The organism is Streptomyces sp. NPDC047049 (assembly GCF_040643995.1).
GTDB classification, from domain to species: domain Bacteria; phylum Actinomycetota; class Actinomycetes; order Streptomycetales; family Streptomycetaceae; genus Streptomyces; species Streptomyces mooreae.
The window spans coordinates 55,428-111,991 of record NZ_JBEYVM010000019.1 but is presented as its reverse complement, the minus strand read 5'-3'; the positions used below and the strand labels follow the sequence as shown (position 1 = coordinate 111,991).

The following is a 56,564-nucleotide window of genomic DNA, read 5'->3' as shown; positions in this document are numbered from 1 at the left end:
CGCACCCTCCTGCTGTGGGTCGTCGGCCTGCTGACCACCATGATGGTCACCGGGCCGGCCGCGGCCGCGGCCGTCCACGGGCCCGACAGGTACAAGCCCGGCGGCGTCGGCGACCTGATGCCCTCACCCATCAAGCCCCACGGGCAGGGCACCCTCTTCGAGACCTACAAGCCCAACGTCTACCAACTCGACGAACAGCTCAGCGACATTCCCGGCAACGACCTGGTCGACAACACCCTGCACGGCATCGCCTCGGTGCTCATGGCGTTCGTGACCATGGTGGGCCGGGCGGCCGTGACGATCACCCAGTGGTGTTTCAACGTCGTCTCCCTGCCCGAGGTCGAGCCGGCCATCTCCAAGGCCATCGGCGCAGCCGCCACCCCGATGGCGAAGATGTTCCTGCCGATGGCCCTCGCGGTCGGCATGTTCATCGCCTGGGCCCGGCGCTCCGACCAGTCCATGCTCGGACAGCTCGCCTGGGTCGCCGCCTCCGCGGCCATCGCCGCGACGTTCTTCACCTCGCCCGCCGTCTGGGTCAAGGGCATCGACAAAGCCCGTCAGGCCGGCTCGACCGTCGCCATGACCACGATCGACGGCGGCCTTTCCGGCGACACCAGCAACGCGCTGCCGTTCAAGACACCCACGCCCGAATGGTCAGGCAAAGCCCGCGACGACGCCCTGCGCAAGGCCAGCGATTCCGTGTGGCGCACGTACGTCGCCACCCCCTGGTGCATTGCTGACCTGGGATCCATCGAAGCGTGCAAGCGGTGGGGGCCGGAGGTCGTCAAGCGTGGCGCCGACATGGACAAGCGCGAGGAGTATCTCGACGGGAACATGGTCACTGGGAACGCCGGGCAGGACGCGGTCGATTGGCGCCAAGGCCACACCCCATCAGGTCGCATCGGCGTGCTCGTGGGCGCGCTGATCTCCGTCGTCATCTTCAGCGCCCTCGTGATCGTCCTCGCGGCCACCATGATCGCCAGCCTGCTGGGCGCGCTGATGCTGCTCGTATGTGGAGTCGTCTTCGCCGCCCTGTGGTGCATTCCGGGCCGGCCGAGGCAGTGGGGAGTTTCCTGGTTCGAGGCGCTGATCGGCCTGACTGTGGTGTCCTGCACCGCCACGATGCTGCTGGGCAGCGTGATGATCGTGAACATGGCGATGCTGTCCCTGCTGCAGGTCTACGGCTGGCTCATCGTCTCGATGCTGAACATCGCCACAGCGGCGATGGCAATCAAGCTCAAGGGCAGGCTCGACGGCATCGTCTCCGCCGGCGGCGCCCAGCTCGCCGGCCGCGGGACACTCAACACCCTTGGCCACATGATGACCTCCCGCCGGATCAACAACGCCCTTGGTGGCGCCGGCAGAGGGGGCGGCGGTGGCCTGGTCGGCCGGGTGCGGCGCGGCAACTGGGGCGCCATCCGCGACAACTGGGGACGAGGGGACACAGGTCAGCGGTCCTCTTCCGGTACTGGCGGGGGAGGCTTCGACATGCGGGTCACCCGCGCCCGCACCTATCCACAGCCTCCGAGCTACCCGGTGCTGACGGGCGGCTACGGGGACCACGCCGCAACCCGGCCGGGCCTGCCCGGCGGACCCGGAGGGCCTCCCGCAATCGGCCGTGGGCCCGGCGGCCTTGGTCAAGGACCGCGCTCCGGCAATCCCGCCCTGGGACCTGCGGCTCACGCAGCGAAATCCGATGCCGCACGGCAGACAGCACCGGTCGCCCGAAGCAGTTACCCCATCCGGCCCGGTATGCCCGAACGCAGCGGCGTGCCACACCACCCGCGCCAGAACGGCCCGAAGACCGTGCCGGGCCAGGTGGTCGAGAACCCGACCGGAGCCAAGTTCCGGACCTACCCAGCGCCAGCGCCAGCCCAACGAAACTCGGCCGCACGGCAACCCGCACCGCCGGTCAGCCGCCACATACCGGTACACGGTGAGGTCGTACGCCGCAAGGAATTGCCACCGGCGCCACGACGACCCGGCACCTGACCGGCTTCACTCCCCTCCTTCCCACCCGTGAGATCCCCACGGTCCGGCCGCCCAGCGGCCGGACCGCCCCGGGGCCATCTCGCCATGCCGTCACGCCCGACCACGGCACACCGACCCGGAGCCCCCCATGCCCGACCACGCCCGTGACCAGAACCCGAGCACCCCCGAGCCCACCGACACCTCCCCGGCGCGCACCGCCGAACAGTGGCGCGAACTCCTGCGCAACCAGGAACTGCCCGAGTCTCTGGCCGAACTCCCGCTCCTTCGGCGGCGCCGGGCCCGCAAGGCCTGGAAATCCGCCCGCCGCGACGCCCGGGCCGAATGGGTCAAGCGCGAACGCCGCAACGTGCCCACGCCTGTCACCGTGCCGATCATCGCGCTGCTGCTCGCCGGCCTGGTCGCCGCAGGCTCCTGGCTGTGGCCCGAAGAAGACCACGACCCGGCGCCCGCCAAACCGCACAGCACGCCCACCGCGGCACCCGCCCCGCCAGCTGCTGACACCGATCCCGCTCCCACGCCTACATCCAGCGCCACGTCCAAGCGGCCCGTGTCCCCGGACGGGATCGCGAAGTCCTTCGTCACGGCCTACTCCACCCGCAGCCCGGAGAGGGAAGACAGTCACGTCGCCGCCGTCGACCGCGCCGCCCCGTACGCCTCGCGCGCCCTGGTCAGCAACCTCGGGCGGCACGAGGACCGGGACTGGAACAAGCTGATCGCCACGCAGGCGCTGACCGCCACGCCGTCCAAGGTCACCATCTCGGCCCCGTCGGCCACGCAGCAGCTGCCGCCGGACACCTCGGTGCGCATCTACCGGCAAGCCACTGTCCGCCTCGACGTCAAGGGAACCGACGACTACAGCTACACCCGGCACCTGACCGTCGAGGTCTCACGGGCCGATGTCGGCCAGCAGTGGCAGGTCACCCGCGTCCTCGGCATCCAGGAGTAGCCGTGGACCAGCGCGAAGTTGCCCAGATCGCGATGCAGGCGTCCGGCGTCGCGAAGAAGGGCCTGATGCTCAAAGTCGGCGTGATCGGCGGCTTGCTGTTCTTCGTAGGGCTGCTTCTCATGGGAGCTTTTATGCCGACGCCGTCGGCCGAGGCTTCCACCTGCGAGGACACCGGGCCAGGAACCGGCGCCGCCGCTCCCGACCGCGGCGCCGCAGCCCCCGATCCAGCCGACGGCTCCCAGCTCTCCAGAAGCATTCACCAGCAGCAACTGACGAACGCCAAGACCATCGACAAGGTGGCCAAGAAGCTCCACCTGCCCGGCAAAGCCACCCTCATCGCGCTGATGACGGCAATGCAGGAGAGCACCCTGCAAAACCTCAACCACGGGCACGCCGACTCAATCGGCCTGTTCCAGCAGCGGCCCTCGGCGAAGTGGGGGACCGAGGCGCAAATCATGAAGCCCGAGTTCGCCGCCACCTCCTTCTTCCAGGGCCGTGGCGGCAACAAGGGCCTGAAAGACATCGCCAACTGGCAGACGCGGCCGCCCGGCGAGGTCGCCCAGGCCGTCCAGAACAGTGCGCACCCCGAGCTGTACGCCGGCCACGAGTCGGCCATGCGGAAGCTGGCCAAGGAGGCTGGCGTCGACCTCGGCCGCAAGGGCACGGCCGCGAACAACGGCCCCCAGACCGACGACGATGCCGCCTCCGGCGATAACCCCAGTACGTGCAAGGACACCGACGCCGACGAGACCTCCGACAGCGGCAAGGCAACAAAGGGCAAGTTCAAGGACGGGAAGAACGACGGCTGGCCCTCTCCGGTGAACAACCCCCGCACCACAAAGGAAGCGATCGCCTGGGCCCGAGGCCAGACCGACGCCGGCAGGAACTGGGAGCGGCTCTGCCTGCGGTTCGTCTCCAAGGCCTACGGCTACGGCCCCAGCCGGCAGTACCGCGCGATCGAGCAGTGGGGCGACACCCCCGCGCGCATGAAGCACCCCGGAGACCGGAAGCCGCCGCCCGGCGCCCTCATGTTCTGGTCCACCGGCAAGGGGCGGGCCGGGCACGTCGCGCTCTATCTCGGCGGCGGAAAGATCGCCTCCAACGACATTGAACGGGTGGGCTACATCGACGTCGTCCCTGCCTCCGCGATCGAAACGAGGTGGGGTTCCACCTACCTCGGCTGGACCGCGCCCCTGCTGCCTTAGTGCGCGGGACGACGATTCCGTCGCCTGCCTGCTGGCCCTTGCGATAGCGGCCCCGGTGTCCCCCCGGGGCCGCCGCTCATGCACCCCCAACGCCCGAGAACGAAGGCCCGGCCACGATGACCACCCCACTTGACCTGACCACCTCCAGCTACCGCCGGCTCCTGGCCACCCCGCATGTCCTGCGTCTCCTGGCCAGCGCCATCGTGGGGCACCTCCCGGTGGCGATGACTCCCCTCGCTCTCCTCCTGGCTGTCCGTACGGACGGCGGGACCGTCAGCCTCGCCGGCCTCCTCGCCGCCGTCTACGGCGTCAGCGCCGCTCTCGGGCAGCCCTGGTGGGGCCGGGCGCTCGACCGGCGCGGGCACACCCCGACCCTCCTTTTCACCGGATGCGCGTCGGCCGTCGCCTTCCTCGCCCTGACCGTCCTGCCCACCGCGCAATACCCGGCCGTGGCTGCCGCGCTGACCGCCGCCGCCGGACTTGCCACCCCGCCCCTCGAAGCGGCACTGCGGGTGCTGTGGCCCGAGGTCACCCCTTCCGACGCGCAGCTGCGCGCTGCCCTCAGCCTGGACGCCTCCGCTCAGGAAGTCGTCTTCATCGTTGGTCCCCTTCTGGTCCTCGGGATCGGCATCGCTGCGGGGCCTGGCGCGACATTGGGCGCTGCGGCACTGCTCGTCCTCGCTGGCACTCTCGCCTTCACAACAGCCGCACCTGCACGGAACTGGCGCCCAGCAGCGCAGCGCTCCGCCGACTGGATGGGGCCGCTGCGCGTTCGCGGACCGCGCGTTCTCGCCCTGGCGCTCGCTGGCGCCGGCGCTGCGCTTGGGGCATTGAACGTTCTCGCCCTGGCTCTCGCCGAGAGCCTGAATGCGCCGGCCCTGTCCACGCTCGTCCCGGCAGCCCTTGCCGTCGGAAGTCTGGCCGGCGGGCTGCTGTTCGGACGGATGCGCCTTCCTGGCTCCACTCCCCGACAACTGAGTGCGACTGCGCTCGGCCTGGCTGTCGGGCTCACGCCCTTCCTACTCACCCCCGGCCCCCTCGCCTCGGTGATCACCGCCGTTCTGCCCGGCCTGTTCCTCGCGCCCCTGCTCATCAGCGTGTTCGCGAGCCTGGAGGACCTGGCGCCAGATGGGACCTTGGGGGAAGCCTCCGCCTGGATGATCGCGGCGCTCGGCCTTGGCCAGGCGGCCGGCACGGCCATTGCCGGAACCGTCGGCCAGACCGGCCCCTTCCTGCCGGCCACCATGGCGCTGGCCGGCGCGCTCCTGGCAGCCGTAACCCTTCTCCTCGGCCGCCGAGCCCTCGCCACCCCGAGAGTGCCGAGCCGCTCAGAATCAGGTCACCCGATCCTCACCGTTTGAGCGACCGGATAGGCAACACGGTCTTTTCGGGACGAACATGTTCGAAGTGGAGACCGATGGCGATATCCGCCCGCGACGACCAAGTCTTTTTCCACAGGGGGGCGTTGACGCCGGAGAAATCTATCCACAGGCGATCTGGCGCATGCTTTTCGAAGACATCACGGCGCCGCCCCCGGGCGGAGGTCTTGACCGTCATCCATTCCGAAAGGAGAGGCGATCTCTTCATGCCCAAGACCCGCAGACGCGTGCTGGGCCGTGCCACGGCAACGGCCGCGGTGGTCGCCAGCGCCGGCCTTTTCGTCGCCCCGGGAGCCTTCGCTGCCGATCAGGGCTCAGCGGCAAGGCCGGCGGCCAGTACCCCAGAGGCAGCGCCGCGCCTACACCTTCCAGACGTAGCGACCAAGCTGGTCAACGACCTGGGAATCGATGTGGGCGACGGCACCGACCCAGGGGACGGCACCGACCCGGCACCCGATCCGGGCAGCCCGACACCCGATCCCGGGACCGACCCGACACCCGACCCCGGGACCGACCCGACCGACCCTGGGACCGACCCGACACCCGATCCGGGCAGCCCGACACCCGATCCCGGGACCGACCCGACACCCGACCCCGGCAGCCCCACGCCGGACCCCGGGACCGACCCGACACCCGACCCCGGCAGCCCCACGCCGGACCCCGGGACCGACCCAGGTAGCAGTGGCGGGACGGACGGTGGTTCAGATGGTGGAGCAAGCCATCAGCCTCAGTCCGGACCTACCGATGTGAGCCGCGGGAGCGTCGGCCAAGGCGCGGCATCTGTGGGTGGCCAGTCAGGCCAGAGCACCGTCCAGGGGAACAGCCCCTACCCGGCGGCCGATGCGAGCCTCGCAGCCACCGGGGCCTCCGGCAACGCTGAACTCGGCCTCGTGGCAGGGGGATTGCTCGCCGCCGGCATGGCCGCGGTCGGGGCAGTTGGCTACAGCAAGCGGCGCCCCGGGCGGCACCGCCGGAACAGCACCTCGTAATTCACCCGGTGCCCCGCCGGGCGCTCCACGGTCGCCTCACCTGGCGGCGCAGCGCTCCATAGACGAGCGAACACATCGACTGCCCCTCCTGTCGTGAACAGGGCACACCCCTACCCCGTCACGTCCCTTTTCTGGAGATACATCCGTGAATGCGGATCGGTGCTCGGCCCACCTGGGCTGAGCGGAACGCCTCAGCGTCGTCCGCTCCGCACCACCTCCTGGCCGGCCCGAGCGGCTCATTACTCATCACCTGCACCTCAGTAACCCTGCAACATCCCTTTTATGGAGGTTTCGTCATGTCTGCACGCCGCATAGCGGTCCTTGCCGCCACCGCCGCAGCAGTCGCCCTGCCCGTTGTGTCCGCCCCCGCGGCGACAGCCGCGCCCGCCCACGCTTCCTCCTCGGCCACCTCCGTCAAGGCATACGGCGAGTGCGATCGAGTCGGTCCGTACAAGCTGCACGCGAAGGCCGTGAACATCCGCTCCAAGGCGTCGTCGAGCTCCACGAAGCTCGGAGTCCTCTACAAGTCGCACAAGTTCAAGGTGCACAGCACGACGAAGAGCGGCAGCTGGGTGAACATCACCGACCGCAAGACCGGCGTGCGCGGCTGGGTGTCGGGCGCCTACGTGTACCCCACGGTCTACACCTGCCTGCACTGACCGGGCCGCACGGGCCCGACCCCCGAGGGCCTGGACGGCTACGGCCGCCACCTCGTCGCTCATCGGAAGTCTGACGCCCGCTGATCCGCACCGCCGCCGGGCGGGTGAGCCCGCACTGATCGTGCATCACACCCCTTCCCCCGCCCGGGCTGCACGCCAGGGGCCCGCCGCGCCGCTCGCCAGCACGGCGCGCCCCGTTCCGAAGTCCCACCACACCGCCACACGGAGCGAAACGATGAAGACCGCACGTACCCTCGCCGCCTCCGCCGTCGGCGCCTCGATCCTCCTCAGCGGAGTAGCGATGGCCAGCCCGGCACAGGCAGCCAGCACCACCAAGTGCCACACCACCACCAAGACGTTCGATCTGCCCTCCAAGCCGGACATCACGATGAAGGCCACCCTCTGCGCGAAGTACACCGGGAAGTCGGGCGGCTACCGCTACTACAAGACGTGGCTCCACAAGGTCTCCTGGGACGGCTCGTGGTGGAACCCCGGTACGCGGTTCAACGACCTGTACTTCGCCACGCGCGCAGAGCACGGCCACGACCACCGCAGCAGCGGAGAGGTCAACGACATCCGCACGGAAGTCAACAACAAGGCCAGCGGGTCCAAGACCTTCGCGTCCGGCGCCAGCGGCTATGGCGTCACCTACGTGAAGACGAGGAAGACGAACTGGACGGCCGACGGGTACGCGGTGTTCGACGCGAACGACGGAAAGGGCGCGCGAACCTGGCAGCTGCACGGCACTGCCCCGGTTCGATAGCCACCGTGGAGCCACGCACTTCACCGGGCGGACGTCCCTGAAGTAGCTCTACCCGATGCTCCACACCTGCTTCTCGCAACAGCAGGTTCGGTGGTGCCCCGGCATTCGGGGCACCACCTCTCCCTCCCGGATTCGCACTCCTCCGCAGGTGCCGCCATGCCCTCTTTCCCCGACCGCGTCGTGATGCAGACATCCTTCATGCGTGCCAGCGACGCCGTGGCCACCTCGATCACCACGACCGCGATCCCTCTGCTCATCCTGACCACCACAGGCTCCGCCGCGCTGACCGGCCTGGCCTTCGTTCTGGAATGGCTGCCGCGTCTGCTGGCCTTCACCATCGGCGGGCCGATGGTCGACCGGTTCGGCGCCGACCGGGTCTTCCGCATGGCGACGGCCGTCCGAGCAACGCTGCTCGCTGCGGCCGGAGGCGTCCTCTCCGACCTACCGGCGACCGGAACGGCCACCACCGCCGTGGTGATGACCATCGGCGCGCTCAGCGGGCTGCTGTCCCAATCGTCCTTCGTCGCGGTCGAGACGTTCGGCGCGGCCGCCAGCCGCGCCGCCGGCGACCAGGCGCACCGCGTGCAGAGCGTGCAGATCAGCATCGACCAGGGCGCGCTGCTCATCGGCCCGCTTCTCGCCGGCGTCCTGCTCACCTACGGCCCGGTGGTCATGCTCCTGGTCGCCGCGGGGTTGTCGACGGCCGCGGCCTGCAGCACGGTCCGGTGCGACGACACCCTCGCGCCGTCCGGCGCATCGGGCCCGTTCATGGTGCTGTCCAGGCTGCGATCGGGGTGGCGCACCGTGCGGAGTGTTCCGGCTCTTGGCTGGCTGGTCCTCGGCCTGGTGGCGAGCAACCTGGCCCTCGCGGTGACGCAGGCCAGCTCACCCATCACGGTCCTGCGCCACTTCGGCGGCTCGTCGTTGACCGCCGGCGCAGTGTGGAGTGCAGCCGGCGTGGTCTCCTTGGCCGCCGTCGCGGCAAGCCGCCGCGCCATCGACCGCTTCGGACTGTGGTCGGTCGGAGCCTCCGGCGCGGTCATGGCATGCGGCGCCTGCCTGGCAGTCGGCATCGCCCCAGCGCTGGACCTCTACGCGGTGACCGTCGGCGTGCTCATGGCCGGCGAGGGCGCCCTGACCGTCGTGCTGCGTACACTGCGCGCTCGCCTCATCCCCGCGAGTGCCTTCGGCTCCGCGCTCAGCGTCACCATCGTGCTGGTCGTGATCCCCATGCCGGTTGCCGGGGCACTCGTCGCGGCACTGCCCGCCCCAGCCCTGCCCACCCTGCTCCTGTCGTGCGCCGTACTGCAGGGCGTGGCGATGACCGCGGCCTTTCGCGGTCTGTGGCGGCACCGGTCGTCCTACGCCACACCGGCCTCTCAGCCGACAGCCGCACCCTGCGAAGCCCACCCCCGTGACACTCCGCCGCCCACCGACGGCGATCTGACTGCACCCCAGACCGCCGCCGATGCCCCCCTCTCCGCGCTCCGTTGACGAAAGCGAGACTGCGATGCCCACCCCCGCGCCCCGTACCTCCCGCCCGCGTCCCGCACTCTCGCCGACCTCGCAGGAACTGGCCCGGCACCTGTTCGGGCCCGACTTCGAGGAGCTGCACGAGCCGTGGCGGGCCATGCTCGGCGACCCGGCTTTCCATTACGAGCCGGACCTGACCTCCGTGGAGCGCATAGCCCAGTCCTACCAGCGGCTTCGAGCGATCAACTCCGCCGTATCGCCCATGGAACTGGCCACCGACCCCGTGCGGCTGGCCGCGATGCACGAGTGGCTGGCCATCGCCGACACTGCCGCGACCAGCATCGCCAGCATCCACTTCAACTTGTTTCTCGGCTCGCTCGCAGAGCACCACGACACGGGCCGTGACCTCGACGACCTGTTCAACCTGCGTGCTACCGGCGTTTTCCTGGCCACCGAGGTGGGCCACGGGTGCGATGCGGCCTCGCTGGAGACCACCGCTCACCGCAACCCGGACACCGGCTGGTTCACCCTCACCACACCTGGCGCGAGCGCACAGAAATTCATGCCGAACACGTCGAGCATCGGCGGCCCGAAGGTCGGCGTCGTGGCCGCCCGCCTGATGGCAGATGGCATCGACCACGGGCCCTTCCTCTTCGTCGTCCCCCTCACAACCGCCGACGGGCCCCTGCCCGGTGTCCGTATCCGGCCGCTGCCGCAGCGAACCGGACAGCCCCTCGACCACAGCATCACCAGCTTCGATCACGTCCAACTGCCGCCGCAGGCGTTGCTCCAGGCCGAGCACGGCCAACTCGACGGTGACGGCACCTTCACCAGCAAGGTCGCCAGCCACCGCAAGCGATTCCTGCGCAGCCTCGCCCGCGTCACCCCCGGCAAGCTCTGCATGACCGCAGCTTCCTGCGGGATCAGCCGAGCAGCGCTCACCATCGCGGTCCGCTACGCCCATCACCGGCACATCAGCGCGGGCGAAGGGAACACGGTCCCCATCGCTGCTCACACCAGCCACCACGAGCGCCTCGTCGGCAGGATCGCCGTGGCCTACGCGATGACGATGCTGCACCGCAGGACGCTGCAGACCTGGGCCGAGCACGACGACAGCAACGTGGCGGCCGCTGAGCGGGAAGTCGCCATCACCAAAGCCTGGATCACGTGGCGAGCCCGGGACATCGCCACCGAGACCCGGGAGCGCTGCGGCGCACATGGCATGTTCGAGCTCAACGGCCTGGCTCACGCATCCGACCTTGACGGTGCGATCACCGCAGAGGGTGACAACCTGGCTATCTCCGTCAAGGCCGCCGCCGAGCTGCTCCGCGAAGCCCCCAAACCACCGCCCACCGTCACCGTGCCCTCCCTGAAGCACGCCGAGCTCCGCGAGCTGCATGAACTGCTCCTGGCCGCGGAGTCCCTCGCGATCCGCCGCGCTCACGACCGACTGGCTGCCACCACGGACCACGGGTTGAGCCGCTGGAATGCCAGCTGCCTGCCTGCCCTCGACGCCGTTTCCGCCCATGCCGCGAGCACCGCCGCCGACGCCTTCCTCCACGCGATCGAGAACTGCGACGACCCTCAGGCCCGCTCCATCCTCACGGACCTGTGCGCGCTGTTTCTGCTCCGCGAGGTAGAGAAGCGCGCCCTGGTCCTGGTGACCAGCGGGCATCTGGGACTTGAGGCGGCCGACCAGCTGCCCGACGCGATCGAAGCCATCATCGCCGGCCTGGCCCCGAACATGCTCACGTGCGTTGACAGCTTCCAGGTACCGGAGGCATACCTCGCCTCCATCCCCATCGCCAACCCGCGCATTGAGCAGGCTTACGACGATCCGCAGGCCCACTGGAACGCCGCCGAGCAGCATGGTCGGGCAGCGTGAGCCTGCACCTCGTACCGGTCCGCTACCGCGAGGCCTCCTCCTACGTGCGGCAGTGGCATCGCCATCTCCAACCGCCCCCTGGCCAGATCTTCGCTATCGGCGCCGCCGACCACGAAGGCGTACTGCGGGGCGTTGTGATCGTCGGTCGCCCGGTGGCCCGGTACTTGGATGACGGCGCGACGCTGGAGGTCACCCGCTCCTGTTGCGATGGCGCACGCAACGCCAACTCCCTGCTGTACGGGGCAGCGTGGCGAGCAGCGAAGGCACTCGGTTACACACGGCTGGTCACCTACACGCAGGAAGGGGAAAGCGGCGCGAGCCTTCGCGGCGCCGGCTGGATCGCCATCGCCGAGCGCCCACCCCGGCCGGGCTGGCACACCCCGTCCCGGCCGCGCCCCTCCCGCGGCAGCGACCACGTCGCCCGGACGCTGTGGGAGGCCTCGTGACACACCGCCTCCCACCAGGACCAGCGCCCCCGTTACACCCGCCAAGCAGGTCACGGCTGTGAAGCCACGCCTGCCCTGAGGCGCCGGCCGGCCGCATGGCCTCACCTCCCGCCCCCAACCGCCGAACACTGCCGCTCCCACCCGATCCGAGGCGCACATGATGCCCATCGCCCAGCCCCACACCGCCCCGCTGCTCATCCTCGGCTCCGGGCCGCCCCTGATGCGGCAATACCAGTTCGAACGCGCCGCCGCCGACCAGCCACTTGTGCTCATCAACCCCGAACCGCCCACCTGGCAGCAGCCCTACATCGTCGACTGCGAAGCCGCCGACCTCACCGACCCCATTGCTCTGGGCGCCGCTGCCGAGGCACTCGCCGCACGGTGGAACATCGCAGGCGTCGTCACCTTCGACGAGTACCACGTGCTGGCTGCGGCGCGGCTCGCCGAGCGCTTCGGCCTCCCCGGAAACTCCCCTGACGCCGCCCTCGCCGCACGCGACAAAGCCCTCAGCCGACAGCGCTTCGCCGCCGCCGGCGTGCCCTCGGCCGCCTCCACCTGGGTCCACAGCATGGAAGCCGCAGCATCCGCAGCCGAACGGGTCGGATACCCCGTCGTCCTCAAGCCGACCAGTCACGCCGGCAGCATCGGCGTCACCCGCGTCGACAGCGTCGGCGACCTGCCGCGCGGTTGGGACATCGCCGCCGCCGCGGCCAGTCAGGGGCCCGAGGACCAGGGCGTGCTGCTGGAGGAGTACCTCGACGGCCCCGAAATCTCCGTCGAGACCGTCACGCGCCGGGGCCTGACCACGGCCGTGGCTCTCACCCGCAAATCTGTGGGATTCGCGCCCTACTTCCTGGAGACAGCCCACTCCGTCACCGCCGGCGACCCCCTGCTGGAGTTGGTGGCCCCCCTCGCGGCACGCGCCCTGGACGCGGTGGGCATCACCGACGGCGTCTCCCACGTCGAGATGCGCTTCACCGCTGACGGCCCGCATGTGATCGAGGTCAATGCCCGGCTCGGTGGAGATCGCATCGGGGCGCTCACCAGGCTCGCCACGGGAGTGGATCTGCCGCGGGCCGCCGCCGCCATCGCCGCCGGGAGAGAGCCCGACCTGCGCCCGACCGAACGCCGCAGCGCCGCTATCGGCATGCTCTACCCGCCGGGGGACGGCGTAGTGACCACCCGCCGCCTGCTGCCCGGCGCTTCCGGTACGCACGATGAGCAGTTCCACTGGCTGTGCGAGGTCGGCGACCACGTCACCCGCACCCCCTCCAACGAGACGCCGAACAACACACGAGTCGGCTTCGCCGTGGCCACTGGCGCCACCATCGGCCAGGCCCGAGGAAATCTGGCGGAGGTTCTGTCCCGGGCGGTCATCGAGGTGCACCCCGTAACCCAGCAAGCCGCGTAGCCGATGCTGCGCCGTGCTTGTCCCGAACTGACGAAAGGAGGCGCCGTGGCCACCCTTGCCGCCGACTGGCTCACCGCCCGACTGCTGCGCCGCTCGACAACGGACCTGGGCGTCTTCCTGCCCGCCGGCTTCCCCTCCGCATACGCCGACGCTGAAGTGCTGCGGACCTTCGCCAGCCGCGGCGCCCGGCTCTTCGAGATCGGAGTGCCGTACTCGGACCCCTTCCTGGACGGACCGGTGATCGCTGAGGCCTACAAGCGGGCCCTCAGCCGCGGAACCACCATGGTCGACGTCCTGGAGACGGTCCGTCAGGTCGCCACCACCACGTGGGCACCGGTGGTCGTGGTGAGCTATTGGGGGCCCGTGCTCCGATACGGCGGGCCCGAGCGCTTCGCCCAGGACCTCGCGACGGCCGGCGCGGCCGGCGCGATGATCGTGGACCTGCCGCTGGAAGAAGCCGGCCCATGGCTCGCCGCATCCCACCAATCCGGCCTCACCACCCCGCAGTTGGTCTCTCGCCGCGCGTCGGACGAACGGCTGGCGCGGGTATGCTCGGCCGCGTCAGGCTGGGTGTACGCACCCGCCGCCGAGGCAGCCCTCACCGGCTACACCGGCCGGCTCGACGTCGAGGCCCTGGAGAGGTTCACCCAGCGGTTGCGTGCTGCCGGGTCCGTGCCCGTCGTCACTGGCATCGGAGTCTCGAGTCCAGGGATGGCCCGGAGCCTTCGGGACCTGGTCGACGGTGTCGTCATTGGCACGCCCGCCATCCAGCCACTGTTGGAGATGTCCCCTTCCGATGGCCTGCGCGCGGCCGCCGACCGGGTGGCCTTGTTCGCCGCGGCCCTCCAGCGGCCGGCGGACCCGGCAAATCTCTTTCGCCCCGACTACATCGGCATGATGTGATCCGCTGCGACGAGCCGACCGCGGCCGGTTCTTGAGCGTCACGACGTCACACACCAGGAGCTGTTGTTGAGCACGATGCCCCGCGCCCGCCGGGTCGAGAGCGTCCCGGCCGCCCGTCGCCGGCCGCCGCCGGCGACTCCCAAGCCGGACTACCGGAACATCTTCCTGGAACCGCGCTACACCGACCCGAGCGTGGCCGCCGAATACCAGCAGCTGTGGGAGGAGGAACGAGCCTCCCGCCGCACTGGATCCCGCGGCTCCCGCCCCCGCACCGACTGAACCCGTCAGCAAGGAAGGACGCCTCCATGTCCCTGCCCACCCTCACCCCCGAAGAGCGCACAGCCGCCCTGCGCAAGTCCATCGCCGTGCGCCAGGAGCGCCGCGCCATCCTTGAGGACCTCAAGCACGGCCGGCGCACCCTCGCTGAGGTCCTGGGCGACGACTCCAAGACGGTCACCAGGACCAAGGTGCGCCGGCTTTTGGAATCGCTCCCCGGTGTCGGCCCGATCCGAGCCGCGCAGGTCATGACCGAACTGGCGATAGCCGACGGCCGCCGGGTCCAGGGACTCGGAGGCCAGCAGCGCGCCCGCCTCCAGGAGATGTTCCGTCCAACTGCCTGACTTCGGCTCTTCGCCCGCGGCCCCCGCTCCGCTTGCCCGCCGTCCCGGTTGATGCCGCACTCGTGCACGCTGCGGCCCCAGCCCAAGTCCGCCGACACCTCCCTGATGGACAGCACCTCCCGACCACCTCGTCGGCCTCAGCCACAGAACGGATACCCCGACGCTGCCGCGGCCGGCTGCCGGTGGTCATGGCCACCTGCACCCCCACCGGCCTCCCTTGAGGAGACAGTGCACGCACCGCAGTCCGGTCGGCCTGCGCCGTGCGCGGGCCGGCCGGGCGAGGAGCGCGCGGACTGGTGCCCTCCCTGCTGTAGGTGCCAGGGGGTTCGGGGGCTTGCCCCCGAGACCTCAGCCCCGAACTGCTGGTCGGCCGAGTGTGGTGGGAGCTTGCGGGGTGGGCGGTGGTCGTGGTATTCGCGCGCACGTTTACTTACAGAAGGTAGCCCTGGCTCTGACCTGCGAAAACGTGCGGCTAAGGGCGGGAAAACCGGACCGTAGGGGCGGAAAAAACAGCCCTTGATCGTCAGTGTCGAGATGCCGGACGCGCCCGTGCTGGAAGTCAGGTTCCCTGGACCGTGACCTGTATGATCAACGTTGTAAGGGCTGGTTTTTCGGAGCTAAGGGGCGGAAGATGCGACCTTAGCGTCATCGGCAGGGAGTCTCTTGGAAATGAGCGCAGGACGGCGCCAGAGCCTGGCTCTGGTGAACATGAATTCCGGGGAGGTGGTGACGCCTCGGCCGCGCACCCCGCACAACTTCGACGGCAAGGGCTACACCCTGGAGTCGTACGGCTCGGAGACCCCGCTGTACGCAATGGGCCTGACCGGCGCTCAATGGGCGATCCTGGACTGGATCCGCGAGCACGGAGGTGCGAGCGCACCGGTGCGGGTCAAGCCCGCCGAGGTTGCACCGGAGGTCAACCTCACCGAGGGCACGGTGAAGGTCTCGCTCGCCGGGCTCGTCGAACACAACCTGTTGCTCAAGACGTCGCCCCGCTCGGCCGCGTACCAGTTGACGCCGCGGCGATACTGGGAGGGCAGCGGCTCCAGCCAGGTGACCGCCTGCAGGCGTCTGGACCCGCCGTCCGTGCAGCCGTCCGCCCAGGCCAAGGCGCCGAAGAAGTCAAAGCCGAGAAGGGCTTCAGGAGAGACGTCATGACAGTGCCCGCCCACGAGTTCGACCCGGAGAGCCTGGGTACTCCTCCGCTCTACACGCTCAACTTGAGCGCGGCGCAGCGTGATGTCCTGGCGTGGTTGGAGGAGCACGGCGCGTTCGTCCAAGCCATCGGCGTCGACGCGGCCCAGGTCGCCAGCGACTGCGGGATCTCCGAGTCCACCGCCTACGAGGCCTTCAACCGACTGACCGGGCTGCGGCTGGCCCTGGACATCGCGCCGGCGACCTACAGGCTCAACGCCCGGTACTTCTTCACCGCCCACCCGGAGATGCGGACCATGGTCTCCGCAGCGTTGCACGACCCGGCCGTGAAGCCGGACGAGCGTGCCCTCGCCCCGCGAAAGCGCGGCAACACCGACGCCCGCCGGCGCCGCACCATCCGGCCCGTCGACACCGACTGACCCGCCGGCGCTACGAGCCGAACCCCGGCACGTCCGCCGGCTCCAGGTCCACCCGGAGGCGGAGCAGCCGGACCGGATGTCTCCATCTGCCCTGGTCGACCGCGGTGTCGCCACTGAACTCCGCGACGATGTCGGGCATGACCATGGTGGTGTGCAGGACCTCGCGTGAGCCCCAGGCGGCCGAGAAGGTGTATCCCGTCCACGGGTGATCGTCTGCCGCTGGTACGAGCCGCTCAGCGAGATCCTCTCGTACCTCTTTCGCCAGCGGGACGCTCCGGCCGGCGTAGCGCAGTCGGCCGTGGGAGTCGTACCGACCCAGCAGGACGCTGGCCGGCCGACGCACTGTGCCGGTGACAGCCCCCACGATCGCCTCGTGCGTGGTGCGCTGACGCACCTTGATCCAGCCACGCCGGTCTTCCTCGTATTTCTGCGACAGCGCCTTGGCCACACACCCTTCGATGCCTACGGCGGCCCACTCGGTCATCCACGTTTGCGCTTCGGCGCGGTCCAGCGTCATAGGGCACAGGGTGAGCGGCGGACCGAGCGCGAGGTCGCGGAAGACGCGTTCCAGCTGGTCGCGCCGCCGGCGGTAGGGGAGTGCTGTGAGGCCCTCGCCGTAGGCGAGGACGTCGAACACCACGTAGTGGGCCGGCGTCTCCATTTCCCGGGCCAGCGCGGCACCGCGGCGACTCAGGCGTTTCTGCAGCCGGCTGAAGTCGAGCCGCTGCCCCGCGAATACGACCAACTCGCCGTCGAAGATCTCGTCCCGGTCGCCGGGCAGATCCCTGTCGACGGCCGCAGCGATGTCGCTGAAGGCGCGGGTCAGATCCGTTCCCTTGCGCGAGAGCAGACGTGTGCGGCCACCGGCGGGGCGCACGGCGAGGCAGCGGAAGCCATCCCACTTCGCCTCGTAGGCGTAGGGCCCCTCTGGCAGCACATCAGCGGCACGGGCGAGCATCACCTGCGGGACACGAAGCACCATAGGTCCGTTGTACCGCTGACCACGGTGGTTTTCGGTGAGTCGTCTGACGTCTCGCCAGGGCTCACCCCATCGCGGCCGCCGAGCACAGGGTCAAACATCACCCGCGGAGGTGCCGGGACGGATGCACGCAGCGCCGGCGCGGCACTCAGTGTTCGGTGGGCCGCTGGGGCCTCACAATGCTGTGTGGTTGTGGTTTTCGGGTGTTGGGCGAGGGTGGGGTTGGGGCCGGCCTGCGTAGCCGGCCCCAACCAGCTGACGAGGTCAGGCAGCTACAGGCCGATCCGCCCCGTCATGGGGCAGCGCAGCGGCGGGGTGCACGAAGGGGCTGGCCAGGAGGCTGCCCGGCGGCGCGGCCGCGCTCCGACGCACGCTCTCGCGCGCCGCCGGGCACAGGCCTGCCGAACGAGGCACCGGGGCCCTTCCACCGGCCCAGCCGGGTCGGCGACTTCGCGCCCCGGACCGCCCGGCGGGGACATGCCCTCGCGGCGCGGGGGCGGGCGCCGCCCTGGTCGCCGGGGCTGCGGCGGGTACGTGTTCTGCGGGGGCCTGCTCGGCCGGGCCGGACAGCTCCAGCAGCTCCTCGACCGTGTCCGGCACCTGCGGCGTGACCTCACGGCTCTCCATGGCCTCGACGACGGACAGCTGGAGAGGCAGCATGCGCTGCAGCTGCTCCTGGACCTCGTCCTCGGGCGCCTCCCACGCGTTCACGCCGCCGGCCTGCGCCCAGACCTCAGCGGCCACGGTGTCGGCCTGCTCCCACAGCGGCCGGGAGGAGTCGCGGTGGCCGGCGTCGGGCGCGCCCTGAGCCAGGAACCTGGTCAGCTGCGTCAGCGCTGCGCTGCGGAAGTCCTGGGCGCGGATACGCAGTGTCGTCGGGTCCTCGTATTCGAGGTGACCCTCAAACTGGGCGAGCAGGGAGCGGCGCCAGGAGCCGAAGGCCCGGGCGGCCCGGGTGGCCAGGCGCTCGACGGCGGTGAGCACGCGCTGCAGCGCGGCGAGGTAGCGAGCCAGGGACCGCGGGTTGCCGTGCACCTCCAGGCGACGGTAGTCGGGGCCGCCGTGGCGCTGGCCGTTGCCCCAGTTCTCCTCGTACACGCTCCAACGGGGGTTGATCTTGTAGGGAGTGTGGGCTTCGACGTCGTGGATGCGGGCGAGCTCCCAGGCGATGCTCTGGTGCTGCTCGGCGCGCTTGCGGCTGGAGGCTGGGAAGTTGAGCTCGACGTCGAAGCGGTCGGGGCTGAATTCGTACGGCCGCGGGATCTCGACGTAGGGACGAGAGGTCATGCGTCATGTCCTTCGTGGTGTCGTCGGTCTCGGAATCGGATTGGCAGGGCGCTTCCGGAGGGGCTTGAGCCCACGCCGGACGCGCCCTAAGGGCCGCTCAGGAAGCGCTGAACGCCTCTTAAGACACTACATTACGTTTGAGGGGATGGAAAGTTTTAAGAGTCACTCGGTGTCGAAGTGTGCTGCGGCCGCGCACAGCTGGTCGACCTGCGTGGTGCTGAGTACGTCGTTCGGGTCGCCGTAGGTGTCGAACAGCTCGACGGCTGAGCGCACCGCTCCACGTACGCCGAGAGCACCGAGCACGTCCACCAGATCGTCAAGTGCAGCCGCGTCGCAGGAGCACGGGGCGATGGCACAGCGCTCGGAGGACGGATGCGGCGGGAAGCCACGTGCTACGAGGGCCTCCTGTACTGCCTCGTAGAAGTCGGCGCCGCCGTGCTCGGTCAGCAGCCGCTGCACGGTCTGTACGACCTCCAGGGCGGCCGACGCGAGGTCAGGGCCGGCGGGCGCCGCAGTATGGCGGCGAGCCCGAAGGCGCGCCGCGCCGCCGAGTGCGGCGCGGATGTGGGAGATGCGCTTTCTCACGCGGCGGCCCTCCCGTCGTCGAGCGTGCTCAGCAGCGGGACGACGAAGGTGCGCGCCACGTCGACGGCGGGCCTGCGCCACAGGGGCGAGCGGGAGATGTGTGACCAGAGTGCGTTGGTCACCGGAATGGCTTCCTGGCCCTCGTAGTCAGGCAGGGCGCCGGGGAGATGGGCGCCGGTGATGTCGACGTGGGCGCCGTCCGGCCGTACGGCCACGACGTGGTCCAGCTGGCAGGTGCACACGGCCTCGGCCACAGGGTCAGAGGCGCACAGGTCCGGGTTCTGCGAACATTCGTAGTCGATGATGACGGCCATCGGCCACTCGGTGTGGTCAGACAGCGCGCGTGCGAAGGCGTGGCACTGGCCGTGGAGGAAGACCTCGCGGGCGGAGTCGTCGAGCTGCCCGGTGACCAGGGGGTGGGAGGCGCCGTCGGTGCCGGGGAGAGTGACTGCCAGGCCATCAGGAAGTACGAAGCGCCTGGTCAGCAGGTCGACGGTCTGCTCCAGAAGCTGCTGTGCTTCCAGAGCGTCGGTGCGCTCGCGGCGGGTGTGGGCGCGGCGGTGGTCGTCATCGACGTAGCCCTCGATGTCGAGGTACGGGTCCAGGGCTGCCTTGTGCCGGTCGGTCATGTGCCGGTAGGAGAGGAGGAGGCTGACGAGCGGGTCGTCCTGGCAGAGGGTCTGCAGCATCGGGGCCTTTCGTGACGGCGGCGGCGGTCCGGACCTGGGCGTGGCGGACCGCCACCGCGCTGTGGGTGGTTGGGGGTTGGGGGAGGGCGCGGGGGCCGGAGGGGATTAGCTCTCGCGGCGCAGTTCGTTGCCCCGCTGGGTGATGTGGACGCCGAGGGTGGTGCCCTGGCGGGTGGGCAGGAGCAACGGGTGCCCCTCTGCCTGGCGCAGCCGTACGCGGGTCATCAAGTCGCCCAGTTCCTCGAAGGTCAGGCTCGGCTGCAGGGCCTCGTCGGCGAGGTCGAACGGCGGCGGGACGGGCTCTCCCCTGTCCAGCCAGCTCTTGACGTCAGCGGCGAACCGGGCTCCGGGCTTCGTTTCGATGCGGCCCGAGAGGTCTTCATTGGGAGCCTTGACCACGATGAGCGTGTGGGAGTGGTCCATCGTCGCCACGATGTCCCACTCGTACTCCATGCCCTCCCTGCCGATCGGGGCGAGGCCGATGACGTGGCGGGTGACACGCCCGTTCTCGTCCGGTCCGGCGACGTATTCCAGCTTGTCCCGCACGGTGGCGATCACATGGCCGGGATAGCCCAACAGGGCATCCAGCATCTGGCGCTCCATGGGCCGAACTTCGTCCCAGGGGCTCCACCGGCTCGAACCGCTGCGCTTGGAGGCTCGGGTGACCTGCTCGCGGACGCCGCCAGAGGCAGTCCAGAAGGCGGAGAGAGGGGAGACGACGACCGTGTCGTAGCGCTGGTCGGCACAGTGGGCGAGCATCGTGACCAGGGTGTCCGGCGAGCAGTAGGACAGCGGCGGACACATGTCGAACTCGAACTTTTCCGCATAAGCACTGGCGCGGCCGCGCTGGGCGTCGATGACGGCGACCCGGTCGCCGATCGAGGTTGCCAGGGCCAGGGAGGTGTACAAGGTGCCCGCTCCGGGCGGGCCGTCCAGGAGAATCCGAGCGGGCCGCTGCTGCCGCACGGCCGTGGTGAAACGGAAGCGGTCGCCGGGATCAGGCTGTGAGGCGGAGGCCTCCACAGGGGGAGTCGTGCTGGTTTCCGTCAAGGTCCCTCCGGAACCGGTCGGTGAGTGATTCAGCGCACCCCGATACCGAAACAAGCCGGACATTCTCAGGTGGCGCCGGTCAGCCATTCTGACTCTTAAGACTATACCATCAAGTCGGTGTTTTCGCAGCTCAAAAGCCATTCGCGACCTTAGTGAGCTACCTCGCTTCGCTGCGACGGACCAGTTGCGGTGACGGGCACAAACGACATCGCCCCCGGGCGCGGAGTCCTACTCCGAGCCCGGGGGCGATGCGGTGCGTCGCCGGCGTTCAGAACCGGTCGTCGATTTTGTGCTCCTTGAGGATCTTGTTCGCGGTCGGCACCCACCAAAAGCTGCGGTTGATCTCGTCCACGCCATCCGGCTTGGTGAACTTCTCCCGGGTGAGCGCAACCTCGATCGACTCGTTCCTGATGCCCAGTTTGCTCGCGAGATGGTTGGTGTAGACCCGCTTCCGGTTCGAGCCAGGGTCCACTGTGGGCGCCACGGGGAACCAGCGGCCGCGGCCCTTGCTGCGGATCTCCTCGACGATGCGGCCGGCACTGTCGAGGTAGCCGAGCGCCTTCCCCAGCGCGAGGACGACCCGCGGCGGGTAAAGCGGCCGCGAACTCTCGAGCGTCTCCTTGCTGACCTCGATGCCGGCGGCCTCCAGCTGGTCGGCCATAGCTTCGACCACGGCGTGCAGGGGCGGCGTGTTTTGTGGCGCCTTGCCCTCCATCGCCTTCTGCGTCGGAGGCTTGTGCCACTTCTGCGCAGTGCCCCGCGACTTGAGCCCCAGTGCACGGCTGATGTCGCTGAGGCTGAGCGGTTCGGTGCGCTTGGTTAGGTCGATGGTCTCGTCGTCTGTGCTGGTCATAAGTAAGTCCATGTCTCTTATAGCTTGCGTCGGGTTGAGGATACGGCAGTCGGGGTCATGCTCACTTCCTTGTTACTCCAGCTTCTGCGGATCTGAACCGAGGGCCGCCGACTCGCCGGCGTCGGTGCGGTGGCCGAGGGGGGAAGGTTGCAGTGTGAACATCGCCGGCCCAGGGCTACCAAGGCGACGTCCTCGCAGCGGCAGACGATGCGGCGCACGGCGGCCTGTCCTTCCGGAGCCGGCGGACGGGGCCGGCCCGTTGCACCCGCCCCGCACCTTCTGGGACTCCAACGTCGCGACAATGAGTGGCGCAGGTCCGTCATATCGCGCTCCGCGAAGGCTCGGCGAGTCCCTGGTCCTGAGCTGCTGCGGCCGATCGGTATGGGCGTGCCGATCGGCCGCATCGGACGTCATGAACTCGTTCCATCGCTCTGGGTGAGGGGGCTTCGAACGGTGCGGCCGGGCGTCGCGAAGGTTCCGTCAGGTCCGGTGACGCAGTTGCTGCACAGCAGGTCGTCGTTGAGGGCCGCGGGGTCAGTGCGGCCGCAGGTGCAGCAGTGCAGTTCATCCTTGGCGAACCGCTCCGCTCTACCCAGGACCTTGTCCCAGTCCAGGTCGTTGGCGACGGCCCAGACCTGCAGGTCGGCGACGAGGTCGACCGCCGAGACCTCCAGGTCGTCGAGTGCGCCGTATTTGGTGCGGTAGCGGTCGATGACGGCCGTCCCGCGCGCAGCAGGGTTCATGTTCCTCCAAGGGTTCAAAGTGCAGGGCGCCCGAGTCAATAGACGCCTCTTAAGACTATACTCACACGATGGCGTCAAATGCCAGTCTTAAGAGTCGAAGGGTCTGGGTGTGCACCCTGGCCCCGGGAGGAGAGTGGACTTGCCCTACATCTACCTGCACCTTTCCCGAGGCGACCGCGTCGAGCGCCCCACGGGAAACGCCCGGGCCACCCACGGAACCGTCATTCACGTCACCTGGGAGTCCGCCACCGGGGCGCGCTACTTCATCCAGTGGGACGGTTCCGCTCTCGCCCGCCGATACAAGACTGAGCAGCTGCAGGAGCAGCGCATACGGCGGGTGAGCGAACCAGCTGAAATGGGAGAGTATCGGCGCAAGCACCGGTAACGTCGGTAGGCCCCGCGTCCCCCGTCGCGGGGCCCTCGCGTGTGTCGCGCCCGGGGCCGGGTGGGTGAAGCCGAACGGGTACCCGGTCTGCGGCGCAAAGCCATTCGACATCGCGGCCCCCGGGCGCGGGGTGTGGCCATCCTCGGTCAGACAGCAACACGATGCCTATTCGGTCTCCCAGTCCCAGGTGTCGAAGTACGCGACTTTGCCGGTGCTGCGTGCCTCCAGTACGGCGCTGAGCCGTGCGAAGTCCCTTTGGGGCATCAACGGCTTCCACTCCGTCAGGGACAGGATGCGAGCCTCGTCATGTTCTTCCGGGGCCAGGGCGATGCTGCGGATCTGCGCTTCGGTTAGACGGCCACCGTCGAAGATCAGGCCGAGCGTGCTGTAGGGCCACTCGGTGCCGGGTAGGCCGAACACCGTCGCCAGGAGCCGTGCAGGGGGCCCGGCCAGCGTGATGCCAGTCTCCTCCCGGCATTCGCGGACGGCCGTCTGCCACGGGCGTTCTCCGGGGTTCATCGTGCCGCCTACGAACTGCCACGGGTGCGCGGGGGAGTAGACGGAGTGCAGCTGAAGGGGCCGGTCGTCTTCGTCGGTGAAATGGACGCAGGCAAAGGCCGTGGCCTTCATCACCGTCGCGATGTACTGCTCGGGAGGCAACCACGTACCGCTCATACGGCTTCCCTCCACGGAGCGAGCCCGCTTACGAGGGCTTCGATGACGTAGGCCATAGCGTCACCGCCGGGCATGTGCCGTTGTTGGGGGGAGATCAACGTGTGCTCGCTTGTCGTCCAGGGCTGGGGCAATGGGCTTAACGACCACCACCGAGGTTCGAACACGCCATTCCGGTCGTTCTTCGATCTCCGGCACAGTGATCGCGCGATCTCCGAGCCTTCCGTTGCGTCGACCCGCGTCTCATGACAGGCGTGGTGGACGCGAGTGGCTGCACGCTCCGCTGCGACAGATCCGCCCCGCTTGGCGACCGGGAGCCGCATCGTGCCGGTAGAGAGGCCGGCTCCCGTGGGGCACTCAGGAAGAGCCGGGTCAGGGGGCGCCACCGGCAGAAGTGCATTTCGTTATCCGGTCTGGACTTGTCTCTCCGTGAGCCGAGTCCAGACCGGAGGTGTCTCAATCTCTTCAATAGGCGTTACGGGCAATGCCATTTGCTCGGAACCTGAAGTTCATTGTCGTGCCCTTCGGGCGCTACGCTGCGATGGGCCGTGCATACGGGACAACGCTGGACACCCTCACGTCGCCTCAAGATCGCCACGTGCCCGCGAGTGCGAGGCGCGCCTCAGCTCCATTGGATGAAGGACAGGTCAAGGTGAGCAGGGAAACAGCTGCGGCCAAGCGCACGGTCGATGTGGTCGTGCTCACCATGAACGACCGAGACCAGGAGTTTCGCACGGCGATGGCTTCGGTCCTCTCCCAGCAAGGCGTCGACCTGCGGGTGGTCATCGTCGGGAACGGAGTGGAACCCGACTACGTACCCGAGGGGGTGCAAAGCGTTGCGCTGGGCGTCAATACGGGAATCCCGGAGGGGCGCAATGTCGGAGCTCAGGCGCTGGCTGCCGGCGGGGCCGAGTTCGTGCTGTTTTTCGACAACGACGCGGTGCTCCCGGACCCGCACACCCTCACGCGGCTGATCGAGGAGTTCGACCGGCACCCCAACGCCGCGTACGTACAGCCCCGCATCGCAGATCCCGTAACTGGCGAGACGCTGGGCCGGTGGGTGCCCCGGCTGCGGTCGAGTGACGCCCGACGCTCGGGCGTCGTCACCGTCATGGCCGAAGGCATCGTGCTCGTGCGCCGGGCCGATTTCGAGGCGGCAGGCCGTTGGCCTGGGCATTTCTTCCTCTTCCATGAAGGCGTGGACATGGCATGGAGGCTCTTGGATCTCGGTCGGGTTGGCTGGTACGCCGGGGACATCGAGGTGCACCACCCCGCGACGAACCCCGCCCGGCACGGTCCGTTCTACCGGATGGTGGCCCGCAACCGGGTATGGGTCGCCCGCCGACGCCTGCCAGCGCCGCTGGTTCCCGTCTACCTGGCCACCTGGGTCGTGATCAGCCTGTGGCGGTTCCGCTCTTCCGGGAACCTGGGTGTCTGGTTCAAGGGGTTCGCGGAGGGACTGCGTGGCGGCCATGGGGAGCGGCGGCCAATGTCATGGCGGACGGTGTGGCGCCTGACGCGCGCCGGCCGCCCGCCGATTGTCTGAGAACCACCGGCGGACGTCGGAACGCGTTTTCGTCAGCTGACGGTGGCGACTCGTTCGCGCAGGTCCCGCACGACCTTCAGGCCCTCGTGGGACTTCATGGTGCGAACGAGGTCCTGAAGCGGGCCGACGGTGCGCTGGGAGCTGATTTGGTCGGTGAGGTCCAGGGCCTGGTGAGCGGTACCGCACGCCTGCTCAAGACGACCCTGGCGCCACTGCGCGTCGGACTGCCGTACGAGGTAGAGAGCATGGGTGCGCACCGCACCGCCGTCGAAGGCCCGCGCGGCGGCGGCGAAAGTGGCTTCCGCATCGCGCGGCTGACCCATGGCCAGCTGGGTGGAAGCCCTGGACCCCTGGAACTCGGCGACATTCATCCAATACGCCCACTCCGGCTCCCCGTCGTTCTCACCCTGCTCGGCCCGGTGCAGGTGGCGCTCGGCGAAGTCGAGGTCGGACCAGCAGCGCGCGTCGCCGAGGTGGGAACGAGCGCGGGCCCGACGGGCGTAGACGAGCGCTTCCACACGCGGTGAGGCTTTGCCGCGCACCGCGCTGAGGGCGGCGGTGGCCATGGTCTCGGCGTCGGCAGGGCGGTCGCAGTTGTAGGCGGCGGCGGCCCAGAAGTTGAGGATGTGCGCACCCAGGGCCGGGTCATCCGCGCTGTGGGCGGAGTGCAGGGCGGACTTGAAGATCCGATCGTCGCACTCGCCGTGGACGTCGAAGACCGCCCAGGCGCGCATCCGCTCCAGGTCCGCAGCCGCGGCGTACAGCCGCTGCTCGTGGTCGAGGGAGTAGCTGCGGTTGTCCAGGAGGTCGGCGACCATCTCGTTGGTTGAGGCGGTGTCGCGGATCAGTGTCCCCCCGCCGTCTTCGTCGTCGGTGCGGCGCAGCGCGCGGACCCTGCGCTCGATGTGGGTGACGGCGGCTTCGCCGATCCGTCGGCCGCTGGTGATCTCGCCGGCGGCGGCCGGGTCGGCGGTGAGCCAGGAGAAGAGGCTCGCGGTCAGGGCTGTCGAACTGAAGATGAAGGACCGGCGATGCATGTCACTCCCGACTGAGTCTCTGAGCGCGTCCAGCGCGCCTCGGGGGGTCCAGGGGAAGTCGGAGTACTGCTGAAGCGGATCGAACTCGAGCCACAGGGGCCAGGGGTGGGTGTCAACGAGGCAGGGGTCGATGTTGAACACCTCGGCCAGCAGCTTCTGTGTCTCCTTCTCGGGCTCGCGGCCGTCCTCCCAGCGTAAGACGCCCGAGGGTGCGGTTCCCAGGGCCGGTTTGCGCTCGGCGCTGAGCTTGCGCAGTGCACGGGCGAGATCTGGCCGCGTCATGTTGCGGACCTCACGTGCGATGACTAATCGGTGGACCTTCGGCACTGCGCCTCCTGCATGAACCCGTCGCGAGCTGGGAGATCCGGGCGACGCTAGCGGCCCGTCACCCGTCGCGGAAGACCACGAGGCAGTGCTCCGACAGTGCTCCGCTCCGCACGTGAACGGCACTGCCCAAGTCGCTTCCTGGAGCTGGGCGATGACAGCGACGGTGGGACCACACCGGAAGCCGCGGCCGGGAATCGCTGGCGGCATCTGTGGCCCACCTGCTGTCACGATAGGAGCGCATGCCTTGTCGACGATGTACGCGGAACTCGACTTTCGCACACCGGAGTTGGACGGTCTGGCGTCCCGGGTAATCCCCGATCAATACTTCGAGCTCAAGGCCGAGGACGCCCGCGACAGCTACTTCACGGACAGCAGCAAGCTGGACGCGACCCAGCTCGTCCACGATCGGTTCCGCACCAACCCGCTCGCGCTGCACGACCACCTGATCCGGGCGCTCGATCTGCGCGGTGCCGAAGAACTACTGGACCTGGGCTGCGGCAACGGCGAGATCCTGGCGCGGATACGCCCCTACCTTGCGGCCGGCCACCTCGTGGGACTCGACATCGCGCCGGCCGTCCTGGAAGCGGCCCGCCAGCGCCTGGACGGAGTAGCCACCCCGTGCGAGTTCGTCGAGGGCAGTGCCGATGACCTGAGCGCATTCGACAGCGACAGCTTCGACCGCGTCATGGCCGTCTACATGGCCCACTACGTCACCGATCTGCAGGCCTGCTTCGCCGAGGTGCAACGAGTCCTCAGGCCAGGCGGCCGCTTCCTCCTCGCCACCGACCGCCCGGACTCCATGGTCGAGATGTACGACGCTCACTTCGCCGCGCTGCGCGACATGGACGCTCCCCAGCACCTGTTCCGTGCTACCCCCAAGGCTCGCATCTCCCTCGACAACGGCACCGAGCAACTCGCCCCGCACTTCGCGTCGGTCAAGCGCGTGGACTGGCAGGACCAGCTGCAGTTCGCCAAGGCCGAGCATTTCATGGCTTTCTACCGCAGCTGCAACTACTGCTGCGCCAGCAGCAAGCCAGGGGAGGGGCTGCCGCCGGCCTTCTTCACCGAGCTTGAGGACCGTGTGCACGACCGCGTCCAGGCCGTCATCGACGACATCGGCTACTTCGCCCTCACCAAGTACACCGGCCACTTCATCTGCTCCTGACCCGCATCCACCCGACAGGAAGAGTCCCGTGACCCCTCAGCCGCACGACGACCTGACCGGAGCCCGCGTCCTGATCACCGGCGGGGCCGGTTTCATCGGCACCGCCCTGCGCGGTGCCCTGGCCGCCGCCGGGGCACGCCCAGCTCTGCTTGACAGCCTGAGCGCCTACGGTCCCACCACCCTCACGCTGCTGGGCACCGGAACCGACGACCCGCACCTGACCGTCGGCGACATCAACGACGAGCCGCTGGTCCGCCGCCTGGTCGCCAACGCCGACTACGTCGTCCACGCCGCGGCCCACTCCTCCGTCCACGGCTGCACCACCGACCCCCAGACCGCAGTCCGCTCCAACTTGGCCGGAACCGACACCGTGCTACGCGCCGTGGCCGCCGCCCGCAATGTCCGTCGCTTCGTCCTGCTGTCCACCGCCCAGGTCTACGGCCACGGCGCTCCGCACACCCCCCGCCCCGAGCAGGCCGGGGTCTTCACCGAGGACCAGCAGCTGGACCCCCTGAACATCTACGCCAACAGCAAGCTCTGGGCCGAAGGACACACCCGCCAGCTCCTGAGCGTGGCCGAGCACGACTTCACGATCCTGCGCCCGTTCAGCGTCTACGGGCCCGGCCAGGTCCCCAAGAAGGGCGCCGCCTCGTGGGTCGTGGCGCAGTTCACCATGTACGCCGCGCTTGGCCAGCAGCTCCTGCTCAACAACGGCGGCCGCCAAATCCGCGACTTCATCTTCCGAGACGACGTCGCCGACGCCATCGTGCGCTGCCTGACCATCCCCGCAGCGGCCGGACGGACCCTCAACCTGGGCACCGGTGCGCAGACCTCCGTCCGCGAGGTCGCCGAGCACGTCCGCCGTCACTTCCCCAACGCCGAGATCGTCGACGCGCCGCGCGTCGCTCAGGATCCGCTCGGCGCCTGCGCCGACACCACCCGCATGCAGGCCGTCCTGGACTGGAGTCCCTCGGTGGGCGTCGGGGACGGGATCGACCGCTACGTGCAGTGGGTGCGCCACGCCCCGAACGCCATCCCCGATTGGATGCGCGCCGAGACCAGCAACAGTCGCATCAACGCCTGGCGATCGCCCGCCCCCGTGCCCCTGTGACCCGCCCGACGTCCCGGCATCACCCTGACCTGGAGGGAACCCCTGTGAAGACCCTGCGTACCGCGGTCATCGGCTTGGGCTGGGCTGGCACGGTCCACGCCCGCACGCTGGCCAGCATGCCCGGCATCGACCTGGTCGCCCTGGCGGACCTGGATCCCGCCAAGCGTGCCGCCTTCCCCAAGGTGCCGACCTTCGTCGACCTGGAGGCGCTCCTGCGGCTGAACCTGGACTACTGCGTCATCGCCACGCCGAGCGCGACCCACGAGCAGTACGCCCTGGCGCTCGCGGCCGCCGGCGTGCCCGCGCTGATTGAGAAGCCGATCGCCCCGTCCGGTGAGGCCGCCTGGCGCATCAGCGAGGCCTTCGCACATGCCGGCACCTTCGCGGCCGTCGGCCACACCGAGCGGCACCAGGCCCCGGTCACCGAGCTCGCCAGGTGCCTGCACAGTGGCGACTTCGGCGAGCTGTGGCAGTTCACCACCCGACGCCAGGGCCCCTACTCCGGGCGCATCCTCGACGTCGGCGTCGCCCTCGACCTGCTGGTCCACGACGTCGACCTGGTCTCCTGGCTCGCCGGACAGCCCGTCGAGTCGGTCACCGCCTCCACTCGCGTCCTCGCCGGCCCGTATGAAGACACGGCCACCGCCACAACCGTGCTGCGCGGCGGGGTGCTGGCCCACCACCACGCGGACTGGATCACCCCGTTCAAGCACCGCACCATTCAGGTCCACACCACGGCGGGGGTACTGACCGCCGACACCGTCGCGGGCACCCTCACCCACCACCCCAACACCGCCGCCCCTACCGCGGTCGCAGGCTTCCCGGGCGTCCTCGCCGGCGACGCCCGTGTCATCGAGCTGCCCGAACAGGAGGCGCCGTTCACGGTCGAGCACCAGCTGATGCGCGACGCCCTGCTCGGCCAAGGCACCCGCGGTCTGGTGTCCCTGGCGGAGGGCGCGGCCACGGTCGCCGCGACCGAGGCACTCCTGACGGCGGCGGCCACCGGCCGCTCCACCACGGTGCCCGCCCGCCAGCCCGCCCTCGCTTGACCAGCACCACGCCACCGCGCCATCGGAAGGGAGAACGACGATGCCCGCGCAACCGCCCCGCTCACTGCGCGAGTTGGCCGCTGCCCGCGCGCTCCCGGACCACCAGGTCATGGACGCCCCCACCCTCGACTGGATCGCTGGCAATCCGCCCCCGCCCACCGCGGACACCCCGGCCCTCACCACGGACGAAATCCTGCTGCTGCGCCCCGACGCGTCGTGGTTCACCTCCCGGGACCAGGCCGACGGCCTGCACGGAATCAGCCACGGCGCCCGCACCTGCGTGCTCGCCTTCCTTCTCGCCCGCGCCTACCGCCTCGACCGGGCGCACACCGCGGCCCTGTGCACGGCGGCCGCCGTGCACGACTGCCGCCGGCACGACGACCGCGCCGACCCCGAGCACGGCCAACGCGCAGCCACCTGGTTCACCGAGCACGCCGAGATGGTCCTGTCCGCCGTCGGCCAGGAGGTCTCCGCCGAGCTCCGTGCCGACGTGGCCGCGGCGATCGCCGTGCACAACCGCCCGTACGACGCCTTCGCTCCCGGGCAACGGGACGCCTACCAGCACGCCCCGCACCTGACCGACCTGCTGAAGGCCGCGGACTGCCTGGACCGCTACCGCCTCCCCCTGAGCCGGTGGTGGCCCAACACCACGCACCTGCGCCTCACGATCCCGGCCTGGCTGTCCCCGTTCGCGCACGGCCTGGTCGTCCACAGCGAGCGGGCCCGACTCGACGGCGCCTCGCACCACGACGCCGTCACCCACGCCCTGACCACCCTCACCCGCTAAGAACGGAAGGAGGCCCAGTGCACGCCGCACCTGACGGATGGGACCACGTCCACACCGACTTCGGCGCCCGCACCGCGCCGCCCGGCCCGGCCGGCCTCGCCGAGAGCGCCGACGACTGGCTCACCGCCCACCGCCGCGCGCCGAACGGGCACCTGCTGGAGGTGAGCGACAACGCCATGCTCGCCTCGCTCACCAGCGGCCGGCCCGTCCACCTGATGCACACCACCCTCGCGCTGGACGCCATCCGTGCCACCGGTGAGCTGCACGGCGCCGCCGGATGCCTGGTCGGAGCCCTGTACTGCGCCCCGCTCACCGAGACCACCGACGGCCTGCGCCCGCACAACCTCGGCTCGTACCTGCTGGAGACCAAGACCGACACAAAGACCGTCGTCCTCGAGATCTGCCCGGAACAGCCCGCGCCTGCCAAGGGCCTGAACTACCTCCGGCTCGGCGGCATCCACCTGGACACCTACCAAGACCATCGCAGCTTCCTGACCGCCGCCGAAGACCACCAGCTCCAGCAGACCGCCGTGCGGCGCGTCCGTGAAACGGCCGGCTTCCTGGACCTGCTGCTCGCCGAAGCCCGCGGCACCCACACCACCTCGCTGACCGCGTTCTTCAACCAGCTGGCCGCAGCCGTCGAGAGCTTCCCCTTTCTCGGCTACCTGTACTTCGAGGTGCTCTGCGAGTACCTCCTCCTGCACTCCACCAAACCGACGACCAAGGCGTACGCGGCGGCGGGGGAGATGAACAACCGCCTCTACAAGCAACTCGCGTTCGCCGCGGTCGACACGATGGGCCGCCTGTTCGACCTGGCCCTGTTCAACCCCGACCACGCCCAGCTGACGGAGCTGATCGGCCGCATCGAGCCCAGCCTCGCCCTGGGCGCCCCCGCCTACACGCGGCGCCGCCTGCCGCACCTGTTTGCCTGCGCCGCGCTCGACCCCGGCAGTGACGTGACCGCCGTGGCCTTCCGTGACGCGACCGGCGACTTCGACTCCCTCGCCGCAGCGGCCCCGCACCTGGCCGGACAGCTGGTCTTCCGCGAGATGCGGACCCTGCCCCGCTACCCGGCCCTGTTCCCGGTGTTCGAGCAGGCCAAAGCGACCTCGGTGTACGACTACTGGAACCGCCAGGAGATCGCCGCGCCCTTCAACGGCGTGCTGCCCAAGGGCGAGATCGGCCTCAACCTCGCCTTCCCCCGCGCAGCCTGCACCGCGTGGGTGGCCGAGACCTGCGAACGCGGCCTGCTCCACCCCACCGAGCAGCTCGATCTCTTGCCCATCCCGCGCCTGGCCGACCTGCGCGGGACCGCCCTGGGCCGGGCGGCCTTCCCGGGCCCGTGCACCCGCCCCAAAAGTCCCTCCACGGTCTCCGTCGCCTAGCTGCTCGTCACCCCGCCCATCTCCCAGAAGGAGCACTCTGGTGCGCATCGTCCTGCTCGGCGGCGCCGGCTACCTCGGCACTGTCGCCACTCGCCACCTCACCGACCTCGGTCACCACGTCACCGTCGTCGACGGCCTGATCTACCAGCGCGGCGACAACCCAGCCCGCCTCCTGCCCACCGCGAGCGCCTTCGTCAACGCCGACCTGCGCGACCCGGATGCGCTGCGCCGGGCGGCCACCGGCGCGGACGCGGTCGTCCACCTCGGCGGCCTGGTCGGCGAGCCCGCCTGCGTCCTCGACGAGACCCTGGCCGTCGAACTCAACTACGCCTCCCCGGTCCTGGCCGCCGAAGCGGCCCGCGCTGCCGGCGTCGAGCACTACGTGTTCTTCTCCTCCTGCAGTGTCTACGGCAGTCACCAGGGAACCGTCGACGAGGACACGGCTCCCAACCCGCTCGGCATCTACGCCCGTACCAAGGTCCTGGCCGAGCGCACCCTCGCCGGCCTGATGGACGGCCACGCGCTGAGCGTGCTGCGCCTGGCCACCGTGCATGGCCGCTCCCCGCGTCAGCGCCTGGACTCCGTCGCCAACCGCATGACCGCCCAGGCCATCGCCACCGGGCGGATTCCGCTCAACGGCGGCGGACAGCGGCGGCCGCTCGTCCACGTTGGCGACGTCGCCGGCGTCCTCGCCCAGGTCCTCACCACCCCGGGCGGTCACCGGATCTTCAACGTGGGCGCGGACCGGGAGAACTACACCATCGCCGAGATCGCCCGCACCGTGGAGAAGGCCGTGCCGGGTACCCGCATCGACGCTGGGCCCGAGCGCGACGAGGCCGACGCGCGCGATTACCGCACGTCCTTCGCCCGCCTTGCCGCCACGTTCCCTGGCGCCTGCCCCACCACCCTGGCCCAGGGCGTACGCGAGGTCGCCAACGCCGTGGAGGCCAAGGAGCTCGACGACCCGGACCTCCCCGAATACGACAACCTCGTCGGCCTGAAGAACTCCCTGGCCGACGGTCGGATCCGCGCACTGCGCAGCGAGGACTGCACCCGCCTGCACGCCGACTACGCGAACGTCCCCCGGAGCGAGCGATGAGCCACACCCCCGCCCCCGCACCGACGGCCGGCGGCCCGCTGCCGTGGAACCGGCCGCTGATCGGCGAGGACGAAATTGCCGAGGTTGTCGACACCCTGCGCTCCGGCTGGTTGACCCACGGCCCCAAGGCCACCCGCCTGGAGCACACTGTGCGCGACACCCTCGGCGCAGAGGACGCCTTCGCGGTCACCTCCTGCACCGCCGCCCTCCACCTCGCCTTCCTCGCCGGCGGAATCGGCGCCGGCGATGAGGTGATCACCCCCAGCCTCACCTTCTGTGCCGCCCCCAACGCGCTGAGACAGGTCGGCGCCCGCCCGGTCTTCGTCGACGTCGACCCCTTCACCCTCAACATCACCCCCGGCGCAGCTGAAGCCGCGATCACCCCCCTCACCAGGGCGATCGCTGTGACGCACTACGGGGGGCAGATGTGCGACATGCGGGCCTTCCGCGAGCTCGCCGACCAGTACGGCCTGCTGCTCATCGAGGACGCCGCCCACGCACTGCACGCCAGCCGCGACGGCCTGCGTGCCGGCAGCGCTGGCGACCTCGCGACGTTCAGCCTCTACGCCAACAAGGTCGCCGCGGCCGGGGAAGGCGGCGTCCTCGCCGGCCGCGGCGACCTGGTCCACAAGGCCCGCCTGCTCGGCCGGCACGGCATCGACTCCTCCGCCTGGCAACGGCACGGCAAACGCAACACCGCTGACTACGAGGTCGAAGTCCCCGGCTTGAAGTACGTCATGTCCGACCTCACCGCCGCCCTCGCCGTCGTGCAGTACGCCAGGCTGCCCGAGTTCACTGAGCGCCGAGCCGCCATCTCCGCCGCGTACACCCGGGCACTGTCCGGGCTGCCCGGCCTGACCACGCCCACGGTTCTGCCCGGCGTCGAGCACGGCTGGTTCCTCTACCCGGTACTCATCGACCCGGACGCCGCGCCCGTCGACCGCGACAAGACGGCCGCCGCACTCTTGGAACGCCACCAGATCTCCACCAGCGTCCACTTCAAGCCCGTGCACTCCCTGGGCCCCTACCGGGGCGTGATCCACCGGCCGCTGCCAGTCACCGAGACTGCGGCCGCCCGGCAGCTGTCCCTGCCGTGCTACCCGGCGATGACCGATGAGCACGTCGACCGCGTCATCAACGCCGTCCACGACCTGTGGAGTTGACGGACGGGCGCGAACTGTACGCGCGAGAGGGGGAGAGCACCACGGCGTGACGCGGTGCGCTGACAGTGCTCCTCGCAGCACCCCCGCCGCACCGTCTCAGTGACTTCCGGGGCTCGGACGCCCTGCCCATCGTGGAACCCCAGCAGGACACCGAGCCCCGGACCGTCCACCGCACCCGCCCTTGAGGAGATCACCCATGCCCGAGGACCTGCGCATCGTCGTCGGCGGTGACCGGGCCGGCGCCGCCTATGCTGCGGCCCTGGCCGACCAGGCCGCCGTCCACCCGCGCGTCGGACCGATCATCAGGGTCGGCGCCGACGAGGATCCGTTGCCGTATCCGGACGTCGCCTTCGCCGCCGCCCAGCTCATCGCTGCCGGCCACGCGGACAGGGCCCTGCTCGTCTGCTACACCGGCCTCGGCATGGCGATCGCCGCCAACAAGGTCATCAGCGTCCGCGCGGCCGCCGCTCACGATCCGTTGAGCGTGGAGCACGCGGTGACCCACAGCAACGCCCAGGTCCTGTGCCTGGGCGCCGGTGTCATCGACCTGGTGCTGGCCGGGCGCCTGACCAACCAGTGGCTGGGTCACACCTTCGACCCCGCCTCCCGCGCCGCGGCCAAGCTCGTGCTCATCACCGCGCACGAGCAGCGCCACCCCCGGCCCGCCCCCTGCTGACGACACCGACCGGCCCGGCCACACGACCCGGCTCACACTGCGAGGAGATGCCCCATGCCCACCGACGCCACCACCGTGCCCCGCACGCGAGCCCCACGGCGCTGGCCCGACGAGCCGGCCCAGGGCGGCTGGTACACCGACGCCGAACACGCCTCCGCCCAGCAAGTGATGGCCGACTCGCTGTCGTGGCAGACGGGATGGCGCAACAAAGACCGCGTGGCCGCCTTCGAGGAGGCGTTCGCGGACAAGACCCGCGCCCGGCACGCGGTGGCCTTCAACGGCGGCGGCACCGCCCTGGAGATGGTCCTCAAATGCCTGGAGCTGCAGCCAGGCGACCAGGTGATCTCCTGCGCGCTGAACTTCGTCGGCACCCACCTGCCGGTCATCCACCAAGGCGGCGACCTCGTGCTGGCCGAGCCCCACCCGCTCACCTTGAACCTGGACCCGGGCGACATCGAACACCGCCTCACCGGCCGCACCCGCGCGATCCTCGTCACCCACTGGAACGGGCTTGGCGCCGACCTGCGCCCCTTTCTCGACCTCGCCCAGCGCCACCCGCACCCGCACCACGGCCCGCCGGTGGTGATCGTGGACGCCGCGCGCGCCTGCGGCGGCACCACCCCCGCCAGCCTCCCCGTCGGTGCCGAAGGATGGGCCACCACCTTCAGCTTCGAGACCAAGAAGCTCATGACGACCTTCGGCCAAGGCGGCATGGTCACCACCGGCGATGCACGGCTCGCCCACCGGCTACGGCGCCTGCGCACCTACGGCCTGAGCCAGGAATGGGGCACCAACCAGCAACTCAGCAAAATCCAGGCAGCCGTCGGGCTCACCCAGCTCGCCCGGCTCGACGAGATGAACGCCGCCCGCATCTCCCGCGCTCACGAGCGCACCCGCCTCCTGGACGGCATCGAGCACCTGACCCTGCCGCCCAAGTTCCACGACGGACAACACCTCTATTACCGCTACAACCTGCTGGTCCCCCCGTCCTGGGCCGGGCCCGGCCGCGACGCCCTCATGGAACTCCTCGCCGACCAGTACGGGCTCGGCAGCATCGTCAACGACCCGCCCACCTACCTGAGCCACGACTACATCCGCGGCCACACGGACGGCCAGGTATGCCCCCGAGCCGAGCAGCTCGCCGCCCGCCTGCTCTGCCCCTGCCTGCACCCGCAGATTCCCGTCGACGAAGAACGCGAGATCTGCGACGCCATCCGCGCGGCCACCAACCAGATCGCCCGCAACTTCGGTGACAGCTGACCGCTGTAAGCCCACCAGCCCCAAGCCGTCCCCGCTGCCCACGGCGACGATGAAGGAAGCCGATCATGTCCCAGCTCGACCTGGAAACCGCCGAGATCCGCAGCCGCGAGATCATGCTCGGCAAGCCGTACCCGACGACCCGTGGCGACGACGACCTGCGGATGGTGTTCCTCTTCCCCTACGGACACACCTATTCGCTGATGTGCAACGGTCCGATGTCGCTGTACGACCTCGTCAACCGCGACACCACCCTGCCCGCCTACGCCGAGCGCGCCGTGCAGTACGACTGCCTCCTCCACGACGGCAACCGGCTCGTCACCCCCGCCGGCGAGCCCTACCGCAGCATCGAGTCCGCCATAGCGGTCAACGAGGCCGACATCGTCGGGGTGTCCGTCACCAACGCCGGCGACCTGCACTCGGTCTTCCGGCTCCTCGACCTCGCCGGCATCCCCCGTCAGACCGCTGACCGCACACCCGGCGTCCACCCCCTGGTCATCGGCGGTCAGGGCGGGCTTGCCAACCCCGAGGTCTTGGCCGACTACCTCGACGTCGTCGCCCTCGGCGAGGCCGAGAAGTCCTTGCCGGATCTGATCCGCACCGTCCACACCCACCGAGCCAGCGACAAGCCAGCCGCTCTCCTGCATGAGGAACTCGCCCGCATCCCGGGCTTGTACGTACCGTCGATGTACGAGTGCGACCTGGCCGCCGGGGGAGGAGTGAGTGCTGTCAGGCCCCGGGGGCTGATGGTCCCTGACATGGTGTGCGCCCAGTGGCTCACGCTTGCCGAACTCCATGTCGCGCATTTCTACTATCCCATCACCGACGGCACCGCTGCCGGTGTGATCCCGCTCCTCGGGTGCCGCCACGCCTGCGATTTCTGCACCCTGGGTGTCCCGCCCTTCCGCGAAGCTCCGCTGGAGGCGCTCCTGGCCTACATCGACCACCTCGAAGAGCTCGGCGTCCCGCAGATCATCATCAGCGCCCCCACCTTCACCCAGTACCGCCACCGCGAGCAGCTGCTGCAGCGCATCCGCACCTACCGCGACCGGGCCGCAGACCGCGGCATCAAGGTGAGCACCATCATCGGGTCCGTACGGGCGGACGAGATGACGCCGGCCTACCTGCGCGACGTCAACGAACTCGGCGACTTCGGTCACCTGTTCACCGAACTCAGCCTGACCCAGGCTCGCGGCATCATCACCATCGCCCCCGAGTTCGCCGACGCCGAACTCGTCGCCCTGTACGGCAAGACGATGCCGCCCGAACGCGTCGACCGTGCCATCGACCGGTGCCGTGAGACCTCCGACGTCATCAACACGATCATGCTGTACTTCATCATCGGTGCACCTGGCGAGCGGCGAGAAGACCGCCTCGCGATCGCCGACCGGGCCCGCGAGATCCGCGAACGCCTCGGCCGTCCCGATGCCTCCGTGATCGTCAAACTGCACCAGTTCATGCCGGAGCCCGGCACCCCCGCCCAGCGTCTGCCCATGACCGATCCCGCTCTGATCGACGGCTACGTGCAGGAGATCACCGACCGGCTGCGCGGCCTCGTCGGCCAGGAGGCCTTCGACCAGAACTACCGTGTCCGGTACGGGGAGACCAACCGCCTCTACCTGGAGGCCGTCTGCCTGCGAGGAGACAGACGGGTCGGCCACGTGCTTGAGGACCTGTACGACAGCGGCGCCGACCTTGCCGCTCTCTCCCGCGAGGACCTGCTGGACGCCCTGGCAGCCCACAAGCTCGACTTCGAACGGCATTTGCGGCACTTCGACGAGCCCGTACTGCCCTGGCACACCGTCAACGAGGTCGACCCGTACAAGGAGCAGGAACTGGCGGCCGCGCTCGAGAAGCGCGTGGCCACCGCGTGAGCGGCCCATCTGCGGACGGCGTGCCGTGTTTCCCCGGCAAGTACACCGTCGAGGCGTTGTGCGACCCCGCCGAGCACGCCGCGTTCATCCGCAGCCGTTACCCGGGCGCCGGCCTCAGCCACACCGCGGGGATCGTCCTGCTCTACCAGTCTTCCCTGGCCCGAACGGCCCTGTGCCACGGCGGCGTGCGGCCGCTCGGCCGCTGGGTGTCCGCCGATCTCCACCTGACCAGGGACGACGTCGTCCTCTGCTCTGGCTTCGGGCGCGGCGCCCCAGCCGCCGGACTGATCGTCGAGCAGCTCATTGCCCTCGGAGCTCCCGCCGTCGTCACGATCGGGACCGCCGCGACCCTCACCGGGGGCCTGGCCCCCGGCGACCTCGTCGTCTGCCGGGAAGCCCTGCGCGACGAAGGCCTCTCCCGGCACTACCTGCCGCCCGCCCGGTACACCTCCCCGGACGGTCCGCTGACCGCCCGGCTTACCAGCGAGATCTCCGCACTCGGCTTCAATGCACGGACGGGCCGGACCTGGACGACCGACGCCCTGTACCGGGAGACCGCCGCGGAAGTGCACCAGTACGCGGCCGAAGGGGTGCTGATGGCTGACATGGAGGCTGCGGGGGTTCTCGCCGTCGCCCGCTACCGGCAGGTCCCGGCCGCAGCCGCCTTTGCTATCGCGGACTCCCTGGCCCAACGGACTCCACGTACTGACTCGCCCCGCACCGGCATGGGACTCAGCGCGCTCTTGGACGCCGCCACACGCACCCTCATCGGCACAGCGACGGGCACCGTCTGGTGTGCCCGGTAATCCGGATGCGCACCCTCGCTCACCCAGCGGGTCAGGTGGCTCGGGGGCGTGAATCCCCGAGCCACCCGACCTCACAGCCGCTCTGTGGGCTACGCATGGCGATGGCCCGTCCACCCGGGTGGCTCGCAGAGGGACGGTCAGGCGGCGCGCGGCGGCGGCACGTCGTGCTGGGTGAGGACGCCGTACGCGTGCCCAAGACGGATCAGATGCGCCTCGTTGGCCGCGCCAGCTTTCTCCAGCAGGGTGGTGACCACGCCGGGAAGGTCGAACGGCTCGATGCTGGCTTCCTTGGCGATGTCGGCGCTGGCGGCGTGCAGCGCGAGGGCCCGCCACAGCCGGCGCTCCGTCTTGTCAAACTCTGCCTCGGCCGCCTTCGCCTCGGGCAGGGGGAGCTGGCCGGTCACGAAGCCCATCTGCACCTTCACGGCGAGCCCTTTGACCTGGAGCTTCAGACCGATCTGAGCTGAGTGGCGGTTGAACGTGGTGGGCTGCATGACCAGGTTAGTCGACCCATCGCCGGGGCCGTGCCCGAAGGAGAGCTGTTCGAGGACGCGCTGTTCGGCGTTCGTCAGCGGGGTGATGACGAGGTTTGTGCCTTGCAGTCGACCCATGACCAACTCCTTCCTGATGCCTACGTGCGTGCCGCGAGTGGACGCCGATAGGCGCGCCGGCGGTGGTGCACCGTCCAATGGCGGCGCTGCGGGTGCTGTGGCGAACATCGGTACCCCTTCAGTGGTGGGCGCCGCTGGCGCCGATGCCGTAGATGATTGCGATCAACGCCAGGCCCATGACGGCTTTGGCCCAGAGCTGGGTGCGACGGCTCATGCGCGTGCTCCGGAGCGGCAGTGCGTGCGCGGCCGATCACCGGCGTGGGTGGCCATCACGTCCGCGTGCGCCGCTTCCAGGTGCCCGGAGGGCGACTCCGCCCTCGTGAAGGATCGTCCGAACAAATGCGGTGCTGCGCAGGCAGCGTTCGGAGATGGCCCGGACGCTGTGGTCGTCCTCGTAGGCGCGGGCCGCGACAAATATGAATGCCTTGCGATTTTGGCCGGTGAGTTTGACGCCCCTCTGAAGCTGGGGCACATCCATGAGCGTCTGCTGGTCAGGCACAGTGGTTGACCTTCCGGCGCGGTCTTGCGGTGGCGGGCATGGCTGGCTCAAGGGCACCGGCAGGGAGGTAGAGCGGGCGCGTCCAGGCTGTCGACGCGGGAAAGGGCTCCCAGCCGGGCAGGGCTGGCACCTGACGGTCATCGACTCGCGACAGAGCGGGGTCCTCATGCCGCGCTCCCCTCGGCGTAGCCCTCAAGCCGTTCGACGATGGCGAGCACGTCGCGTACGGCCGTGGCAAGGCAGGCCGTGCGCCAGAGTCTGTTTTCGCCGGCTGCCTGGCGCACGGCCGCCGCGGTGACCTTCATACGCGCGATCACGGACCTCAGTTCCTCAGCGGCCGGGGCACCAGCAGCGCTCCGGGCGCGGATCTCCAGATGGTGTGCAGTCGCACAGAGTTGGTCGATGCAGCGATCGACACGCGACGGGTGCGGTGCGAGCCGGGAAGTCCACCAGGCATGGACCGTACGAACGGTCTCTCTGATGCTGGCTGGGTTTACGTCGTGTGCAGGTTCGGTCAGCCGGGGCAGCGGCCCAGTTGTGGTGTGGCCGGGCACTTTCAAGGCGCGGACGATGGGGCGACGTTGGGGGTCGCACTCAAGAGTCCCGTCCTCGACGAGGAGGCACAGAGCCTCGCTGAGGGGTTCCTGCGAGGTGACGAGGACCCGCGCGAGTTCCCGACGGCGTGGAAGAGCGGAGCCAGCGGGGTAGACGCCCGCTGCGACCAGCTCGCTCAGCCAGTTGGCGAGCTGCCGGGCACGGCTTTCGCCGTCGGGGTGCGGAATGCGGAACCGTCCGGTTCCCTCTGCCTCGATCGTGCCGCTGCGGGCGAGGTCAGACAGGGCCAAGCTGACACTGTCGACCGGCACGCACAGCACGTCAGCGATCGAGCGCATCGACAGCGATGTGCCGGGAGCGTAGATGCCAGCTGCGATCTGCTGGTCAATCCGCCGCGCTACTTCGGCGATGGGCAGAGATGGCGGCTCCGTGCTGATCAGCGCCCGGAGCAGTTCTCGTGCACTGCTCACCTGGAGGACAAGCCCCTCGTAGGAGGTATCCGACGGCCTCCTCGGGCGGGTCACGGCGTTGATGAGTCGGTCCCACCGCGCCCGGTCCGAATGCGACCCTGCGGCTTCTTCACGGCGTCTCTCGGCCAATCGCAGCCACTTGTCGAGGCTTTGGGCCACATGGTCGTACGCGATGGCGACGGCCGCGGGTGAGGCAGCGGCACGCATCCCACCGATATGGCCAAGACGCCGTGTGGCATCGAGCAGCGCGCGACGAGTGTCTACCGATGTGCCGACGACCGCGGCGGCTTCATTCATGGGTTCCGTGTGACGCAATGGCTTACTCACTGCGAGACGCCCCCTGTTGCTTCGGGCGGTGTACCAGGGCGTCCGCGTAATTCTCGGTCGCCAGATCCCAGGGGCGGGCACGCCAGCGCACGGTGTATCCGGCCTGCTCCAGGGCGTCCTGGACGCGTTTGGTCTGCTTCATCCAGTGCTCATGGGCACCTGGCGGCACGACGCCGGTGTCTGCTGCGCGCTCGAACTCGTCGGCCGGCCACCACCGGAGCCACGCGCAGAGCTCGGCATCGGGGGGCCAGACGGTCTGGGTGATCGACCCCACGTGGCAAACGCCAGACGTCGCAGGCTGTACGGGATCGAATGAGTACCGGCAGCGCCCCAGTACGCTCGCTTCGCCCAGAACGTCCTCGATCTCGCGGACCGGATCAGGGTCGGGATACCACCCGCTGCGTTGGTAGTGGGGCGGGTTCGGCTCCGCGCCGGCCCACGCCTCGGGGGACAGCCGGAGAGGGGCGACTCCTGGGGCCATCCGATAGACGAGGAACTCGGCGGACCAGTGAGTATGCGGAGAGCGGGGCGGACCGTTGCGCTCCACCACATACCCCAGGGATTCCAGGGCGTCGGCGGTCGCCGTGAGGCGGTCACGCCAGTGCTCCTCTGCGCTCGGCGGTACTCGGCCGGTGTTGGTGTTGCGCCGCAGCGCCGCATCGGGGTACCAGTGCACCAGGACGCACAGCTCGGTGCCCTCGGGCCACGCGGCTTCGGTGAGTGCCAGCGCACGACACCAGCCGAGTCCATCGGGCAGCACACGCTGTACGTACCCTTTCCCCGTGTCCACCGACTGCTCGCCCAGGCCGAGCTGCCGAAGGTGGAAGTTCACTAGCTTCGGCGCGCTCTGCGGGTCGGCCGGGTTGTAGGTCGGTTCAGCCTCTTCCCCCGGCGACGTGCTGCTGGTGGGGGGCTTCGTGGAGCCCACTGAAGGACCCTGGGGCCGATGCTGGCACTGGTTCATGAATTACCTGTCTCGGATGTCTACGGCTGGGCAGCACTCGGGCCGTGCCCTCCGCCGGCCGGCGGGGAAGCCGTGCAGACCGGCCGGAGGAGGGCGGAACACCGTGCTCGCCGGACGCTTTGGCCTGCGGCGGGCACGGGGTTGGAGGGCCGGCCGGCCGCCGTTGTCCTCCCCAGAGGGCGGCGGCCGGGGCGCCCGCTCCGCACACCGCAGGCAAGGCGATGTGTCCCTGAGCGGGGCCGCGCCCTTCGATGGCCCCTCCCGGACGGGCCGCTACGGGGGTGCGGTGTCTCAGGAGCGAAGGACGCCCGGCGGGAAGGTCTCCCCCGCACTGTGGCCAGTTGCGAGGGAGACGGGCTTCAGGAGAGGTGCGTGACGTACTGGACCGTGAGCCAGCCGACGACGGCGATCACGAATAGGGAGCACCCGACACATTGGCCGAGCCCGAAGCCGCCCGTGCGGCGGATGGCCTTGCCCTGATTGCGCCGCAGTGTCCTCAAGGGGTGTCGCGCAGCGAACCGGAGGAGGTACGGCAGGCTCTTCCTGCCCTCGGTCGTGGTCACTTCCGCTTCCTCCACTTCGGGCCGCAGTGCACGAGGGCAGCGAACCCGACAAGGATGCCTAAGCCGATGATCATCGACACTCGTCGGCCTCTCTGTCGGTAAGCACCTGGTGGAGGCGCGTCCAGACCTCTCGGGGAGCGACGCGGAACAGATCCGGCGGACGTTCGCTCATCCGCTCCTCGTGCTCCGAGTTCAGCCTCCGGGCGGCCTCCTGCGGCTCGCGTCGCGGCAGGCTGGCCGGCCTCGACGTTGCCGTTGTCTCGTGTCCGCCGTTCACAGGGACGACCCGCCGCCGGCCGTCATGGGCAGATCACCCACGACGGCCTCGATCTCGTCGGGGTCCGTGTTCCACTCCAGGCCGCCGTGCCTCGGCGCCAGCCATGCCACCGGCGGAGTCGCGGGGATCCGCAGCACCGGTTTGAGGTTGGTGCCGTCCGCGTCCGGGGCGACGGCCCGCAGGACGCCGATGCGGTCGCCATGAGCGTGGTCGACCACCAGGTGGCCGAGGAGGGGATGGTCGATGTGCCCCAAGCCCAGGGGCTGTGCGTTGGGAGTGCGAGTGGTCATCGTCGCCTCGCTGTCGAGTCGGTGTGCCTTCGTCGCCCCCTCTCGGGGGAAAGACGAGACCAAGGCCGTTCACGACACCTAACTGCCTTTCAGAGGCGTGCAGTTAGGGGACTTCGCAAGGTGCTGCTCGCGCGACCTAGGGGGACTTGACCAATTCATTACCTCGCTGTGGGCGACGAGGCCCTACGGTGCGTACATGGATGCCACACGAAACGCCCCGCTGGTGGCGTGGATGGCGGAACACGAATTCAGCTCAAACGGCCTGGCCAGGGAGCTGAATTCGGCGCTTGAAGACCTCACCGGAAAGCCCGGGAGGTACGACGGCCGAACCGTCCGTGATTGGAAGGCGGGGCGGGTCACCTGGCCCAACAGCGTGACTCGCAAGGCTCTGACTGCCGTCACCGGCCTGGACCCGACCGCTCTAGGGTTCGTACCCCGGGGAAAACCCCCGGCCGCCACCTCCCCGTTAGTGCCACCGGAGGACGACGTGAACCGTCGCCGATTCTGCGGCGCGGCCACAGCAGCCGCCGCCGTCGCTGCGCCACTCATGGCCGCACGATCGACCGTAGGAACCTCTGACGTACTCCGGGCCCGCGAGGGTCTGGCCAAACTCACCACCATCGACCAGGCCCGCGGAGGACATGCCGCGCTGGAGCAGGCCGCCCTCGCCGGCGCCCGCGAAACCCTCGACCTGCAAAAGGGCTCGGCAACGCAACGCATCCGGCAGCGGCTTTTCAGCGTGGCTGCCGAATACACCTCGTTGGCTGCGTGGTCCAGCCTCGACGCCCGCCAGCTCGGCAGTGCGCAGGATCATCTGGACGAGGCACTGCGTCTGGCAGGGATGGCGCAGGACGCCACGGCGGTGATGCGGGTGTGGAACTCATGGGCGATGCTCGCCCATCACCGCAACGAGTACGGCGAAGCGGTCGCAGCCGCGCAGGCGGCACAAGCTACGGCGATCACGCGCCGCGATCCGATGTTCAGCTCTCTCGGCCATGCCCGCGCTGCTGTAGCGCACGCCACCCGCGGGGACCGGCAGGCCGCACGGCGCTCCCTTGGCTACGCCCAGGAAGCCCTGGCTAAGGCTCAGCAGCAGCCGCGCCCAGGGTGGATCGCGTTCTACGGACCAGCGGAACTGGAAGCCCTCGCGGCGATCGTCCACGACCAGCTGGAGGCCCCCGCAGAGTCGGAGAGGTCATCCCACCGTGCCCTGGCCATATTGCCCGCGCAGTACCGCCGCAACCGCGCCATGGCCACCGCCCGCCTAGCCCTCGCCCAGGCTCACCAAGGGGAGATCGAGCAGGCGTGCACCACAACGGCGGACGTATTCGCCTTGATGGCCGGCCACCCCCTTCCGGGGCGCCTGCGAGTCGTCCTCGGCGACTTCCACCGCCACCTGTTCACCATCGCTCCGGGTGCCACCGCGGCCAAGGAGTGGGCCGACCGATACCGATCCGAATGGAGCACTGCGTGACCACGGCACACGTCGCACTGAGGCACTACACGCACTCCGACCTCGCGGAGATCCGACAGACGCTTCTTGACGTCCACGCCGATGCCTACGGCGATCGGATGACGGAGGACTTCGTACAGCGATTTCCGTGGTTCGTGGATCACTGGGGCGGCAAACCGGGCTTCTTCTGCGTCATCGCCTACGACGCCGACGAGGAGGCGATCGGCTTCACCTACGGTGCACCAGCCGAGGCCGGCCGGGAGTGGTGGCGTGACTACGTGGATCCCGCACCTACGGACACGTCCACCTTCGCGGTTTCGGAGCTGATGCTCCGAGTGAAGTGGCGGGGGCACGGACTGGGTCAGCAGCTGCACGATGCACTTCTCGGCGCCCGGAATGAGGCTCTGGCCGTGCTCACCGTTGACACCAAACGCCCGAAGTTGCAGGCGCTGTACGAATCGTGGGGATACAGGAAGGTTGGCGAACAGCAGCCGTTCCCTGACTCGCCGGTGTACGCCGTGATGATGTTTGACCTGAAGGCCGGAATCTGACCCCGCGCCTCCCTCAACGGCCCGCACCAGCACAGGTGCGGGCCTTTCAGGTACCAGCGGCGAAGCCGCTCCACCGCGGTGCGGTGCGGACCCCGCACCGCACCGTCATTAGGCCGCCCGGAGCGGGCTGGCAGTGGTGGTCGACCAGCGGGGGCCAGTCTCGGCGTCGTGCGCCCAGATGAACTGGTCATCCCGCGTACGCGTCATGCCGAAGTCCCACAGGGACGGGGTGCCAGCGGCCTTCCAGCCGTGCCAGGCCACGTCTAGCTCGGCGGCCAAGCGGCGCGGACCGCCCTGCCGGGCAACGGCCGGACCTCCGATCTCGGGGGCCTCGATCGACGCCCATGACGTGTGACCGTCGTGCAGCCAGACGTTGATCGCCCCGTTGTCGAGGGCCGTGCGGACGCGGATGTCGGGAGCGATGACCCGAAGGGCGAACAGCAGACTCGCGTCCTGGTGCAGCTGCTGCACGTCCGGCGCGAACGGCGCCTCGACAGCCGGGGCGCGGCCACCTCGAGCCTCGTCCCACTCCGACCCCTGGGAGGTGCCACGGGCCGGCATGAAGGTGGCCAGCCCCTGAATCCATCCGCTCGCCGACTGGCCGTCCGGCGCGACCGTCAACGCCACGTGCCCGAGCCGGCCCCAGGGGGTGACGATGCGGCCACCCGGAGCGGTCTGCCGGATCCACGCCCAAGGGATGCGGTCGACGGCGTAGGTGGACATGACCCGGAGGAACAGTCCGCGCCCGGGAGCGCCCGCTGCGCCGTCCCCGGTGAGCACATCGACGCCTCCACCGGTCGCAGCGATGTTGGCTGCTGCGACAGCCGCCAACGTCGGGTCGAATTCGACGGTGGTGACCAGGCCGGGCCCGGCCTGCTGCGCCAGCAGCCGGGCATTGCGGCCGGTGGCCGATCCCAGCTCAAGTGTGGCCTGGCCAGGCTCCAGCATCAGCGAGTCCAGCATGTCGGCCACGATTTCCTCGCAGCTCAGGCTGGACGTCGGCAGGCCGTCGATGACCTGCGTGATGGTGGAGTCCGCGGGGCTGCCGTAGACGAGTTCCGCCCATCCCTCGGGATCGGTCGAGCGGTCGACGGGAACGTATGCGTCGCCGTCCCAGGTCCACAGCCGATCCGGCGCGAATCGGTGTCGCGGGAACTTCTCCATGGCAGGGCGGACCCACGGGGAGTCCGCCGGCCACAGGCCCTGTTCCTGCATGGCGCGCTCAAGGCGCGACTGAAGGTCGGGCAGTCGGTTCATGCTGTCCGCCTACTTCCGGCGCGTGCCCGAGGGTGGCGGCGGCTTCTCCACACGCCCGTCGCTGTTGCCGGGCGGAGGTCTGCCTTCACTCAGCGGCTTGGCCGGCTTGCGGTGGTCACCCACGGGCATTCCTCTCGTCGAGGTGAACGCGTCTGGGCCATCGTGGTGCAGATGCTGGATGGCGTGCCAGGGCTCCGCGCGCTGTGGCCGAATCACGTCATGCTGTGACCTGCAATGATCCGTGTACGCATGTTCGCCCCGTCAAGACGTGGTGCCGCGGTGTCGACTGGCCGACGTTAACGAGGTCCAGGGCTTGAGTCGCTTCGATCGCTGTGGAGGTTACGCCGGCCCCTCCACGTCGTTGGCCAAGCGGACGGTGTACCAGCAGTCGGAACACAGGTCGAGCCAACGTGGTCCTGCCGTACCTGAGTTGACGATGATCGCTGCGGTGGCTGGATTGCCGCACCCCAGACACAAGTGCTCACCGGCGCTGGCCCGCCGAGTCAGGTCGGCACCAGCCGCGCCGTGGGGCGCCGCAGGCAGCAGCGCCGGCTCGGCGGCGATCAGGTGGAGCAGGCCGGCGGCACCCTCGGCATTCACGGAGTACCTCCGGCACGAGCGTGGACACGTTTGTATGCGGCCGCGAAGCCGTCGGCGCTGGCCATGACCGGCGCTTCGTAGAGCCTCATGTTCAGCTCCGCAGGACATGGGCACGCAGACAACCGCGTCGCGAGGGTGCGGGCCGCACGTGCTCCTCCAGTAAGGCAATCCACGAGTGCTACCGGTTCATTCTTCGGGGCCGTCGAAGCCGACGTCGCGGAACTCGGCGGGGCGTTGAGCCACCCATCCGGATCTGTAGGCCCGCTCGTCGTGGACGGTGCGGAGATGGGAGAACCCTTGTGAGCGGTAGTAGGTGTGCAAGCCGGTGGAGGTGGTCCAGGCGTCCAACCGCAGCCAGAGGGCGTCGGCCTTCGCTGCGCGGTCGCCGCACCAGTCGAGGATCTGGCTTCCCAGGCCGTTCCCGCCGCCCGGGTCGGCGAGGGTGAGCTTGTGGACGTAGAGCGCCGGCTCGCGGATCTCTTCGGGCTGCCACAGGATCGGATCGGCGTTGGTGTCCAGAGTGACGGTGGCGACCGGGTCCCTCTCGTCGGCGTAGAAGAGGAAGACATCGCCTGCTTTTATGCTCGCGCGGAGGAGGCCCTCCGGGTATGAGGTGGACCATTGGTCGCTGCCGCGAGCGGTGAGCCATGCGGCGGCGTCCCGGCGAAACTGCTGGAGCCTGCCGATGTCATCCAGCGTGGCCTTGGTGACCTTCACTCGCCGTCCTGGGGCTTGGGCCTGCGTCGCTTGTACACCACGGTGTTCCGTGGGCCAGGCAGCGTCAGCACGGTTACCTGGACCGGCATGCCTTCGCGGTCGAATCCGGTACTGATCAGCTCGATGGCGTGCACTGATCCGCCAGCGCCGAGTCCCAGCCGGACGTTCTCCTCGTCAGTGGTGTACCGCGGCCTCAGTTCATCGACGGCAAGGACGAGTTCGTGACCCAGCTCCGCGAGGACCTTGTTCGTCCCGCGGTCGACGCTGCCCTGCGACATCCAGTCCGTTCCGTCGACGAGACGGAGCGGTACGAAGCTGTCATCGGTGAGAGCGGGCACGCCGTCGACAATGCTGGTGCGTCGGCGTACAGCGACGTGCTCGCCAGGGCGTAGCCCCAGCTTGGAACCGATGCGCTCGTCACACGGTTCGGCGGTGACGACATCCATGCGTGACTCGCCGTTCCGGGCCGCGGCCTGGACGAGGCGTGTGAGCAGGTCGGCTTCGGGGCCGGCCTGGGCCTCGAACTCTTGCTGGGGAAGAAAGACCAGAGGTTGCCAGTCGCGTACCAGGGCACCGCGGACCCCGGGGCGCGTCTCCACCAAGCCGTCGCTGCGCAGCTTGGCGATCACCTGGTTCATGGCCTGCCGGCTGAGGTCGTACTGCTTGCCCAGGGTTCCTGCTGGCGGTAGCCGGCTTTGAGAGCCATCGGGGCGGCGGAACTCGCCGGCGTGAATGCGGGTGCGTAGATCGCCGGCGGCGGTTTCCACCGACCACCTGCTCTCCGCTTCTCGCGAGCTCATCGTCGTCATGGGCGCACCTTACAACCTGACACGTCAGGTCATCTTCTGCAGTGCATTCGAGTTGGCCGAGGTGCAGGGCATGCGAGTCCTGATTCTGCCGTAGCTGACCCTCACTCAACTCAACCTGACATGTCAGGTCTTGACGGGGTGACAGGTGACGGCCTACGGTCGTCTCGCCAGCAACCTGACATGTCAGGTTGCTGGGTGATCGACAGAATCAACCCGAAGCATCCCGATATGTCGCCAGGCGCATGGGCGCTCATTCGAGCACCAGTTCGCCTCTATGGCATTTCGGTCCGCCCGGAGGCCCCGGCTACGGCAGGGGCTCGAAGGAAGCGGCTGTTCCTTGAGAACTTCACAAAGTGATCCACCGCATCACGACAGCCGTGACAGCACCGGCTGAGGCGAGTGGAGACCAGCCGGCCGAGAAAGGGCTCACGCCCACGACGTATCGCGCAACCGGCTTTAGAGAACGGTGCGGCAACCTTCCGCCGCCACGACCGCCTGGGACTGACCTCCTCGGGCGCGAGCGGTCCGCATCGACTGAGGTCAAGCGCGCTGGAAACGCGCACGGTTCACCAGTAACCGCAGTCGTCGACGCCCGCCACCAGGCGCGGCGTCGTCGGCTGCGGCCACTCGTGGCAGCCAGACCGCCAGACCTTCACACGCACAACGGCGACGGCCCCGGGATGCACCCCGGGGCCGCTGTCGGTCGATTCCACCGCGAGAGAGGACCTCGACCATGACCTCCATCATGGCATCCGCCCAGCTGACGACCGCCGCTCAGGACGACGACACCCCGCACGACCCGTTCATCGAAGAGGCCCTGCGCCGTGCCCTCGCCAGCAAGCCTGGAGGCACCCGGTGATGACGACGTACGGGACAGGAACGATGGTCACCGAGCAGCCGGAACCCCGGCCCACCAACCTTGACCCCTACACGCGGCGCGGCGACGGAACACTCACGACGCATCTCACCGCCGGAGCCGAAGCCCTCAGCGCCCTTCGGCGTGACGTCCACCAGTTCCTGCTGGACGCCGGCGTGGCCGACGAGGCCGTGTACACCGTGCAGCTGGTCCTCTCCGAGCTCGTCGGCAACGCCGTCCGAGCCTGCGGAGACGGCGTCCCGCTCATCGTCGCCGTCGGAGCCGGAGAAAAGGGCATCGACCTCGACGTCACCGACCCCGAGCCCACCCGCCTCCCCCAGGCTGACACCAGCGCGCTGGACAGCTCCGACGCCGAGTCCGGCCGTGGCCTGGCCATCATCGACCTGCTCTGCGAGGCCGTCGACGTGAACGTCACCGCCATCGGCAAGCGGATCCACTGCCTGATCCCCTCCCCCTGACCGCCCTTCGGGCTGGGCGGGAGAGGTAGGTCAACCGCAGCCAGCGGCCGCGATCACCGACTCCCGCCCACCGCTCACACCCATATTCGCCCCTCACGAACGAGAGGAATCCCCATGGACTTTCGCCACCGCGCCGTTTGCCGGGACGAGGATCCCGAGCTCTTCTTCCCGATCGGCACCACCGGCCCCGCGCTGCTCCAGGTCGAAGAGGCCAAGGCCGTCTGCCGCCGTTGCCCGGTCATGGACCAGTGCCTGGCTTGGGCACTGAAGACCGGCCAGCCCCACGGCGTCATCGGCGGCCTGGACCCGGAAGAGCGCCGCGCGTTGAAGCGCCGCGCCGCCCGCAAGCGTGCCCGCCGCGCCTCTGCCTGATCTGCTCGCGCACCCACCAGGAGACACAGAACCCATGCGCAAACTCCTCGGCCGGCTCACCTCGCCGCTCCGGCAGGTCGACGCCCACCCCGACCACCTGGTCCTGGAGGCACACAGGCTGCTGGAACAGATTCCGCAGTATCAGGACATCTGGCCCGCGACCACCGCCCTCAGCAGCGAAGCCACCGCCAAGATCCTGCTGGCCACCTACCTGCGCGAGTACCGCAGCTGACATTCGGCCGGCCCACCGGCTCACCGGACTGGGCACGCGAACGGCGTGCTCCCACAAAGAAAGAGGCCCCGTGCCGGGGGCCTCTTCTTGTTGTTCTCACGACCGCTGCGAAGGAGCGAATCGCATGCTCAACCGTATCAGCGGAGGCGCCCTGTGAGCACCGCCGCCGCCTGCCCCGACACGAGCCAGCCGACGAACCAGAACGCCCCCTTGCCCGGGAGCTTCGCGTCGCTCGTGGCCACCTCCATCGCACTGACCGCAGCGGTGCTCGCCCTGTTCGACCTGTTCGCCAACGGTCTCGGCGCCACCGCAGTCCACCTCGTCGTCGCCCTGGCCGTCTTCACCGCCGTCCGCCTGTGCGTCGGTCTCGCTCTCGCCCCCTACCACCCGCCCCTGCCCGACGCCCCGGAGAGCAGCACATGAGTACCCCCGTCGACACCCGCAAGCCGGAGACCGACGAGCACCAGCACTACCGCGTCGTCCCCGGCACTACCCCCCGTACCACCCCCGACGCCCCCCAGCACGAGGAGCCGGCCGACGACACTGCGGCTGGCGACTCGCCGCCGGAGGAGAAGTCCTCCCGTGCCTACGCCGGCTGGGAGATCGCTCTGGCGATCTTCGGTGTCCTCATCGGCACCGGGGTGGCCACCATCGGCCTCTACTCCAGCTTCGGCGCCCTTTACGCCAAGGCCGCCCTCCCCGCAGATCAGGGCGGCTGGGAGTGGACCGACCCATGGATGCTGCCGGTCGGCATCGACGCCAGCATCCTGGCCTTCGGCATCGTCAACCTGCTCCTCATCCGCGCCCAGAAAAAGCTGTGGTGGGTCAAGTGGGTGCCCCGCGCCGGCACCTACGTCACGATCTACCTCAACTGGGAAGCAGCCGGCACCATCCCCGCCCAGATCGGGCATGCGGCGCTTGCCGCCCTCTGGGTCGTCTTCTCCGAGATCGCCGCGCACCTGTACGCCGCACATATCGGCGAGGCCGAGGGCGTGCCCGGCATGGACAAGATCCGGCTGGAGCGCTGGATCCTGGCGCCGACCACCACATTCCGCATCTGGAAGCTGATGCGGCTGGACGAGATCACCTCCTACTCCGAGGCTCTCGCCCTCCACAAGAACTGGCTCGTCTACAAGCAGCGCCTGGCCGCGAAGTACGGCACCCGGCGGTGGCGGAGCCAGGCCACTCAGGAGGAGCTCGCTCCCTTTCAACTGGCCCGGGTCGGACTTTCAGTGGAAGAGGCCCTCGCCGAGCCGCTGCTTGAGGAAGTGCGCGAGCAGCAGCGCCTGGCCGCCGCGGCCTTTCAGCGGGCCGAGGCACAGATTCAACAGGTCGACGCCGACGTTCAGATCCGCAACGCGCAGATTCAGGCGGAGGTCCGGCGCATTCAGAGCGAGGGCGAACTGAAGATCGCCAAGGCGGGGGCCGAGCAGGCCGCGCAGGCCGAGATTCAGAAGGCCCAGGCCGCTTTTCAACTGGCCGAGGCCGAGCGTCAGGCGGAACTCGACCTCGTTCAAGAGCGTGCCGAGGCCCGCGCCCAGGAGCTGGCCGACGAGACCGAGAAGCGGCGCACGCTCGCCCTCATCGAGGCGGAGAAGACGCAGGCAGAGTGGCACATCCAGCAGCAGCGGCTGGTCAACGAGGCCCGTGAGGAAGAGCGGCGGATGGAGGTTGAAAATGCCCGCCGTGCCGCCCAGGAGAAGGCCGACCTGAAGGCCGCAACCATCCTCCAGGAGCGCCAAGCCGCCGAGGACGAGAAGGCACGCGCTGAAGCTGCTGAACACGCCGCTGAAACCCGACGCCGAGCCGCTGAACGTGACGCGCAGGCGCTGAAAGCGGAAGAGGAGGCCCAGCTTTCGCGTGAAGAGATCGCTGCCTCCGAGCTGCGGGAAGCCCAGGCCGCCAAGGAGGCCGCTGAAAAGCGTGCCCACGCCGCTGAATACGAGACGCGAGTCTCTGAATTGGCGTCCTGGGCGAAGCTGACACCGGCTGAATGGCAGGCCCTCCGCGTCGCGGCGATGATCCGCGCTCGCGGTGACCGCGCGATCACGGTTGAACTGGTCGCCGAGGAACTCGGAGTGTCCGTCGGCACCGCGCACAACCGCATCGTCCGCGCGCAGGAGCTGCTGACCGACCCTCAGGCCCAGGAACTCCTGCCCGGGATGTAAGCGGAATTCCACGACAGAGCCGCTTCCGGCGGCCTGACCTCGACTGCCCGACACCGCGCACCACACGGTGATGCACCCCAGTCAGGCCGCCGGACAGTACATGCGCAGCCACCCCGAACCGTCTGGGCTGGCAGCCCGACATCCCTGCGATACACCGAAGAACGCCCCCAGCGCATAGCTACGGAAAGTAGCGGCGAGGTGAGGCGAGGCGACGCGAAGCGAGCTGGAAACCCCCTCCACCCCCGCCTATGGCCCCTCCAACAGGGGTTATGGGGGGCGCTTCCGCCCTCTCGCTTCTCCTCGCCTCTCCTCTCCGCTACTTAAAGTGAGGAGAATCGACGTGGCAGAAGCCGAGGCCACCGAGCCCGAAGTCCTCGAGAGTGACGCCGACGCAGAAGGCGAATACGTCCTGCAGCCGGTGGTCCAGGAGCCGACGGAACCGGTCCCCGAGCCTCGGACCGAGCGGCGCCGAAGGGCCCGCGCGGTCCCTCTGATCATCCACGGCACGAACGTAACCGGAATGGCAGCAGGTGCTGCCTACACGGCGGCAGGTGTGCCCGGACTCGTCGCCGCGGGCCTGGCCGGAGGGGCCGTCGGGGCCGCCGCCCTGGCCCGCGGAAAGCGACGTGGCACCACCTCCGCGGCCGGCCGGGCCGCTGACCGTACGGCCGGCATCAGGTCCTCGCGCGGGGGCCGGCATTCCGGCAGCGGCTCGGGCGCGGGCGGGTTGACGCGGAGCGGTGGGCGGGGACGCCGCACTCGCACAGACGGATCGGGTCGCCCGCGTGGCGCCGGCGGGCAGTCGAGCGGGTCCGGCAGCAGCGGACGTCGCTCCGGCGGGCCGGGCCGCCGCACCTCCCCCCGGCCGGGGCCCCCGGGTGGGAGGCGGAACGGGAAGGGTCTGTTCGGTCCGGCCGGCACGAGCGGCGCCGGCAACACCGGTGGTGCCAAGGGCTCCGGCAAGGGCGCGAACGGCGGCAAGCCGAAGTCCCAGAAGGGGCCGGGGGACGGGAAGTCCAAGAGCGGCAAGGCGTGGCAGACTCTCAAGAGTTGGGCGAACAAGGCCCGCCGCGGCGCTGGCAGCACCGCCGGCACTTCCGGGACAAGTCCTGGCGGCAAGTCCTCTTCGACGACCGGAACGAAAGGCACAACCGCCGGGTCGACCGGCGCCAAAGGGGGCCGCGGCCAGAGGCTTTGGCAGCGGCTCCGTAACGTTGGTGGCGGGTTGCGCCGACGCCTGGCCCAGCTGGCCGGCGCGGCCACCACGCGGGCCACCGGCAACGGTCGTCTCTACCGACTTCGCCGTCTGGCCGCCCGAAAGCTGAGGCACTGGGCCCGCTGCACCGGTGCGGGAACGCTGGCCGCCCTCGGCGGTCTGCTCACAGTCCCGCTCGGCCTCATCTGGGGCACCTGGCGCGTGATCCGCAACCACCATGACCCGCTTACGGGCTACGCCCTCTCCATGCACGTCGCCGGCCGCATCTGGCGCTTCTTCTTCCGCCGCTCCAAGACCCGCCACGACAACGAGGCCCAGGCGGACGCCCTGACCCTGAAAGTCACCGACCCCCGAAGGGACACCCACCCCATGAGCGGCTCCTCGCTCGTCGCCGGCACCGCGGTGCTGGACGGCAAGAACAGCAAATTCGCCCTCTCCATGAACGCCGCCCGCGACGGCTACACCGCTTTCCGGCCGACGCACATGATGCAGGTAGCCGCCGAGTACGCCGGCCTGCCCAACGGCATCCGCGCCGTCGCCGAAGCGATCCGCTACATGGCGGTGGCCTCGGCTGAGCGGATGCCGTGCTCCAAGAAGGCCATCACCAAGCTCACGGAGGCCTTCCAGGTCCTGCTGAACACCGCGCGCCGCGCCGACGACATGGTCGTCCTCTTCCGCACGGTGCACGACTTCGACATCCAGCGCATCCGCGAGCCGCGGACCAATGAGTGGATGTGGAACGTCACGCCCCTGGCCGTGGACGCGCCGGAGGGAGCGATGTTCGCGCCCGGCCGCCTGGAGGCCGGCTGCGTGCTGATGAGCGTGCTCTACCGGGCCTACGCGCCGGTGCACATGATGCAGGTCGGGTCCGAGTTCCAGGGAATGGGCTACGGCCTGACCGCCCTGGCCGACGCTGTCGACGTCCTGCGCCAGCGCACCCGCGACCAGTACCCGGTTGACGACCGCGTCACCAACGAGCTCGGCATCATCACCGGCAACCTCCGGGCCGCAGCGGACTTCGCGACCATGGCCGCCACGCTGTTCGTCGAGGAACACAACCTTGAGATCAGCCACAACACCAACCCCCGCAAGGGCCCCGCCGCCGAAGGCATGTGGAACTCCGGTCGCTGACCGCTCCGCTCAGCCCTGCCCCGTGGGCGCCCCGCACCGAGCGTGCGGGGCGCCCACGTCTTCCCCCCTCGCCCGCCTGGATCCGGACGGAGATAGTTCATGTCGATGCGTCACTGGGACTGGTCAATGCCCAGCGGCGGCCACCCTGCCCTCCTTGGCTATGCCACCGAGACGGCAGCGTCCATGGTGATGCTCGCCCCCATCACCGGCCTGCCGTGGCAGGCCGCCGCCATCACCCTGTCCGGCGCAGCACTGGCCGGCGCCGCCTACGACGCCCGACAGGGCACCACCACAGCAACCCTCGCCACCCGCACGCTGACCTGGATCACCTCGGCCGCCTGGAGCTCATGGGCGCTGGCGACCGCGCCGCTGTCCACCACGGAATGGGCCACCGGCCTGAGCCTCACCGCGATCGGATTCGCCCTCAACGCCGGCGCCACCAGAAGCGAAGGCAGCCGCAAGGAGCGCAAGGCCCTGCTGAAGTTGCGTCGGGAGTCCGTTGGCATCCTGCGCGACTGGGAGGACCGCCTCGCCCGCGTCGCCCGGATCGAGGGCTGCCACGGCGTCGACGTCACCCACTGGCCCAAGAAGGTCGGCTACACCGTGGAGGTCAACCTCCCGCCCGGAGGCACCACCGCCGACGACCTGAACGGCTACGGAGGCAAGTTCGCTGCGGACATGCGGCTCGCGGACGGCTGCGGCGTGGAGATCTACCCCGGCGCCAACCGCGGCACGATCCTCATTGAGGTCACCCTGCAGGACGTGATGTCGCAGGACATCCTCTACCCGGAGGACTTCAGCGAGCTCAGCATCGTCGACCGCTTCCCGATAGGTGTGCACCGCAACGGCGAGCACGCCCTCGGCGCCCTGTGCAACGACTGCGGCATTCTGGTCGGGGAGACGGACGCCGGCAAGACCAACCAGCTCCGCGTCGCTACCGCCCAGCTCGCCCGCATGCCGGACGCGATGATCTGGGCCATCGACATCACCGGTGGCGGCGTCGCCCTGCCGTGGATCACGCCGTGGGCCACCGAGGGCTCTGCGGCGGCCCCCGTCGTCGACTGGATCGCCCACGACGAGGATGAGGCCCGACTGATGTGCACGATGGCCATCGAGGGCATCGCCGCGCGCAAGGCCGGCTACCAGCAGCTGATGCGGGAGAAGAAGTCCGACAACAAGCTCCCCGTCAGCCACGAAATCCCCGCCATCGTCATCCTCGTCGACGAAACGGCCTCCCTTCCTCACGACGTCAAGGAGATGCTCGACCGGATCGTCAACGAAGGACGCGCCATGCGCGTACGCACACTGATCTGCGGCCTGCGCGCCACGCAGGACGTCATCTCGGCCGCCATGAAGTTGCAGGCCAAGTGGCGCGTGGGCATGACCGTGTCCGACCC

At 69.5% G+C, this 56,564-nt stretch carries 57 protein-coding genes (2 of these 57 cut by a window edge); 38 read left to right on the top strand and 19 right to left on the bottom strand.

Annotated features, from left to right (window positions below; all coding sequences use genetic code 11):
• The 4 genes from ABZ851_RS30480 to ABZ851_RS30465 form a co-directional block, all read left to right on the top strand.
• On the top strand, nt 1–1,992 hold the 3' portion of the coding sequence (locus tag ABZ851_RS30480; protein WP_361134267.1) for a hypothetical protein. It extends 27 nt beyond the left edge of the window; the window shows 1,992 of its 2,019 coding nt (coding positions 28–2,019); the start codon falls outside the window, past its left edge; its stop codon occupies nt 1,990–1,992.
• A gap of 127 nt (nt 1,993–2,119) precedes the next feature.
• Entirely contained in the window at nt 2,120–2,938 is an 819-nt protein-coding gene (locus tag ABZ851_RS30475; protein ID WP_361134264.1) for a hypothetical protein, read from the top strand.
• Between the two features lie 2 nt (nt 2,939–2,940).
• Nucleotides 2,941–4,143, top strand: a complete 1,203-nt coding sequence (locus ABZ851_RS30470; RefSeq protein ID WP_361134261.1) for a peptidase M23 — start codon at nt 2,941–2,943, stop codon at nt 4,141–4,143.
• 116 nt (nt 4,144–4,259) lie between these two features.
• A complete protein-coding gene (locus ABZ851_RS30465; protein WP_361134258.1) occupies nt 4,260–5,504 on the top strand; it encodes an MFS transporter in 1,245 nt (414 codons plus the stop codon).
• Here ABZ851_RS30465 and ABZ851_RS30460 read toward each other — a convergent pair.
• The gene (locus tag ABZ851_RS30460; RefSeq protein WP_361134255.1) at nt 5,494–5,700 is read right to left on the bottom strand and encodes a hypothetical protein; all 207 of its coding nucleotides are present in this window, start codon (nt 5,698–5,700) and stop codon (nt 5,494–5,496) included. The two genes, ABZ851_RS30465 and ABZ851_RS30460, sit on opposite strands and share 11 nt — an antisense overlap.
• Before the next feature lie 1,107 nt (nt 5,701–6,807).
• Here ABZ851_RS30460 and ABZ851_RS30455 point away from each other — a divergent pair.
• From ABZ851_RS30455 to ABZ851_RS30405, 11 genes are all read left to right on the top strand, one after another.
• The gene (locus ABZ851_RS30455) at nt 6,808–7,170 is read left to right on the top strand and encodes an SH3 domain-containing protein (RefSeq protein ID WP_361134252.1); all 363 of its coding nucleotides are present in this window, start codon (nt 6,808–6,810) and stop codon (nt 7,168–7,170) included.
• A gap of 235 nt (nt 7,171–7,405) precedes the next feature.
• Nucleotides 7,406–7,933, top strand: a complete 528-nt coding sequence (locus ABZ851_RS30450) for a hypothetical protein (protein WP_361134248.1) — start codon at nt 7,406–7,408, stop codon at nt 7,931–7,933.
• A 156-nt stretch (nt 7,934–8,089) separates the two neighbouring features.
• A complete protein-coding gene (locus tag ABZ851_RS30445; RefSeq protein ID WP_361134245.1) occupies nt 8,090–9,427 on the top strand; it encodes an MFS transporter in 1,338 nt (445 codons plus the stop codon).
• 16 nt (nt 9,428–9,443) lie between these two features.
• On the top strand, nt 9,444–11,291 hold the full coding sequence (locus ABZ851_RS30440; protein ID WP_361134242.1) for an acyl-CoA dehydrogenase: 1,848 nt from the start codon (nt 9,444–9,446) through the stop codon (nt 11,289–11,291).
• Nucleotides 11,288–11,737, top strand: a complete 450-nt coding sequence (locus ABZ851_RS30435; RefSeq protein WP_361134239.1) for an XF1762 family protein — start codon at nt 11,288–11,290, stop codon at nt 11,735–11,737. Before ABZ851_RS30440 ends, ABZ851_RS30435 begins: the two co-directional genes overlap by 4 nt.
• A gap of 160 nt (nt 11,738–11,897) precedes the next feature.
• Nucleotides 11,898–13,148: an ATP-grasp domain-containing protein gene (locus ABZ851_RS30430; RefSeq protein ID WP_361134236.1), complete on the top strand. Its 1,251-nt coding sequence runs from the start codon at nt 11,898–11,900 to the stop codon at nt 13,146–13,148.
• 45 nt (nt 13,149–13,193) lie between these two features.
• Nucleotides 13,194–14,051, top strand: a complete 858-nt coding sequence (gene trpA / locus ABZ851_RS30425) for a tryptophan synthase subunit alpha (protein ID WP_361134233.1) — start codon at nt 13,194–13,196, stop codon at nt 14,049–14,051.
• A 66-nt stretch (nt 14,052–14,117) separates the two neighbouring features.
• Nucleotides 14,118–14,330: a hypothetical protein gene (locus ABZ851_RS30420; RefSeq protein ID WP_361134230.1), complete on the top strand. Its 213-nt coding sequence runs from the start codon at nt 14,118–14,120 to the stop codon at nt 14,328–14,330.
• Between the two features lie 26 nt (nt 14,331–14,356).
• The gene (gene mihF, locus ABZ851_RS30415; RefSeq protein ID WP_361134227.1) at nt 14,357–14,671 is read left to right on the top strand and encodes an integration host factor, actinobacterial type; all 315 of its coding nucleotides are present in this window, start codon (nt 14,357–14,359) and stop codon (nt 14,669–14,671) included.
• Between the two features lie 669 nt (nt 14,672–15,340).
• Nucleotides 15,341–15,829 (top strand): MarR family transcriptional regulator, encoded by a 489-nt coding sequence (locus ABZ851_RS30410; RefSeq protein WP_361134224.1) that lies wholly within the window; start codon nt 15,341–15,343, stop codon nt 15,827–15,829.
• On the top strand, nt 15,826–16,245 hold the full coding sequence (locus ABZ851_RS30405; RefSeq protein ID WP_361134221.1) for a MarR family transcriptional regulator: 420 nt from the start codon (nt 15,826–15,828) through the stop codon (nt 16,243–16,245). The genes ABZ851_RS30410 and ABZ851_RS30405 overlap by 4 nt, the downstream gene beginning before the upstream one ends.
• 10 nt (nt 16,246–16,255) lie before the next feature.
• Here ABZ851_RS30405 and ABZ851_RS30400 read toward each other — a convergent pair whose 3' ends face one another.
• From ABZ851_RS30400 to ABZ851_RS30370, 7 genes are all read right to left on the bottom strand, one after another.
• A complete protein-coding gene (locus ABZ851_RS30400; RefSeq protein ID WP_361134218.1) occupies nt 16,256–17,227 on the bottom strand; it encodes an ATP-dependent DNA ligase in 972 nt (323 codons plus the stop codon).
• A 261-nt stretch (nt 17,228–17,488) separates the two neighbouring features.
• Nucleotides 17,489–18,511: a hypothetical protein gene (locus tag ABZ851_RS30395; protein WP_361134215.1), complete on the bottom strand. Its 1,023-nt coding sequence runs from the start codon at nt 18,509–18,511 to the stop codon at nt 17,489–17,491.
• Nucleotides 18,512–18,673: 162 nt separating this feature from the next.
• Nucleotides 18,674–19,096 (bottom strand): hypothetical protein, encoded by a 423-nt coding sequence (locus ABZ851_RS30390; protein WP_361134212.1) that lies wholly within the window; start codon nt 19,094–19,096, stop codon nt 18,674–18,676.
• Nucleotides 19,093–19,785 (bottom strand): hypothetical protein, encoded by a 693-nt coding sequence (locus ABZ851_RS30385; protein ID WP_361134209.1) that lies wholly within the window; start codon nt 19,783–19,785, stop codon nt 19,093–19,095. Before ABZ851_RS30385 ends, ABZ851_RS30390 begins: the two co-directional genes overlap by 4 nt.
• A gap of 105 nt (nt 19,786–19,890) precedes the next feature.
• Complete coding sequence (locus ABZ851_RS30380; RefSeq protein WP_361134206.1) at nt 19,891–20,835, bottom strand: AAA family ATPase; 945 nt, start codon at nt 20,833–20,835, stop codon at nt 19,891–19,893.
• Between the two features lie 268 nt (nt 20,836–21,103).
• Entirely contained in the window at nt 21,104–21,688 is a 585-nt protein-coding gene (locus ABZ851_RS30375) for a hypothetical protein (protein WP_361134203.1), read from the bottom strand.
• A gap of 410 nt (nt 21,689–22,098) precedes the next feature.
• A complete protein-coding gene (locus ABZ851_RS30370) occupies nt 22,099–22,431 on the bottom strand; it encodes a hypothetical protein (protein ID WP_361134200.1) in 333 nt (110 codons plus the stop codon).
• A gap of 139 nt (nt 22,432–22,570) precedes the next feature.
• Between ABZ851_RS30370 and ABZ851_RS30365 the strand changes: the two genes are divergently transcribed.
• A complete protein-coding gene (locus ABZ851_RS30365) occupies nt 22,571–22,816 on the top strand; it encodes a hypothetical protein (RefSeq protein WP_361134197.1) in 246 nt (81 codons plus the stop codon).
• 165 nt (nt 22,817–22,981) lie between these two features.
• On the opposite strand, the gene ABZ851_RS30360 is transcribed toward ABZ851_RS30365, so the two are convergent.
• Nucleotides 22,982–23,491 (bottom strand): NUDIX hydrolase, encoded by a 510-nt coding sequence (locus tag ABZ851_RS30360; protein WP_361134194.1) that lies wholly within the window; start codon nt 23,489–23,491, stop codon nt 22,982–22,984.
• 649 nt (nt 23,492–24,140) lie between these two features.
• Between ABZ851_RS30360 and ABZ851_RS30355 the strand changes: the two genes are divergently transcribed.
• Entirely contained in the window at nt 24,141–25,034 is an 894-nt protein-coding gene (locus ABZ851_RS30355) for a glycosyltransferase (protein ID WP_361134191.1), read from the top strand.
• 32 nt (nt 25,035–25,066) lie between these two features.
• Here the strand turns inward: ABZ851_RS30355 and ABZ851_RS30350 are convergent, their stop codons facing one another.
• The gene (locus ABZ851_RS30350; RefSeq protein ID WP_361134187.1) at nt 25,067–26,353 is read right to left on the bottom strand and encodes an XRE family transcriptional regulator; all 1,287 of its coding nucleotides are present in this window, start codon (nt 26,351–26,353) and stop codon (nt 25,067–25,069) included.
• A 298-nt stretch (nt 26,354–26,651) separates the two neighbouring features.
• On the opposite strand from ABZ851_RS30350, the gene ABZ851_RS30345 reads away from it, so the two are divergent.
• From ABZ851_RS30345 to ABZ851_RS30295, 11 genes are all read left to right on the top strand, one after another.
• Entirely contained in the window at nt 26,652–27,563 is a 912-nt protein-coding gene (locus ABZ851_RS30345) for a methyltransferase domain-containing protein (RefSeq protein ID WP_361134465.1), read from the top strand.
• A 28-nt stretch (nt 27,564–27,591) separates the two neighbouring features.
• Nucleotides 27,592–28,674 carry an NAD-dependent epimerase/dehydratase family protein gene (locus ABZ851_RS30340; protein WP_361134185.1) on the top strand — a complete coding sequence of 361 codons (1,083 nt, stop codon included), beginning with the start codon at nt 27,592–27,594 and terminating at the stop codon, nt 28,672–28,674.
• 44 nt (nt 28,675–28,718) lie between these two features.
• Nucleotides 28,719–29,723, top strand: coding sequence for a Gfo/Idh/MocA family oxidoreductase (locus ABZ851_RS30335; protein WP_361134182.1), 1,005 nt, complete (start codon nt 28,719–28,721; stop codon nt 29,721–29,723).
• A gap of 40 nt (nt 29,724–29,763) precedes the next feature.
• Nucleotides 29,764–30,510 carry an HD domain-containing protein gene (locus ABZ851_RS30330; RefSeq protein WP_361134179.1) on the top strand — a complete coding sequence of 249 codons (747 nt, stop codon included), beginning with the start codon at nt 29,764–29,766 and terminating at the stop codon, nt 30,508–30,510.
• Between the two features lie 17 nt (nt 30,511–30,527).
• Nucleotides 30,528–31,895 carry a hypothetical protein gene (locus ABZ851_RS30325; RefSeq protein ID WP_361134176.1) on the top strand — a complete coding sequence of 456 codons (1,368 nt, stop codon included), beginning with the start codon at nt 30,528–30,530 and terminating at the stop codon, nt 31,893–31,895.
• A 40-nt stretch (nt 31,896–31,935) separates the two neighbouring features.
• Nucleotides 31,936–32,994: an NAD(P)-dependent oxidoreductase gene (locus ABZ851_RS30320; RefSeq protein ID WP_361134173.1), complete on the top strand. Its 1,059-nt coding sequence runs from the start codon at nt 31,936–31,938 to the stop codon at nt 32,992–32,994.
• Entirely contained in the window at nt 32,991–34,157 is a 1,167-nt protein-coding gene (locus tag ABZ851_RS30315; protein WP_361134170.1) for a DegT/DnrJ/EryC1/StrS family aminotransferase, read from the top strand. Before ABZ851_RS30320 ends, ABZ851_RS30315 begins: the two co-directional genes overlap by 4 nt.
• A gap of 196 nt (nt 34,158–34,353) precedes the next feature.
• Nucleotides 34,354–34,833 (top strand): RpiB/LacA/LacB family sugar-phosphate isomerase, encoded by a 480-nt coding sequence (locus ABZ851_RS30310; RefSeq protein WP_361134168.1) that lies wholly within the window; start codon nt 34,354–34,356, stop codon nt 34,831–34,833.
• Nucleotides 34,834–34,887: 54 nt separating this feature from the next.
• The gene (locus ABZ851_RS30305; RefSeq protein ID WP_361134165.1) at nt 34,888–36,093 is read left to right on the top strand and encodes a DegT/DnrJ/EryC1/StrS family aminotransferase; all 1,206 of its coding nucleotides are present in this window, start codon (nt 34,888–34,890) and stop codon (nt 36,091–36,093) included.
• Nucleotides 36,094–36,158: 65 nt separating this feature from the next.
• Nucleotides 36,159–37,964 carry a radical SAM protein gene (locus ABZ851_RS30300; protein ID WP_361134161.1) on the top strand — a complete coding sequence of 602 codons (1,806 nt, stop codon included), beginning with the start codon at nt 36,159–36,161 and terminating at the stop codon, nt 37,962–37,964.
• Nucleotides 37,961–38,770 carry a nucleoside phosphorylase gene (locus tag ABZ851_RS30295; RefSeq protein WP_361134158.1) on the top strand — a complete coding sequence of 270 codons (810 nt, stop codon included), beginning with the start codon at nt 37,961–37,963 and terminating at the stop codon, nt 38,768–38,770. The genes ABZ851_RS30300 and ABZ851_RS30295 overlap by 4 nt, the downstream gene beginning before the upstream one ends.
• 137 nt (nt 38,771–38,907) lie before the next feature.
• Here the strand turns inward: ABZ851_RS30295 and ABZ851_RS30290 are convergent, their stop codons facing one another.
• The 6 genes from ABZ851_RS30290 to ABZ851_RS30265 all read right to left on the bottom strand — a co-directional run bounded on the left by ABZ851_RS30290 (nt 38,908) and on the right by ABZ851_RS30265 (nt 43,326).
• Nucleotides 38,908–39,381: a hypothetical protein gene (locus ABZ851_RS30290; RefSeq protein ID WP_361134155.1), complete on the bottom strand. Its 474-nt coding sequence runs from the start codon at nt 39,379–39,381 to the stop codon at nt 38,908–38,910.
• Between the two features lie 250 nt (nt 39,382–39,631).
• Nucleotides 39,632–39,859: a helix-turn-helix domain-containing protein gene (locus tag ABZ851_RS30285; RefSeq protein ID WP_361134462.1), complete on the bottom strand. Its 228-nt coding sequence runs from the start codon at nt 39,857–39,859 to the stop codon at nt 39,632–39,634.
• A 185-nt stretch (nt 39,860–40,044) separates the two neighbouring features.
• Complete coding sequence (locus ABZ851_RS30280) at nt 40,045–41,202, bottom strand: GntR family transcriptional regulator (protein ID WP_361134152.1); 1,158 nt, start codon at nt 41,200–41,202, stop codon at nt 40,045–40,047.
• A gap of 22 nt (nt 41,203–41,224) precedes the next feature.
• Entirely contained in the window at nt 41,225–42,160 is a 936-nt protein-coding gene (locus ABZ851_RS30275; protein ID WP_361134149.1) for a hypothetical protein, read from the bottom strand.
• A gap of 395 nt (nt 42,161–42,555) precedes the next feature.
• Entirely contained in the window at nt 42,556–42,759 is a 204-nt protein-coding gene (locus ABZ851_RS30270) for a hypothetical protein (RefSeq protein WP_361134146.1), read from the bottom strand.
• A gap of 273 nt (nt 42,760–43,032) precedes the next feature.
• A complete protein-coding gene (locus ABZ851_RS30265; RefSeq protein ID WP_361134143.1) occupies nt 43,033–43,326 on the bottom strand; it encodes a hypothetical protein in 294 nt (97 codons plus the stop codon).
• 196 nt (nt 43,327–43,522) lie between these two features.
• On the opposite strand from ABZ851_RS30265, the gene ABZ851_RS30260 reads away from it, so the two are divergent.
• Both ABZ851_RS30260 and ABZ851_RS30255 read left to right on the top strand, forming a co-directional pair.
• Nucleotides 43,523–44,800 (top strand): hypothetical protein, encoded by a 1,278-nt coding sequence (locus ABZ851_RS30260; RefSeq protein WP_361134140.1) that lies wholly within the window; start codon nt 43,523–43,525, stop codon nt 44,798–44,800.
• A complete protein-coding gene (locus ABZ851_RS30255; protein ID WP_361134137.1) occupies nt 44,785–45,330 on the top strand; it encodes a GNAT family N-acetyltransferase in 546 nt (181 codons plus the stop codon). Before ABZ851_RS30260 ends, ABZ851_RS30255 begins: the two co-directional genes overlap by 16 nt.
• 108 nt (nt 45,331–45,438) lie before the next feature.
• Here the strand turns inward: ABZ851_RS30255 and ABZ851_RS30250 are convergent, their stop codons facing one another.
• The 3 genes from ABZ851_RS30250 to ABZ851_RS30240 all read right to left on the bottom strand — a co-directional run bounded on the left by ABZ851_RS30250 (nt 45,439) and on the right by ABZ851_RS30240 (nt 48,713).
• Nucleotides 45,439–46,587 carry a protein-L-isoaspartate O-methyltransferase gene (locus tag ABZ851_RS30250; protein WP_361134134.1) on the bottom strand — a complete coding sequence of 383 codons (1,149 nt, stop codon included), beginning with the start codon at nt 46,585–46,587 and terminating at the stop codon, nt 45,439–45,441.
• Nucleotides 46,588–47,373: 786 nt separating this feature from the next.
• Nucleotides 47,374–47,904 (bottom strand): GNAT family N-acetyltransferase, encoded by a 531-nt coding sequence (locus ABZ851_RS30245; protein ID WP_361134131.1) that lies wholly within the window; start codon nt 47,902–47,904, stop codon nt 47,374–47,376.
• The gene (locus ABZ851_RS30240) at nt 47,901–48,713 is read right to left on the bottom strand and encodes a GntR family transcriptional regulator (protein ID WP_361134128.1); all 813 of its coding nucleotides are present in this window, start codon (nt 48,711–48,713) and stop codon (nt 47,901–47,903) included. Before ABZ851_RS30240 ends, ABZ851_RS30245 begins: the two co-directional genes overlap by 4 nt.
• A 733-nt stretch (nt 48,714–49,446) precedes the next feature.
• Here ABZ851_RS30240 and ABZ851_RS30235 point away from each other — a divergent pair.
• From ABZ851_RS30235 to ABZ851_RS30200, 8 genes are all read left to right on the top strand, one after another.
• Nucleotides 49,447–49,572 carry a hypothetical protein gene (locus ABZ851_RS30235; RefSeq protein ID WP_361134125.1) on the top strand — a complete coding sequence of 42 codons (126 nt, stop codon included), beginning with the start codon at nt 49,447–49,449 and terminating at the stop codon, nt 49,570–49,572.
• The gene (locus ABZ851_RS30230) at nt 49,572–50,048 is read left to right on the top strand and encodes an ATP-binding protein (protein ID WP_361134123.1); all 477 of its coding nucleotides are present in this window, start codon (nt 49,572–49,574) and stop codon (nt 50,046–50,048) included. The genes ABZ851_RS30235 and ABZ851_RS30230 overlap by 1 nt, the downstream gene beginning before the upstream one ends.
• Nucleotides 50,049–50,162: 114 nt before the next feature.
• Nucleotides 50,163–50,420, top strand: coding sequence for a WhiB family transcriptional regulator (locus ABZ851_RS30225; RefSeq protein WP_361134120.1), 258 nt, complete (start codon nt 50,163–50,165; stop codon nt 50,418–50,420).
• Between the two features lie 34 nt (nt 50,421–50,454).
• Nucleotides 50,455–50,652, top strand: a complete 198-nt coding sequence (locus ABZ851_RS30220; RefSeq protein WP_361134118.1) for a hypothetical protein — start codon at nt 50,455–50,457, stop codon at nt 50,650–50,652.
• Between the two features lie 153 nt (nt 50,653–50,805).
• Nucleotides 50,806–51,075: a hypothetical protein gene (locus ABZ851_RS30215; RefSeq protein WP_361134115.1), complete on the top strand. Its 270-nt coding sequence runs from the start codon at nt 50,806–50,808 to the stop codon at nt 51,073–51,075.
• Complete coding sequence (locus ABZ851_RS30210; protein WP_361134112.1) at nt 51,072–52,820, top strand: DUF2637 domain-containing protein; 1,749 nt, start codon at nt 51,072–51,074, stop codon at nt 52,818–52,820. The genes ABZ851_RS30215 and ABZ851_RS30210 overlap by 4 nt, the downstream gene beginning before the upstream one ends.
• 1,225 nt (nt 52,821–54,045) lie before the next feature.
• On the top strand, nt 54,046–55,167 hold the full coding sequence (locus ABZ851_RS30205; protein WP_361134108.1) for a hypothetical protein: 1,122 nt from the start codon (nt 54,046–54,048) through the stop codon (nt 55,165–55,167).
• Nucleotides 55,168–55,266: 99 nt separating this feature from the next.
• Nucleotides 55,267–56,564: the 5' portion of a DNA translocase FtsK gene (locus tag ABZ851_RS30200; RefSeq protein WP_361134105.1), read on the top strand. The gene runs 1,162 nt beyond the window's last position; the window shows 1,298 of its 2,460 coding nt (coding positions 1–1,298); its start codon is at nt 55,267–55,269; its stop codon lies off the right edge, out of view.

Coding starts and splice junctions, on each gene's coding strand:
- ABZ851_RS30475 (WP_361134264.1), top strand. CDS start 2,120: ATGCCCGACCACGCCCGTGACCAGAACCCGAGCACCCCCGAGCCCACC.
- ABZ851_RS30465 (WP_361134258.1), top strand. CDS start 4,260: ATGACCACCCCACTTGACCTGACCACCTCCAGCTACCGCCGGCTCCTG.
- ABZ851_RS30460 (WP_361134255.1), bottom strand. CDS start 5,700: ATGACGGTCAAGACCTCCGCCCGGGGGCGGCGCCGTGATGTCTTCGAA.
- ABZ851_RS30455 (WP_361134252.1), top strand. CDS start 6,808: ATGTCTGCACGCCGCATAGCGGTCCTTGCCGCCACCGCCGCAGCAGTC.
- ABZ851_RS30450 (WP_361134248.1), top strand. CDS start 7,406: ATGAAGACCGCACGTACCCTCGCCGCCTCCGCCGTCGGCGCCTCGATC.
- ABZ851_RS30445 (WP_361134245.1), top strand. CDS start 8,090: ATGCCCTCTTTCCCCGACCGCGTCGTGATGCAGACATCCTTCATGCGT.
- ABZ851_RS30440 (WP_361134242.1), top strand. CDS start 9,444: ATGCCCACCCCCGCGCCCCGTACCTCCCGCCCGCGTCCCGCACTCTCG.
- ABZ851_RS30430 (WP_361134236.1), top strand. CDS start 11,898: ATGCCCATCGCCCAGCCCCACACCGCCCCGCTGCTCATCCTCGGCTCC.
- mihF (WP_361134227.1), top strand. CDS start 14,357: ATGTCCCTGCCCACCCTCACCCCCGAAGAGCGCACAGCCGCCCTGCGC.
- ABZ851_RS30410 (WP_361134224.1), top strand. CDS start 15,341: ATGAGCGCAGGACGGCGCCAGAGCCTGGCTCTGGTGAACATGAATTCC.
- ABZ851_RS30405 (WP_361134221.1), top strand. CDS start 15,826: ATGACAGTGCCCGCCCACGAGTTCGACCCGGAGAGCCTGGGTACTCCT.
- ABZ851_RS30400 (WP_361134218.1), bottom strand. CDS start 17,227: ATGGTGCTTCGTGTCCCGCAGGTGATGCTCGCCCGTGCCGCTGATGTG.
- ABZ851_RS30395 (WP_361134215.1), bottom strand. CDS start 18,511: ATGACCTCTCGTCCCTACGTCGAGATCCCGCGGCCGTACGAATTCAGC.
- ABZ851_RS30385 (WP_361134209.1), bottom strand. CDS start 19,785: ATGCTGCAGACCCTCTGCCAGGACGACCCGCTCGTCAGCCTCCTCCTC.
- ABZ851_RS30375 (WP_361134203.1), bottom strand. CDS start 21,688: ATGACCAGCACAGACGACGAGACCATCGACCTAACCAAGCGCACCGAA.
- ABZ851_RS30370 (WP_361134200.1), bottom strand. CDS start 22,431: ATGAACCCTGCTGCGCGCGGGACGGCCGTCATCGACCGCTACCGCACC.
- ABZ851_RS30360 (WP_361134194.1), bottom strand. CDS start 23,491: ATGAGCGGTACGTGGTTGCCTCCCGAGCAGTACATCGCGACGGTGATG.
- ABZ851_RS30350 (WP_361134187.1), bottom strand. CDS start 26,353: ATGACGCGGCCAGATCTCGCCCGTGCACTGCGCAAGCTCAGCGCCGAG.
- ABZ851_RS30345 (WP_361134465.1), top strand. CDS start 26,652: ATGTACGCGGAACTCGACTTTCGCACACCGGAGTTGGACGGTCTGGCG.
- ABZ851_RS30330 (WP_361134179.1), top strand. CDS start 29,764: ATGCCCGCGCAACCGCCCCGCTCACTGCGCGAGTTGGCCGCTGCCCGC.
- ABZ851_RS30315 (WP_361134170.1), top strand. CDS start 32,991: ATGAGCCACACCCCCGCCCCCGCACCGACGGCCGGCGGCCCGCTGCCG.
- ABZ851_RS30310 (WP_361134168.1), top strand. CDS start 34,354: ATGCCCGAGGACCTGCGCATCGTCGTCGGCGGTGACCGGGCCGGCGCC.
- ABZ851_RS30305 (WP_361134165.1), top strand. CDS start 34,888: ATGCCCACCGACGCCACCACCGTGCCCCGCACGCGAGCCCCACGGCGC.
- ABZ851_RS30300 (WP_361134161.1), top strand. CDS start 36,159: ATGTCCCAGCTCGACCTGGAAACCGCCGAGATCCGCAGCCGCGAGATC.
- ABZ851_RS30290 (WP_361134155.1), bottom strand. CDS start 39,381: ATGGGTCGACTGCAAGGCACAAACCTCGTCATCACCCCGCTGACGAAC.
- ABZ851_RS30285 (WP_361134462.1), bottom strand. CDS start 39,859: ATGGATGTGCCCCAGCTTCAGAGGGGCGTCAAACTCACCGGCCAAAAT.
- ABZ851_RS30280 (WP_361134152.1), bottom strand. CDS start 41,202: ATGAATGAAGCCGCCGCGGTCGTCGGCACATCGGTAGACACTCGTCGC.
- ABZ851_RS30265 (WP_361134143.1), bottom strand. CDS start 43,326: ATGACCACTCGCACTCCCAACGCACAGCCCCTGGGCTTGGGGCACATC.
- ABZ851_RS30260 (WP_361134140.1), top strand. CDS start 43,523: ATGGATGCCACACGAAACGCCCCGCTGGTGGCGTGGATGGCGGAACAC.
- ABZ851_RS30255 (WP_361134137.1), top strand. CDS start 44,785: ATGGAGCACTGCGTGACCACGGCACACGTCGCACTGAGGCACTACACG.
- ABZ851_RS30250 (WP_361134134.1), bottom strand. CDS start 46,587: ATGAACCGACTGCCCGACCTTCAGTCGCGCCTTGAGCGCGCCATGCAG.
- ABZ851_RS30240 (WP_361134128.1), bottom strand. CDS start 48,713: ATGACGACGATGAGCTCGCGAGAAGCGGAGAGCAGGTGGTCGGTGGAA.
- ABZ851_RS30235 (WP_361134125.1), top strand. CDS start 49,447: ATGACCTCCATCATGGCATCCGCCCAGCTGACGACCGCCGCTCAGGAC.
- ABZ851_RS30230 (WP_361134123.1), top strand. CDS start 49,572: ATGACGACGTACGGGACAGGAACGATGGTCACCGAGCAGCCGGAACCC.
- ABZ851_RS30225 (WP_361134120.1), top strand. CDS start 50,163: ATGGACTTTCGCCACCGCGCCGTTTGCCGGGACGAGGATCCCGAGCTC.
- ABZ851_RS30220 (WP_361134118.1), top strand. CDS start 50,455: ATGCGCAAACTCCTCGGCCGGCTCACCTCGCCGCTCCGGCAGGTCGAC.
- ABZ851_RS30210 (WP_361134112.1), top strand. CDS start 51,072: ATGAGTACCCCCGTCGACACCCGCAAGCCGGAGACCGACGAGCACCAG.